This window comes from Micromonospora sp. NPDC047465 (assembly GCF_040643125.1).
In the GTDB taxonomy this organism is placed as follows: domain Bacteria; phylum Actinomycetota; class Actinomycetes; order Mycobacteriales; family Micromonosporaceae; genus Micromonospora.
Genome location: NZ_JBEYTP010000043.1, coordinates 1 through 55519 on the forward strand (window position 1 = coordinate 1; position 55519 = coordinate 55519).

General features: G+C 74.7%; 55 protein-coding genes, 2 tRNA genes and 2 pseudogenes (1 of these 59 cut by a window edge). 24 read left to right on the plus strand and 35 right to left on the minus strand.

All coding sequences use genetic code 11. The annotated features are described in order from the left end of the window. Both ABZ793_RS28325 and ABZ793_RS28330 read right to left on the minus strand, forming a co-directional pair. Positions 1-679 (minus strand): malic enzyme-like NAD(P)-binding protein (locus ABZ793_RS28325; RefSeq protein ID WP_357462330.1); only part of this gene is annotated, 679 nt, incomplete at its 3' end. Positions 680-819: 140 nt separating this feature from the next. Next, positions 820-1170, minus strand: coding sequence for a S24/S26 family peptidase (locus ABZ793_RS28330; protein ID WP_357462332.1), 351 nt, complete (start codon positions 1168-1170; stop codon positions 820-822). 85 nt (positions 1171-1255) lie between these two features. Between ABZ793_RS28330 and sodN the strand changes: the two genes are divergently transcribed. The 3 genes from sodN (at position 1256) to ABZ793_RS28345 (ending at position 2673) form a co-directional block, all read left to right on the plus strand. Next, positions 1256-1660 carry a superoxide dismutase, Ni gene (gene sodN / locus ABZ793_RS28335; RefSeq protein WP_357462334.1) on the plus strand — a complete coding sequence of 135 codons (405 nt, stop codon included), beginning with the start codon at positions 1256-1258 and terminating at the stop codon, positions 1658-1660. A 62-nt stretch (positions 1661-1722) separates the two neighbouring features. Then, entirely contained in the window at positions 1723-2241 is a 519-nt protein-coding gene (locus ABZ793_RS28340) for a GNAT family N-acetyltransferase (protein ID WP_350704149.1), read from the plus strand. 24 nt (positions 2242-2265) lie between these two features. Further along, the gene (locus ABZ793_RS28345) at positions 2266-2673 is read left to right on the plus strand and encodes an ATP-binding protein (RefSeq protein WP_350703755.1); all 408 of its coding nucleotides are present in this window, start codon (positions 2266-2268) and stop codon (positions 2671-2673) included. 53 nt (positions 2674-2726) lie between these two features. Here ABZ793_RS28345 and ABZ793_RS28350 read toward each other — a convergent pair whose 3' ends face one another. After that, positions 2727-3116, minus strand: coding sequence for a hypothetical protein (locus ABZ793_RS28350; RefSeq protein ID WP_357462337.1), 390 nt, complete (start codon positions 3114-3116; stop codon positions 2727-2729). Between the two features lie 43 nt (positions 3117-3159). On the opposite strand from ABZ793_RS28350, the gene ABZ793_RS28355 reads away from it, so the two are divergent. Both ABZ793_RS28355 and ABZ793_RS28360 read left to right on the plus strand, forming a co-directional pair. Then, complete coding sequence (locus ABZ793_RS28355; RefSeq protein WP_357462340.1) at positions 3160-4110, plus strand: diacylglycerol kinase family protein; 951 nt, start codon at positions 3160-3162, stop codon at positions 4108-4110. Between the two features lie 449 nt (positions 4111-4559). Next, positions 4560-4817 (plus strand): WhiB family transcriptional regulator, encoded by a 258-nt coding sequence (locus ABZ793_RS28360; protein ID WP_007072794.1) that lies wholly within the window; start codon positions 4560-4562, stop codon positions 4815-4817. Positions 4818-4914: 97 nt separating this feature from the next. Here the strand turns inward: ABZ793_RS28360 and ABZ793_RS28365 are convergent, their stop codons facing one another. The 4 genes from ABZ793_RS28365 to ABZ793_RS28380 all read right to left on the minus strand — a co-directional run bounded on the left by ABZ793_RS28365 (position 4915) and on the right by ABZ793_RS28380 (position 8370). Further along, the gene (locus ABZ793_RS28365; RefSeq protein WP_357462435.1) at positions 4915-5655 is read right to left on the minus strand and encodes a CbiX/SirB N-terminal domain-containing protein; all 741 of its coding nucleotides are present in this window, start codon (positions 5653-5655) and stop codon (positions 4915-4917) included. Between the two features lie 62 nt (positions 5656-5717). Next, positions 5718-6503: a phosphoadenylyl-sulfate reductase gene (locus tag ABZ793_RS28370; protein ID WP_357462342.1), complete on the minus strand. Its 786-nt coding sequence runs from the start codon at positions 6501-6503 to the stop codon at positions 5718-5720. Continuing rightward, the gene (locus ABZ793_RS28375) at positions 6500-6658 is read right to left on the minus strand and encodes a hypothetical protein (RefSeq protein WP_350703763.1); all 159 of its coding nucleotides are present in this window, start codon (positions 6656-6658) and stop codon (positions 6500-6502) included. The genes ABZ793_RS28370 and ABZ793_RS28375 overlap by 4 nt, the downstream gene beginning before the upstream one ends. Beyond that, a complete protein-coding gene (locus ABZ793_RS28380) occupies positions 6655-8370 on the minus strand; it encodes a nitrite/sulfite reductase (protein WP_357462345.1) in 1716 nt (571 codons plus the stop codon). The genes ABZ793_RS28375 and ABZ793_RS28380 overlap by 4 nt, the downstream gene beginning before the upstream one ends. Positions 8371-8778: 408 nt before the next feature. Between ABZ793_RS28380 and ABZ793_RS28385 the strand changes: the two genes are divergently transcribed. Next, positions 8779-10233: a glycosyltransferase family 39 protein gene (locus tag ABZ793_RS28385; protein ID WP_357462438.1), complete on the plus strand. Its 1455-nt coding sequence runs from the start codon at positions 8779-8781 to the stop codon at positions 10231-10233. Between the two features lie 120 nt (positions 10234-10353). Here the strand turns inward: ABZ793_RS28385 and ABZ793_RS28390 are convergent, their stop codons facing one another. Both ABZ793_RS28390 and ABZ793_RS28395 read right to left on the minus strand, forming a co-directional pair. Beyond that, positions 10354-11913 (minus strand): histidine kinase N-terminal domain-containing protein, encoded by a 1560-nt coding sequence (locus ABZ793_RS28390; RefSeq protein ID WP_357462348.1) that lies wholly within the window; start codon positions 11911-11913, stop codon positions 10354-10356. Positions 11914-11938: 25 nt separating this feature from the next. Then, positions 11939-12970, minus strand: a complete 1032-nt coding sequence (locus ABZ793_RS28395; protein ID WP_350704155.1) for an SIS domain-containing protein — start codon at positions 12968-12970, stop codon at positions 11939-11941. Between the two features lie 188 nt (positions 12971-13158). On the opposite strand from ABZ793_RS28395, the gene ABZ793_RS28400 reads away from it, so the two are divergent. Further along, on the plus strand, positions 13159-14985 hold the full coding sequence (locus ABZ793_RS28400) for a tetratricopeptide repeat protein (RefSeq protein WP_357462351.1): 1827 nt from the start codon (positions 13159-13161) through the stop codon (positions 14983-14985). A gap of 6 nt (positions 14986-14991) precedes the next feature. Here the strand turns inward: ABZ793_RS28400 and ABZ793_RS28405 are convergent, their stop codons facing one another. Further along, positions 14992-16581, minus strand: a complete 1590-nt coding sequence (locus tag ABZ793_RS28405) for an MDR family MFS transporter (RefSeq protein WP_357462353.1) — start codon at positions 16579-16581, stop codon at positions 14992-14994. A gap of 110 nt (positions 16582-16691) precedes the next feature. Here ABZ793_RS28405 and ABZ793_RS28410 point away from each other — a divergent pair, with 110 nt between their 5' ends. Beyond that, positions 16692-17285, plus strand: a complete 594-nt coding sequence (locus tag ABZ793_RS28410) for a TetR family transcriptional regulator (protein ID WP_357462356.1) — start codon at positions 16692-16694, stop codon at positions 17283-17285. 48 nt (positions 17286-17333) lie between these two features. On the opposite strand, the gene ABZ793_RS28415 is transcribed toward ABZ793_RS28410, so the two are convergent. Further along, positions 17334-17843: an N-acetyltransferase gene (locus ABZ793_RS28415; RefSeq protein ID WP_357462359.1), complete on the minus strand. Its 510-nt coding sequence runs from the start codon at positions 17841-17843 to the stop codon at positions 17334-17336. Further along, positions 17840-18061 (minus strand): biotin/lipoyl-binding carrier protein, encoded by a 222-nt coding sequence (locus ABZ793_RS28420; RefSeq protein ID WP_176737378.1) that lies wholly within the window; start codon positions 18059-18061, stop codon positions 17840-17842. Before ABZ793_RS28420 ends, ABZ793_RS28415 begins: the two co-directional genes overlap by 4 nt. 253 nt (positions 18062-18314) lie before the next feature. On the opposite strand from ABZ793_RS28420, the gene ABZ793_RS28425 reads away from it, so the two are divergent. Further along, positions 18315-18449 (plus strand): hypothetical protein, encoded by a 135-nt coding sequence (locus ABZ793_RS28425; RefSeq protein WP_357462361.1) that lies wholly within the window; start codon positions 18315-18317, stop codon positions 18447-18449. 105 nt (positions 18450-18554) lie between these two features. On the opposite strand, the gene rsrA is transcribed toward ABZ793_RS28425, so the two are convergent. The 5 genes from rsrA to ABZ793_RS28450 form a co-directional block, all read right to left on the minus strand. Further along, complete coding sequence (rsrA, locus tag ABZ793_RS28430; RefSeq protein WP_350703776.1) at positions 18555-18842, minus strand: mycothiol system anti-sigma-R factor; 288 nt, start codon at positions 18840-18842, stop codon at positions 18555-18557. A 1-nt stretch (position 18843) separates the two neighbouring features. Further along, positions 18844-19668 carry a sigma-70 family RNA polymerase sigma factor gene (locus ABZ793_RS28435; RefSeq protein WP_350703778.1) on the minus strand — a complete coding sequence of 275 codons (825 nt, stop codon included), beginning with the start codon at positions 19666-19668 and terminating at the stop codon, positions 18844-18846. 366 nt (positions 19669-20034) lie between these two features. After that, complete coding sequence (locus ABZ793_RS28440; RefSeq protein WP_357462365.1) at positions 20035-20649, minus strand: alpha/beta family hydrolase; 615 nt, start codon at positions 20647-20649, stop codon at positions 20035-20037. An 82-nt stretch (positions 20650-20731) separates the two neighbouring features. Then, positions 20732-21124 carry a WhiB family transcriptional regulator gene (locus tag ABZ793_RS28445; protein ID WP_350683209.1) on the minus strand — a complete coding sequence of 131 codons (393 nt, stop codon included), beginning with the start codon at positions 21122-21124 and terminating at the stop codon, positions 20732-20734. A gap of 195 nt (positions 21125-21319) precedes the next feature. Continuing rightward, complete coding sequence (locus ABZ793_RS28450) at positions 21320-22030, minus strand: SOS response-associated peptidase (RefSeq protein ID WP_357462367.1); 711 nt, start codon at positions 22028-22030, stop codon at positions 21320-21322. Positions 22031-22131: 101 nt separating this feature from the next. On the opposite strand from ABZ793_RS28450, the gene aroA reads away from it, so the two are divergent. The 4 genes and pseudogenes from aroA to ABZ793_RS28470 all read left to right on the plus strand — a co-directional run bounded on the left by aroA (position 22132) and on the right by ABZ793_RS28470 (position 26371). After that, positions 22132-23433, plus strand: coding sequence for a 3-phosphoshikimate 1-carboxyvinyltransferase (gene aroA / locus ABZ793_RS28455; protein WP_357462370.1), 1302 nt, complete (start codon positions 22132-22134; stop codon positions 23431-23433). Continuing rightward, a complete protein-coding gene (locus ABZ793_RS28460) occupies positions 23403-24539 on the plus strand; it encodes a ribosome small subunit-dependent GTPase A (RefSeq protein WP_357462373.1) in 1137 nt (378 codons plus the stop codon). Before aroA ends, ABZ793_RS28460 begins: the two co-directional genes overlap by 31 nt. 28 nt (positions 24540-24567) lie before the next feature. Further along, on the plus strand, positions 24568-25386 hold the full coding sequence (hisN, locus tag ABZ793_RS28465; RefSeq protein WP_357462375.1) for a histidinol-phosphatase: 819 nt from the start codon (positions 24568-24570) through the stop codon (positions 25384-25386). Positions 25387-25445: 59 nt separating this feature from the next. Continuing rightward, a pseudogene (locus ABZ793_RS28470) lies at positions 25446-26371 on the plus strand (hypothetical protein). Here the strand turns inward: ABZ793_RS28470 and ABZ793_RS28475 are convergent. After that, a complete protein-coding gene (locus tag ABZ793_RS28475) occupies positions 26326-27525 on the minus strand; it encodes a glycosyltransferase (RefSeq protein ID WP_357462377.1) in 1200 nt (399 codons plus the stop codon). The pseudogene ABZ793_RS28470 and the gene ABZ793_RS28475 overlap by 46 nt on opposite strands. A gap of 213 nt (positions 27526-27738) precedes the next feature. On the opposite strand from ABZ793_RS28475, the gene ABZ793_RS28480 reads away from it, so the two are divergent. The 3 genes from ABZ793_RS28480 (at position 27739) to ABZ793_RS28490 (ending at position 30199) form a co-directional block, all read left to right on the plus strand. Beyond that, a complete protein-coding gene (locus ABZ793_RS28480) occupies positions 27739-28737 on the plus strand; it encodes an SDR family oxidoreductase (RefSeq protein WP_357462379.1) in 999 nt (332 codons plus the stop codon). 59 nt (positions 28738-28796) lie between these two features. Further along, a complete protein-coding gene (locus ABZ793_RS28485; RefSeq protein WP_350703794.1) occupies positions 28797-29522 on the plus strand; it encodes an ATP-binding protein in 726 nt (241 codons plus the stop codon). A gap of 104 nt (positions 29523-29626) precedes the next feature. Further along, a complete protein-coding gene (locus ABZ793_RS28490) occupies positions 29627-30199 on the plus strand; it encodes a DUF5709 domain-containing protein (protein WP_357462381.1) in 573 nt (190 codons plus the stop codon). A 63-nt stretch (positions 30200-30262) separates the two neighbouring features. Here ABZ793_RS28490 and ABZ793_RS28495 read toward each other — a convergent pair whose 3' ends face one another. Both ABZ793_RS28495 and ABZ793_RS28500 read right to left on the minus strand, forming a co-directional pair. Beyond that, entirely contained in the window at positions 30263-30928 is a 666-nt protein-coding gene (locus ABZ793_RS28495; RefSeq protein ID WP_350703797.1) for a response regulator transcription factor, read from the minus strand. Positions 30929-30970: 42 nt separating this feature from the next. Next, positions 30971-32113 (minus strand): DUF5931 domain-containing protein, encoded by a 1143-nt coding sequence (locus tag ABZ793_RS28500; RefSeq protein WP_357462383.1) that lies wholly within the window; start codon positions 32111-32113, stop codon positions 30971-30973. Positions 32114-32233: 120 nt separating this feature from the next. Here ABZ793_RS28500 and ABZ793_RS28505 point away from each other — a divergent pair, with 120 nt between their 5' ends. Next, positions 32234-32701: an ATP-binding protein gene (locus ABZ793_RS28505; protein WP_357462385.1), complete on the plus strand. Its 468-nt coding sequence runs from the start codon at positions 32234-32236 to the stop codon at positions 32699-32701. A gap of 130 nt (positions 32702-32831) precedes the next feature. Here the strand turns inward: ABZ793_RS28505 and ABZ793_RS28510 are convergent, their stop codons facing one another. Next, complete coding sequence (locus ABZ793_RS28510; protein ID WP_357462388.1) at positions 32832-33770, minus strand: ribose-phosphate pyrophosphokinase; 939 nt, start codon at positions 33768-33770, stop codon at positions 32832-32834. A 91-nt stretch (positions 33771-33861) separates the two neighbouring features. On the opposite strand from ABZ793_RS28510, the gene glpK reads away from it, so the two are divergent. After that, the gene (glpK, locus tag ABZ793_RS28515; protein WP_357462390.1) at positions 33862-35346 is read left to right on the plus strand and encodes a glycerol kinase GlpK; all 1485 of its coding nucleotides are present in this window, start codon (positions 33862-33864) and stop codon (positions 35344-35346) included. A gap of 86 nt (positions 35347-35432) precedes the next feature. Here the strand turns inward: glpK and ABZ793_RS28520 are convergent, their stop codons facing one another. Beyond that, on the minus strand, positions 35433-36266 hold the full coding sequence (locus tag ABZ793_RS28520) for a phosphoribosylaminoimidazolesuccinocarboxamide synthase (RefSeq protein WP_357462393.1): 834 nt from the start codon (positions 36264-36266) through the stop codon (positions 35433-35435). Between the two features lie 166 nt (positions 36267-36432). Here ABZ793_RS28520 and ABZ793_RS28525 point away from each other — a divergent pair, with 166 nt between their 5' ends. Further along, positions 36433-37764, plus strand: a complete 1332-nt coding sequence (locus tag ABZ793_RS28525; RefSeq protein WP_357462396.1) for an extracellular solute-binding protein — start codon at positions 36433-36435, stop codon at positions 37762-37764. Positions 37765-37795: 31 nt separating this feature from the next. On the opposite strand, the gene ABZ793_RS28530 is transcribed toward ABZ793_RS28525, so the two are convergent. The 7 genes and pseudogenes from ABZ793_RS28530 to ABZ793_RS28560 form a co-directional block, all read right to left on the minus strand. Then, on the minus strand, positions 37796-38044 hold the full coding sequence (locus ABZ793_RS28530) for a hypothetical protein (protein WP_357462398.1): 249 nt from the start codon (positions 38042-38044) through the stop codon (positions 37796-37798). Positions 38045-38216: 172 nt separating this feature from the next. Then, a tRNA-Met gene (locus ABZ793_RS28535) sits at positions 38217-38290 on the minus strand. 280 nt (positions 38291-38570) lie between these two features. Continuing rightward, positions 38571-38647 (minus strand) — tRNA-Met (locus ABZ793_RS28540). Positions 38648-38840: 193 nt separating this feature from the next. Further along, the gene (locus tag ABZ793_RS28545; RefSeq protein ID WP_357462401.1) at positions 38841-39701 is read right to left on the minus strand and encodes a hypothetical protein; all 861 of its coding nucleotides are present in this window, start codon (positions 39699-39701) and stop codon (positions 38841-38843) included. Then, positions 39691-40200, minus strand: a pseudogene (locus ABZ793_RS28550) (SigE family RNA polymerase sigma factor). Before ABZ793_RS28550 ends, ABZ793_RS28545 begins: the two are co-directional and overlap by 11 nt. Positions 40201-40364: 164 nt before the next feature. After that, on the minus strand, positions 40365-43394 hold the full coding sequence (locus ABZ793_RS28555; protein ID WP_357462403.1) for a UPF0182 family protein: 3030 nt from the start codon (positions 43392-43394) through the stop codon (positions 40365-40367). Positions 43395-43615: 221 nt separating this feature from the next. Beyond that, positions 43616-44629, minus strand: a complete 1014-nt coding sequence (locus tag ABZ793_RS28560) for a PDZ domain-containing protein (protein ID WP_357462406.1) — start codon at positions 44627-44629, stop codon at positions 43616-43618. A 113-nt stretch (positions 44630-44742) separates the two neighbouring features. Between ABZ793_RS28560 and ABZ793_RS28565 the strand changes: the two genes are divergently transcribed. Continuing rightward, complete coding sequence (locus tag ABZ793_RS28565; RefSeq protein ID WP_350703824.1) at positions 44743-46041, plus strand: zinc-dependent metalloprotease; 1299 nt, start codon at positions 44743-44745, stop codon at positions 46039-46041. Positions 46042-46307: 266 nt separating this feature from the next. Here ABZ793_RS28565 and ABZ793_RS28570 read toward each other — a convergent pair whose 3' ends face one another. Further along, a complete protein-coding gene (locus ABZ793_RS28570) occupies positions 46308-46922 on the minus strand; it encodes a hypothetical protein (protein WP_357462409.1) in 615 nt (204 codons plus the stop codon). A 128-nt stretch (positions 46923-47050) separates the two neighbouring features. Then, positions 47051-47581, minus strand: a complete 531-nt coding sequence (locus tag ABZ793_RS28575) for a M48 family metallopeptidase (protein WP_357462411.1) — start codon at positions 47579-47581, stop codon at positions 47051-47053. 511 nt (positions 47582-48092) lie between these two features. On the opposite strand from ABZ793_RS28575, the gene ABZ793_RS28580 reads away from it, so the two are divergent. From ABZ793_RS28580 to ABZ793_RS28590, 3 genes are all read left to right on the plus strand, one after another. After that, a complete protein-coding gene (locus ABZ793_RS28580) occupies positions 48093-48260 on the plus strand; it encodes a DUF5679 domain-containing protein (protein WP_012014940.1) in 168 nt (55 codons plus the stop codon). A 284-nt stretch (positions 48261-48544) separates the two neighbouring features. Beyond that, a complete protein-coding gene (locus tag ABZ793_RS28585; RefSeq protein WP_357462414.1) occupies positions 48545-49594 on the plus strand; it encodes a hypothetical protein in 1050 nt (349 codons plus the stop codon). 168 nt (positions 49595-49762) lie between these two features. Then, positions 49763-51109, plus strand: a complete 1347-nt coding sequence (locus ABZ793_RS28590) for an AarF/ABC1/UbiB kinase family protein (RefSeq protein ID WP_357462417.1) — start codon at positions 49763-49765, stop codon at positions 51107-51109. Positions 51110-51459: 350 nt separating this feature from the next. Here ABZ793_RS28590 and ABZ793_RS28595 read toward each other — a convergent pair whose 3' ends face one another. From ABZ793_RS28595 to ABZ793_RS28605, 3 genes are all read right to left on the minus strand, one after another. Then, complete coding sequence (locus tag ABZ793_RS28595; protein ID WP_350682265.1) at positions 51460-51825, minus strand: WhiB family transcriptional regulator; 366 nt, start codon at positions 51823-51825, stop codon at positions 51460-51462. A 131-nt stretch (positions 51826-51956) separates the two neighbouring features. Beyond that, a complete protein-coding gene (locus tag ABZ793_RS28600) occupies positions 51957-52214 on the minus strand; it encodes a hypothetical protein (protein WP_357462420.1) in 258 nt (85 codons plus the stop codon). Positions 52215-52340: 126 nt separating this feature from the next. Further along, positions 52341-54500, minus strand: a complete 2160-nt coding sequence (locus ABZ793_RS28605; RefSeq protein WP_357462423.1) for an ATP-dependent DNA helicase UvrD2 — start codon at positions 54498-54500, stop codon at positions 52341-52343. 92 nt (positions 54501-54592) lie between these two features. On the opposite strand from ABZ793_RS28605, the gene ABZ793_RS28610 reads away from it, so the two are divergent. Next, positions 54593-54835 carry a mycoredoxin gene (locus ABZ793_RS28610; RefSeq protein ID WP_350703837.1) on the plus strand — a complete coding sequence of 81 codons (243 nt, stop codon included), beginning with the start codon at positions 54593-54595 and terminating at the stop codon, positions 54833-54835. Positions 54836-54941: 106 nt separating this feature from the next. Here ABZ793_RS28610 and ABZ793_RS28615 read toward each other — a convergent pair whose 3' ends face one another. Beyond that, a protein-coding gene (locus ABZ793_RS28615) for an MFS transporter (RefSeq protein WP_357462426.1) crosses the window boundary here: on the minus strand, positions 54942-55519 show its 3' end. The gene runs 736 nt beyond the window's last position; the window shows 578 of its 1314 coding nt (coding positions 737-1314); its start codon lies beyond the right edge, outside the window; it ends in the stop codon at positions 54942-54944.

Sequence of the window (55519 nt, forward strand, 5' to 3'; positions counted from 1 at the left end):
GGCCGATGATGCCCTTGGAGTCGCAGACCACCACCTGGTCCGGGTCCACGCCGCCGGCGACCAGCATCTTCGTCACCGCCACCCCGGCGGCGCCGGCGCCGCTGACCGCCACCCGCAGGTCGCCGAGCTTGCGGTTGAGCAGCGTGGCGGCGTTGCGCAGCGCGGCGAGCACGACGATCGCGGTGCCGTGCTGGTCGTCGTGGAAGACCGGGATGTCCAGGGCCTCGTCGAGCCGGCGCTCCACCTCGAAGCAGCGCGGGGCGCTGATGTCCTCCAGGTTGATCCCGCCGAACGACGGCGCCAGCGCCCGCACCACCGCGACGATCTCGTCCACGTCCTGCGTGTCCAGGCAGACCGGCACGGCGTCGACGCCGGCGAACTGCTTGAACAGCACCGCCTTGCCCTCCATCACCGGCAGCGCCGCGCGCGGGCCGATGTTGCCCAGCCCGAGTACGGCCGAGCCGTCGGTGACGACGGCCACGGTGTGCGCGGCCCAGGTGTAGTCGTCGGCGACGCCCGGGTCGGCGGCGATCGCCTCGCAGACCCGGGCCACACCCGGGGTGTACGCGAGGGAGAGGTCCTCCCGGCTGGTCAGCGGGACGGTCGAGGCGACGGCCATCTTGCCGCCCCGGTGCAGCCGGAAGACGGGATCAGCGGGGTCCACGATGGACGATGACATGGTGACTCCAGGATCTGTCGAGCAGACGGAGCGGCCGGCGCGGGCGCGAGGTGAGGCGCCCAGCGGCGACACGCGGTGCGGGGGTCACCCGGGCACGCCCCGAGCATAGTGTCGCCCCCGTCACACCGATGTGAGCGGGGTCATAACCGACGCCGACGCACCCGTCCGGGGCGGGGCCAGTAGCGCGCCACCACCCGGCCCCGCACGTCGGCCACCCCGTACGCCCGGGAGTCGTCGGTGACGAGGTCGTTGTCGCCGGTCAGCCACCAGCCGCCGTCCTCGGCGCGGACCGCGCGCTTGACCACGAGCAGCTCGGGGCGGCTGCGGAACACCGCGACCACGACGTCGCCGGGACGGACGGCCCGCCCGCCGGGGCGGACCAGCACCGCGTCGCCGTGCCGCAGCGTGGGCGACATGGACGGACCGGTCACCAGCACGGCGGTCAGCGGCCACCGCAGCCGGGGTGCCCCTGCCGGGTGAGCCGCCCCCATCGGTTTCACCTCCACCCGGCCTCTCGGCACGCGTCCAGGAGTAATGTCGTGTTGGATCATCGCAAACTTCCCATGGAGGATCCTGATGCGACTTCCACGCATCCTTACGCCCCGCGTGACCGCCAGCGCCCACTGCGACCTGCCCTGCGGCGTCTACGACCCGGCCCAGGCCCGGATCGAGGCCGAGTCGGTGAAGGCGATCTGCGAGAAGTACCAGGCCAACACCGACCCGGAGTTCCGCACCCGCGCCATCCTGATCAAGGAGCAGCGCGCCGACCTGGTGAAGCACCACCTGTGGGTGCTCTGGACCGACTACTTCAAGCCGGCCCACTTCGAGAAGTACCCGCACCTGCACCAGCTGTTCAACGAGGCCACCAAGCTGGCCGGCGCCGCCGGCGCGAAGGGCGGCACCGACCCGGCCAAGGCCGACGAGCTGCTGCAGAAGATCGACGAGATCTCCAAGATCTTCTGGGAGACCAAGAAGGCGTGAGCCTCGCCGGTCCGCCGACGATCCGGCCGGCACGTCCCGGGGACGTGCCGGCCGTCGTCGCCATGGTGCACGAGCTGGCGGCGTACGAACGCGCCGCCGACGAGTGCCACCTCACGGAGGAACAGCTCACCGCCGCCCTGTTCGCGACTGCTCCAGGTCGCGGCGCGGCGTCGGACGCGCCGAGCTGGAGCAGTCGTAGCCCGGCCCCGGCGCTCTACGGGCACGTGGCCGTCGACGCCGACGACGAGCCGGTGGGCTTCGCGCTGTGGTTCCTCAACTTCTCCACCTGGGCCGGGGTGCACGGCATCTACCTGGAGGACCTCTACGTCCGCCCGGCCGCCCGGGGCACCGGCGCGGGGCGGCTGCTGCTGGCGACCCTCGCCGCGATCTGCGTGGAGCGGGGCTACCAGCGGCTGGAGTGGTGGATGATCGACTGGAACCCGGCCGCCGGCTTCTACGCCTCGATCGGCGCGCGGCAGATGTCCGAGTGGGTCCCCTACCGGCTCAGCGGGGACGCCCTGGCCGGCCTGGCCGCGCAGGCACGTGGCGGCCCCCACACGTCCGGGCGGCCGAGCGGGTAGAGTCCCCGACCGGGGGGATGAGTGGTGACTCAACTGACCGGGCAGCCGACGACCGACGACGACGTCGTGCACCTCACCGTGCCCGCGGACGGGGGCTACCTCGGGGTGTTGCGTACCGCCACCGCCGGGCTCGCGGCGCGGCTCCAGTTCGCCCTCGACGAGATCGAGGACCTGCGCATCGCCGTGGACGAGGCGTGCGCCATGCTGCTCGCCATCGCCACCCGCGACGCCGAACTCGACTGCCGCTTCGCGGTCACCGACGACGCGCTCACCGTCGAGGTGACGGTGCCGACCGTCCGGGGCGCCACGCTGCCGGCGGAGTCGTCGTTCGCCTGGAAGGTGCTCACCGCGCTCACCACGTCGGCGTCCGCGAGCGCCGCCGACGGCCGGGCCACCATCTCGCTGCTCACCCGGCGCGCCTCCGGGTACTGAGCCGACCGCCCCGGCGGTGCGCCGCCGGGCGCTCCGGCAGCCCCGGCGGGGCGTCACTCGAAGCCGAGGGCCCGCGTGGTCGGGGTGCTCACCAGCAGCGCGGTGACGCCGAGACCGAGCGCCATCAGCGGTACGCCGAGCCAAGCCACCCCACCCTGGACCATGAACCACCCCACCGGCAGCAGCATGAGCTGAAGCACGATCGCCGGGGCGCGGGCGCCCGCCCGGCGCCGGGCCAGCGCGCCGCCGAGCGCCCAGAGCGCCGCCGCCGCACCGACCGCGAACGCGGTCACCAGCAACGCCGAGGTGAGGTCGGTGGTGGCGGCGGTGAGATCGGCCCAGACCAGCCACGCGGCGACCAGCCCCACGGCGACCGCCTCGCCCCGCAGCAGCCGGACCGCCCAGCGGAGGGTGACGGGAATCGGGTCCGAGTCGATGGTCACGCGCGCCACGATACCCGGGCTACCGCGCGGTACAGTGCCGCCCATGCGGGCCGTCCTGGTGGTCAATCCGAAGGCCACCACCACGAGCGAGCGCAGCCGGGACGTGCTGGTCCGGGCGCTGCGCAGCGAAGTCGACCTCTCCGTGCGCTACACCCGCCGGCGCGGGCACGCGACCGACCTCGCCCGGGAGGCGGCCGAGGAGGGCGTCGACGTCGTCGTCACGCTCGGTGGCGACGGCACGGTCAACGAGGTGGTCAACGGCCTGATGACGGCCGAGCCGCCGACCATGCCGGGCGCCGCCTCGCCGGCCGAGCGGCTGCCCGCCCTGGCGACCGTGCCCGGAGGCTCGACGAACGTCTTCGCCCGGGCGCTCGGCCTGCCCCGGGACTGGCCGGACGGGGCCAGCATGATCCTGGAGGGCCTGCGGCTGGGCCGGTACCGGACCATCGGGCTCGGCCGCGCCGACGACCGCTACTTCACCTTCTGCGCGGGCTTCGGCGTCGACGCGGCGGTCATCCACCGGGTGGAGCAGGCCCGCCGGCGGGGTCGGGTCTCCACCCCCGCGCTCTACTTCCGCGCCACGGTCGCCCAGTACTTCCTCAACTCCGACCGACGGCATCCGGCGATCAGCCTGGAACGGCCGGGCGAGCCGGCGGAGGGCGAGCTGGCCACGGTCATCATCCAGAACACCGCGCCGTGGACGTACCTGGGCGACCGGGAGGTCAACCCGAACCCGGAGGCGTCGTTCGACCTGGGCCTGGACGTGTTGGCGCTGCGGCAGCTCCGGGTCGCCAGCACGACACGGACGGTGACGCAGTTCTTCGCCCGGACGCCCGACCCGCACGGCCGCCAGGTGCTGCAACTGCACGATGTCGCGGAGTTCACCCTGCTCTCGGCCCGCCCACAGGCGTTCCAGCTCGACGGCGACTACCTCGGCGAGCGGGAGAAAGTCAGATTCACATCCATCCCCGCCGCACTGAGAGTAATCTGCTAGGTCTCGGGTACTGCCGTAGGTCGACGCGGCGACGACCGCACCGACCGGAGCGGCCGCCACACCGAGAGGCAGGTGCCGGAAATGTCAGCAATGTCACGCGGACTGTACTATATTGATCCTCGACTGTGGTACGCCGGGTAACCGGGAAGACGCCGGAATCCGGACAAATGGGTTGTGGGCTTGCTCACCGCCTGGAGTTTTTCCGAGCGCCACCCTTGACATCCCGAGCGTTCGTGAAAGTATTCACAAGCGAACTTGAGTTACCGGGACATTGCCTGGATATGCTCGGCAGGTTGAGCTGTTCCAGCAGGTCCGCAGGGCCAACAACAGCCTGCTCACGCACTGCCGAATAAGCGGACGCGAACCGTCACCGTCGGCGCTGCGGATGCATATAGGAAAAGCACCAAAGCAATATCTGCCACCCACCCAGAATGAGGAGTGTTGCCGCCATGGACTGGCGTCACCATGCTGTCTGCCGCGACGAGGACCCGGAGCTGTTCTTCCCGATCGGGACGTCCGGACCGGCTCTCCTGCAGGTCGAGCAGGCCAAGGCCGTCTGCCGGCGCTGCTCCGTGACCGACCAGTGCCTGCAGTGGGCGCTGGAGTCCGGTCAGGACGCTGGCGTCTGGGGCGGGATGAGCGAGGAGGAGCGGCGCGCCGTGAAGCGCCGCGGTGGCCTCCGGGTGCTGCGCGCTCACTCCGCCTGATCCCACGCACCACAGCTGCACGCCCCGGCCGGGTCCGCCCGCCGGGGCGTCTCGCTGTCCGCACCCCGCTCACGTACCCACCGGGGCGCCTTTCCGATCACGGGCGGGCCGTGACCCCGGCCACCCCGGCGGCGGCGTCGACGCGCCGCAGGACCAGGTCGGCCAGCTCCGGGGCGTCGGTCAGCGGGGCGGACACGGCCACCGCGCCGGCGTCCCGCGCCGCCCCGGCCACGGCGTCGTGGAAGAGGCCGGGAGCCAGGAAGTACGCCGATACCGCCACCCGCCGGGCGCCCCGGGCACGTAGCCGGGCCACCGCCGCGTCGACGGCCGGCGGGGCGGCCGAGGCGTACGACACCCGGGTGGGCACCCGGAACCCGGCGCGCAGCGCGGCGGCCACCCGCCCCACCGACCCGCGCGCCCGGGCGTCCCTCGTGCCCGCGGCGGCGAGCACCAGCCCGTCGAACCGCCCCGGCTCCGCCTCGCCCAACCGCCGGCGCAGGCCGGCCAGCAGCCCGCCGTCGACCTCGCCGTCGGCGGGGCCGAGCACGGCGGTCACCCGTACCGCGATCGGCGGCCCCGCCGCGCGGGCCGCCGCCACCGCCGCCGGGATGTCCACCCGCCGGTGGTACGCGGCGGTGAGCAGCAGCGGCACCAGCACCGCCCGGCGATGCCCGGCGCCCGCCAGGTCCCGCAGCACCGCGGCCGGTCCCGGCTCGGTGTGGTCCAGCCAGCTCGCCAGCACCGGCGTGCCGGGCCGGGCCGTCGACACCGCCCGGGCCAGCGCCAGGGTCGCCTCGGCGGCCCGCGGATCCCGGCTGCCGTGGGCGACCAGGACCACGGGGTCGGCCGCCCCCCACGGCCCGGGCGCCCCCGGTGCGGGAGCGGCCGGGCCCGGCCCGGTCAGACGTGCAGGCCGCACTCGGTCTTCTCGAACATGGCCCACCGGCCGGCCCGCGGATCCTCCCCCGCCTTCGTGCGGCGGGTGCAGGGCCAGCAGCCGATCGAGCCGTAGCCCTGCCTGAACAGCTCGTTCACCGGCACGTTCCAGCGGGCGACGTAGGCGTCCACGTCCGCCTGCCGCCAGGCCGCGATCGGGTTGACCTTGACCTTGCCCCGGCGGGCGTCGAAAGTCACCACCGGCGTGTTCGCCCGGGTCGGCGACTCGTCCCGGCGCAGCCCGGCGGCCCAGGCGTCGTACCCGGCCAGCGCCCGCTCCAGCGGCTCGACCTTGCGGAGCTGGCAGCAGTCGTCGGGGGACTTGTTGAACAGCCGGGGGCCGTACTCGCCGTCCTGCTGGCCGACGGTCAGCCGCGGCCGGATCGACCGGACGTTCACCGGCAGCGTCCGGGCCACCTCGTCGCGGACCTTCAGCGTCTCCGGGAAGTGCAGGCCGGTGTCGAGGAAGACCACGTCCACCCCGGGGGCGACCCGGGAGACCAGGTGGGCCAGCACGGCGTCGGCCATCGAGCTGGTGACGCAGAACCGGTCGCCGAAGGTCGCGGTCGCCCAACGGGCGATCTCCAGCGCGGGCGCGCCCTCCAACTCCCGCCCGGCCTCCTCGGCCAGCGCGCGCAGCTCGTCCGGGGCGCGACGCGCCGGGTCGGCCGGCTTCGGGCCGCCGACGCCGACCAGGCCCAGGCCCGCCGCGGAGACGAGGCCCGACGGGTCGCCCGTGCCCCCGCTCACCGGGCCACCGCCCGGCCGAGCAGGCCGGTGAACCTCACCGAGAACACCCGGGCGCAGGCGTGGCACTCCCAGGCGCCGTGGCCGGCCTCGCTCGGCCGCAGGTCCTCCTCCCCGCAGTAGGGGCAGTACAGCGGCGCGGAACGGGTCTCGCTCATCGGAGTTCCTCCTCGTCGACCCTGATCACCCAGTTGGCGAACGTCTCGCCGGCATCCCGCCCGGCCAGGTAGCGCCGGGCGAGGCGTTCCACGTACTCCGGAAGCTCCTCGGCGGTGGTCTTCAGGCCGCGCAGCTTGCGGCCGAAGCCGGCGGTCTGCCCCTCGGCCATGCCGAGCCCGCCGCCGAGGTGGACCTGGAAGCCCTCCACCTGGCGACCGTCCGGGCCGACCACCAGCTGGCCCTTCAGGCCGATGTCGGCGACCTGCGTGCGGGCGCAGGCGTTGGGGCAGCCGTTGAGGTGGATGGAGATGTCGGCGTCGAAGTCGCGCAGCCGCTCCTCCAGCCGGGCCACCAGCTCCTCGCCCCGGGCCTTGGTCTCGACGATGGCCAGCTTGCAGTACTCGATGCCGGTGCAGGCCATCGTGCCGCGCCGCCAGGCCGACGGCTGCGCCTCCAGGCCGATCCCCCGCAGCTCCCGCACCAGCGAGTCGGTCCGCTCCGGCGCCACGTCCAGCACCAGCAGCTTCTGGTACGGGGTGAGCCGCACCCGGTCGCTGCCGTGGGCCTCGACGACGTCGGCCAGCCGGGCGAGCTGCCCGCCGGAGACCCGCCCGACCACCGGGGCGGCGCCGACGTAGTTGCGCCCGTCACGCTGCGGGTGCACGCCGATGTGGTCCACCGGCCTGTCGGGCAGCCGTGGGGCCGGCCCGTCGAGCAGGGCGCGGCCCAGGTACTCCTTCTCCAGCACCTCGCGGAACTTCGTCACGCCCCAGTCGGCGACGAGGAACTTCAGCCGTGCCCGGTTGCGCAGCCGGCGGTAGCCGTAGTCGCGGAAGATGCCGACCACGCCGGCCCAGACGTCCGGCACCTCGGCCAGCGGCACCCAGACGCCGAGCCGCTGGGCAAGCATCGGGTTCGTGGACAGCCCGCCGCCCACCCAGACGTCGAAGCCCGGGCCGTGGTCCGGGTGCTCCACGCCGAGGAACGCGATGTCGTTCGCCTCGTAGGGCGTGTCGACCAGCCAGGAGATGGAGGTCTTGAACTTGCGCGGCAGGTTGGAGAAGTCCTTCTCGCCGACGTACCGGCGGACGATCTCGTCGACCGCCGGAGTCGGGTCGACCAGCTCGTCGCGGGCGACACCGGCCACCGGGCTGCCCAGCACGACCCGGGGGCAGTCGCCGCACGCCTCGGTGGTCTGCAGGCCGACGGACTCCAGCCGGCGCCAGATCTCCGGCACGTCCTCGACCCGGACCCAGTGGTACTGGATGTTCTGCCGGTCGGTGATGTCGGCGGTGTCCCGGGCGAACTCGCGGGAGATCTCCGCGACCACCCGCAGCTGCGCCAGGCTGAGCTCGCCCCCGTCCACCCGGACCCGGAGCATGAAGAACTCGTCCTCCAGCTCGTGCGGCTCCAGCACGGCCGTCCGGCCGCCGTCGATGCCCGCCTTGCGCTGCGTGTAGAGGCCCCACCAACGGAACCGGCCGCGCAGATCCTGCGGATCGATCGAGGCGAACCCGTGGTGGGCGTAGATGTTCTCGATCCGGGCCCGCACGTTCAGCGGGTCGTCGTCCTTCTTGATCCGCTCGTTGGCGTTGAGCGGCTCGCGGTGACCGAGTGCCCACTGGCCCTCGCCGCGCGGGCGGCGCGGGGTCCGGGCCGGTCGGGGGGCCGTCGGGTCACCGGCCCGGGCCGGGATGCTGCTGACCGCCATGGCGGCGTCCTCCGTTGTCTGGGGTGCCTCGGGACGCGCGAACGCGGCGGCCGGCCCGTCGGGACGGGCTGGGGACAACGGTGTCGGAACAGCCGGCGCGGGGGCGCGCCCGAGACAGATTGGTCGGGCGTCGTCAGTGGGCCGGACAGATGGCGCTGCGCACGCGGCCGTAGTCGACGTGGCGGCGGGCCACGAAGCGGCGGACGACGGCGGCGGTCATGGAGTCATGCTGCCACACCGGGTAGGGGCCGGCCAACGAACGCGTGCGTGATCCCACATCACGGGCGACGCGCCCCGGGAACGACGCCGACGACTGATCCGTGGACCGGCACAACGGCACGGCCCGACTGTGTGACGCTGCGATATGTGACCGGTTCTTCTGATTTGTCTGCCGGCGGTCCGGGCCGGCTGACCGCGCCGCCGCCCGCCGGCGACGCGCCCGGCGGGCCGGTCCGCGCGCCCCGCCTGGTCTGGGTCGGCCCGACGCTGGCCACCCTGGCCGTCGTGCTGACCGGGATCGGCCACGCGCAACCGTGGCGCGACGAGTTGGCCACCTGGAGCGCGGCGACCCGGTCACCCGGGGACCTGGTCCGGCTCGCCGGCACCATCGACGCCGCGACCGGCCCCTACTACCTGTTCATGCACGCCTGGGTGGCGCTCGCGGGCGACTCGGTCGCCGCGCTGCGGCTGCCCGCCGCGCTGGCCATGGCCGCCACCGCCGGGTTGACCGCCGTACTCGGGCAGCGGCTGGTCGGCACCCGGGCCGGGCTGGTCGCCGGGCTGCTCCTCGCGGTGCTCCCGGGCACCTCGCGGTACGGCCAGGAGGCGCGCCCGTACGCGCTGGCCGCGTTCTTCGCGGTGCTGGCGACCCTGCTCCTGGTCGAGGCGCTGGCCCGGCCCGGATGGCCCCGCTGGGCCGCGTACGCCGCCGCCGTGGCCGCCCTCGGGCTCACCCACCTGGTCGCGCTCACCCTGCTCGCCGCGCACGCGGTGGCGGTGCTCGCCGCCCACCGCGAGGGCCCGCCGAGCCGCCCGCTGCGCTGGGCGATCGCCCTGGTGCCGGCCGCGCTGCTGGTGACCCCGCTGGTGCTGCTGGCCAGGGGTCAGCGGTCCCGGCAGCTCGACTGGGTGGACACGGTCCGGCTGACCGACCTGACGGCGTTGCCGGGCGGGGTGGCGCAGAGCGGCGTGGTGGGCGGGCTGCTGGTGGGGTTGGCGGCCCTCGGGGCGGCCGGGCTCGGCCGGCGCGCCCTGCTGCCCGGGTGCGCCGTGCTGCTGCCGGTGCTGCTGCTCTTCGCCGCCGGCGCCGTCGTGCCCCTCTGGGTGTCCCGCTACCTGTTCTTCGTCGTGCCGTTCGGCTGCCTGCTGGCCGGCGCGGCGCTCGCGGCGGTGCCGCTGCCGCCCGCGTTGGCCGTGGTGGCCCTGGCCGGCCTGCTCGGACTGCCCGACCAGGCGGCGCTGCGGCGGACGCACGAGTGGCCGCGCAGCGCCGCGGTCGACTACCGCGGGGCGGCCCGGGTCGTCGCCGACGGCCAGCGGCCGGGGGACGCCGTCGTCTACTCGCCCCGCGAGAGCTGGCTCTTCCTCGACCTCGGCCTCGGCTACCACCTGGGCGACCGCCGCCCCCGGGACGTGCTGGCCACCGAGGACCAGGCCCGCCGGGGCGACCTGTGGGCCGCCGAGTGCAGCCAGCCGGCCGAGTGCCTGGCCGGCACACAGCGGGTCTGGCTGGTCGTGGCCGGCCGCCGCGACGACCCGCTGGCCGCCGTGCCGGGCGCCAAGGGCGACGCGCTGCGCGCCGGCTACACCGTCGAACGGGTCTGGCAGCGCCCCGGCCTGACCGTCGCGCTGCTCACCCGCTGACCCGATCCCGGGCCCGCGGGTCCCCGCCGGCCGGCCGCCGCGTCGTCGCCGCCGGGACCGGCGGGGACGAGTGGCGCGGCGGCGGGACGACGACGGTGACCGGGCCCGCCCCGCGGCGGGTCAGCCGGCGGCGCGGCCCTCCGGGGCGCTGCGGGCCAGCGGCACGACGAGCGTCGCCTCGGTGCCGCCGTTCGCGCCGTCGCGCAGTTCGATCGTGCCGCGCAGCTCGCCGGTCACCAGCGCCCGGACGATCTGCAGACCGAGGTTGCCGCCCCGCTCGGCGTCGAAGTCCGGCGGCAGCCCGCGCCCGTTGTCGGTCACCGAGACGTGCAGCATCTTCCGGAACCGGTGCGCCGACACCACCACCTCGGGCGCGGCGCCGACCGCGCCGGCCGCGTCCGGCGCGGCCACCGCCTCGGCGGCCGGCGGGAAGCCGTGCTCGACGGCGTTGAGCAGCAGCTCGTTGAGGACCATCACCAACGACGTGGCGACCTCGGCGGGAAGCACCCCGAAGCTCCCCGTCCGCCGCATCCCGACCGTCGACTCGGCCGCCGCCACCTCGGTCGCCGCGCTGGCCACCCGGTCCACGATGCCGTCGAACTCGACCGCCTCGTCGCTGGACAGGGAGAGGGTCTCGTGCACCAGCGCGATGGAGGCGACCCGGCGTACCGACTCCTCCAGGGCGACCCGGGCCTCCGGCATGGACACCCGGCGGGCCTGGAGGCGCAGCAGGGCGGCGACGGTCTGGAGGTTGTTCTTCACCCTGTGGTGGATCTCCCGGATGGTGGCGTCCTTGGTGATCAGGGCGCGGTCGCGGCGGCGTACCTCGGTGATGTCCCGGACCAGCACCAGCGCGCCGATCGGCACCCCGGCGGGCATCAGCGGCAGCGCCCGGGTGAGCATCGTGGCGCCGCGGGCGTCGATCTCCCGACGGGGCGGCGCCTCGCCGCGCAGGGCGGCGAGGATGCCGTTCGCCGCGTCCGTCCCCTCCAGCGGGTCGCCGGCCAGCCGGCGGTGCAGCGCCGCCAGGTCCTCGCCCACCAGGTGCGAGGCGTAGCCGAGCCGCCGGTACGCCGACTGCGCGTTCGGGCTGGCGTAGGTGACCTTGCCGCCGGCGTCGAGCCGGACCAGCCCGTCGCCGACGCGGGGCGCCGAGGTGGTCTCCCCCGGGTGGCGCGGCGGCGGGAAGGTGCCGTCGGCGATCATCTGCGCCAGGTCGTCGGCGGTGGTGAGGTAGTTCAGCTCCAGCTGGCTCGGGGTGCGCGCGGTGGAGAGGTTGGTGTCCCGCCCGACCACGGCGACCACCTCGCCGGCCTCGCCGTCGGTCGTGCGCAGCCGGACCGGGATCGCCTCGTGCCGGGCGGGCACGTCGCCGTACCAGACCGGGTCGCCCTCCCGCCAGATCCGGCCCTGCCGGTGGGCCACCTCCAGGTGGGCCACCTCCGGCCCGCCGACGATCCGCCCCACCTGGTCGTCCAGGTACGCGGTGGGGGCGGTCGTCGGCCGGACCTGGGCGACGCAGAGGTACGTCCCGTCACCGTCCACGGGCACCCAGAGCAGCAGGTCGGCGAAGGACAGGTCGGACAGCAACTGCCAGTCGCCTGCGATCCGGTGCAGGTGGTCGATGTCGGCCGGACGGAGGAGGGTGTGCTCCTCGGCGAGGTCGCGCAACGTGGACACGCTGACCAGCGTGCCACGCCGGGCGTCACATCGTCGCGGTGACCTTCTTCAGCCCCCGCGGCGCGTCCGGGTCCTCGCCCCGGGCCAGCGCCAGCGCCAGCGCCAGGCGCTGCAGCGGCAGGATGTCCAGCAGTGGGGCGTACCGCTCGTCGACCTCGGGGACGGCCATCCGGGTGGCTCCCTCGACGTCGGCGGAGCCGACCACCACCACGTCGGCACGGCGCTCGCCGAGCCGGGGCAGCACCTCGCCCATCGACCGGCCGCCCGGCCCGGAGCCGACCACGGCGAGCACCGGCACGTCGGGGTCGGTCATGGCGAGCGGGCCGTGCAGCAGGTCGGCGCCGGAGAACGCCAGCGCCGGCAGGTAGGAGGTCTCCATCAGCTTCAGCGCGGCCTCGCGGGCGGTCGGGTACGCGTACCCCCGGCCGGTGGTGACGAGCTGGCCGGCGAACCGGTAGCGGGGCGCGAGCTGGGCCGGGGTGGGGTCGTCCAGGGTGCGGGCGGCCAGCTCGGGCAGGGCGGCGAGCGCGTCGCGCTCGTCGGCGGGCAGCGCGCCGTCGCCGGCCCGGATGCCCTCCACGAGCATCAGCAGGGCGAGCAGCTCGGCGGTGTACGTCTTGGTGGCGGCCACCGCGCGCTCGTGCCCGGCGGCGATGTCGACGCTCAGCTCGGCGACGTCGGCCAGCGGGGAGTCGGGCGCGTTGGTGACGGCCAGGGTCAGCGCGCCCGAGGCGCGGGCGGTGCGCAGCACCTCGGCGAGGTCCGGCGAGCCGCCGCTCTGGCTGACGCCGACGACCAGCGCGTCGGAGAGGTCCGGCCGGGCGCCGTAGACGGTGACGGCGCTGGGCGAGGCGAGCCCCGCGGGCAGGCCGAGCCGGATCTCGGTCAGGTACGCCCCGTAGAGGGCGGCGTGGTCGGAGGTGCCCCGGGCGGTGAAGACCACGTGCCGGGGTCGGCGCTCCGCGATGACCGCCGCCACCCGGGCGATCGGCCCGGCGTGTTCGGCGGAGAGCAGCCGGGCGTAGCCCGCCGGCTGCTCGTCGATGTCGGCGGCCATGCCAGCCCCTGCACGCGTCACGGAAACTCCTCCCACTGCGCGGTTGCCGCGCGTTTCCTGCTCAGTCTTGCATCTTTGATCTGGTCAGAGCAATCGAACGAGCAGGAGTGCGCAGTTGATCACCGCGTCGGTGCAACATCACCTAGGCTTGCCCGGCCCACCGGAGCACCGACGAGTGAGAGGACGCCGTGGCCGAGGACGACCGGGCGCTGCCCGCGGCGGAGGAACTTGCCCTCGCCCGGCTCGCCATGGACTCCGGCGACCTGGAGCACGCGGCCGGGCACGTCGCCGCCGCGCTCGCCCAGGCCCCGACCCTGCCCGAGGTGCACGAGACGCTCGCCCGGCTCGCCGCCGCCGACGGCGCCGGCGGCGTGGACCTCTTCCCTCTGCACCACCACGCCTTCGTCGGCGCCGTGGTCGCCCGCGCCCACCTGCTGGCCGCCGCCGGCCGGCCCGCCGAGGGGCTGGACCTGCTGGTCGCCGCGACCGGGCACGCCCCGGGGGCGGACTGGGCCGGCGTGCCCTGGGTGACCGCGCCGGAACTCGCCGAACGCCTCGAACCGGACCGGACCGCCCGCATCCTGATGCAGGTCTGCGCCGCCGTGCCCGACCCGGCGCCCCGGGCCGACCGGGCGGCGCTGGCCCCCTACCTGGCGCTGGCCCGCAACGCGGTCACCGTCCACGCCGAGCACGGCCTGCTGCTGGGCGCGGCGTCCGCGCTGGCCCGGCGGGTCGGCGAGGTCGCCCTGGCGGTCCGCTGGGCCGCCCGGGGCGTACGCGCGGAGCCGTCGAAGATCGGCGAGGTGTGGCTCGGGTACGCGTACCGCAGCGCCGGCCGCACCCGGGAGGCGCTGGCGGCACTCGGCCGCGCCGTCGCGCACGACCCCGACGACCTCGCCGTGTACGCCGACATCGCCGGCACCCTCGCCGACATCGGGCGGCTCGACGAGGCGCTCGACTGGATCGACCGGGCCCTCGCCCGGGATCCCACCTTCGACTGCGCCGTGCACACCGCTCACCGGCTGCGGCACCAGCGCGACGGCGACGTGGCGCACCTGGTCGCGCTCGCCGACTTCGTGCGGGACCACCCGGACGACTCGCACGAGCACGGCGACCTGGCCGAGTGCTGCCGCGGCCGGGCCTGGCTCGGGCAGGTGACCCCGGCGGCCGGGGCGGTGGTGGACGCGCTGCGTCAGGCCGTCGCCGACGACCACGGCGGGGTCGGCGCCGCCGTGCTGCTGGACTCGCCCGCACCGCCGAGCGCGCTGCGTACCGTCGCCACGGCCGTGCCGGCGCTGCGGGTCGAGGTGACCGGCGTGCCGGAGCCGGACCCGCGCGAGCCCCGGCGGGCGGACGCCCGGCGGCTCTGGCGCTGGGAGGGGACCACGGTCGCGCCCGCGGTGCCGGCGCCCTCGGCGGAGGCGACCGCGCGGCTGCGGCAGCTCGCCCACCCGGCGTGGCCGCACCCCCCGGCGGCGTACGACGCGGCGGTGGGCCTGGCCACCCTGGACCTGGCCGATCTGGTCGGCCTGCTGGCGCACCCGCCGGACGCGCCGCCCACCGCGCTGGGCCGGGTGCTGGGGCAGGACCCCTCGCTCTGGGTGCGCTGCGTCCAGGTGTGGGCCTGCCTCGGCCTGCTGCACCACCGCACGGACGAGCCCTGGGCGACCTCGACCCGCCGACGGGTGCTGCTGGACCTTGTCTGGGGCGTCGAGGACTGGATCACCGAGGCGGCACTGTTCGCCATGGTCACCGCCGCCTGGGTCGACCCGGCGGTGCGCCCCGACGTGGCGCGGGTGGTGGCCGAGCGGCTGGCCGACGTCGCGGCGGTGGCGCGGCTGCGCCCGGTGCCCGTCGCGGTGTCCCTGGCCCACCTGGCCCTGGCGACGCCGGCCCTGGACGCGGAGACGACGGCCCTGGCAACCTCCCTGGTCGCCAGGGCCGTGGTTCCCCGCCCCCGCTCCGGCCTGCGCCGCCTCTGGCGCCGCCTCACCGGCCCCTTCCGACGGCCCTGAAGCGGGTCAGGCGACGGGTGCCTTGCCGAGGGCGGCCTCGGCCTGGCCCTCGCCGGCGCCCTGCGGGGCCGGCGGCTCGTTGGCGGTCCGCAGCGGGATCTCCTTGATGAACCAGGCCAGCACCGGCACCGCCACGGTGAACAGCACCGCCCACCAGAAGACGTGCGAGATCGCGTCGGCGAGGCCACCGAGCACCATCTCCCGCGCCTGCGCCGGCAGGTCCTTGAGCCCCGCCAGGTCCATCGCGGCACCGGCCTCGCCGCCGCCGCTGAACGCGCCACCGGCCGGGGAGCCGGCCAGCCGGTTGGCGAAGATCGCGCCGAACAGCGAGATGCCGAACGAGCCGCCGATCGAGCGGAAGAACGTGGCGGCGCCGCTCGCCGCGCCCAGGTCCTTCTGCGCCACGCTGTTCTGCGCGATGAGCATCGAGGTCTGCATGAGGAAACCCATGCCGACGCCGAGCACGATCATGTAGAGCGAGGACTCCAGCTTGCCGGTGTGCGCGTCGAGCAGGGTCAGCAGCGCCATGCCCGCGGTCATCACCACGCCGCCCACGATCGGGTAGATCCGGTACCGCCCGGTCTTCGTGATCGCGCGACCGACCACCAGCGAGACCACCAGCATGCCGAACATCAGCGGAAGCAGCAGCAGCCCGGAGTTCGTCGCCGAGGCGCCCTGCACGGTCTGCTGGTACAGCGGCAGGAAGTTCATCGCGCCGAACATCGCGAAGCCGAGCAGGAAGCCGATCACGGAGATCAGCGCGAAGTTGCGGTTGGCGAAGAGCCCGAGCGGCAGGATCGGTTCGGCGGCCCGCCGCTCGACCAGACCGAAGACCACCAGCGCGACCACGGCGAGCGCGGCCAGGCCGAGGATCTGCGGCGACACCCACGCGTACTCGTTGCCGCCCCAGGTGGTGACGAGCACGATCGCGGTGATGCCGACCGAGAGCAGCCCGGCGCCGAGCCAGTCGATCCGGTGTTCGGTGCGGTACTTCGGCAGGTGCATGGTCGTGGCGAGGACCAGCAGCGCGACGCCGCCCAGCGGCAGGTTCACGTAGAACGCCCAGCGCCAGGAAAGGTGGTCGGTGATGAAGCCGCCGACCAGCGGGCCGGCCACCATCGCGATGGCCATGATGCCGGCGATCATGCCCTGGTAGCGGCCCCGCTCCCGGGGCGGCACCAGGTCGCCGATGATCGCCATCACGCCGACCATCAGGCCGCCGGCGCCGAGGCCCTGCACCGCCCGGAAGGCGATCAGCTCGACCATGCCGTCGCCCGGCCCGCCCAACAGGTCGGAGCCGGCCATCCCGCACAGCGCCGAGCCGACCAGGAAGACGACCACCGAGGTGAGGAAGACGGACTTGCGCCCGTAGAGGTCGCCGAGCTTGCCCCAGATCGGGGTCGAGACCGTGGTGCCCAGCACGTACGCCGTCACCACCCAGGTGAAGTGGTCGAGCCCCCCGAACTCGCCCACGATCCGCGGTAGCGCCGTGCTGACGATCATGTTGTCGAGCATCGCCAGCATCATGGCGATCATCAGGCCGAAGAGCACGACCCGCACGTTGGGTCGTGCCGGTTCCTGGCTTGCCTGCGTCATGGGTAAGCTCCCCCGAGATGTGCCGCACTTACTTGCCGCCCGGCTAGTTAACTTACTAGCCGCACGGTAAGTTGGGCGGCAGGACCGGTCAAGCGAATTGGGTGGCACACGTGAGGGAGAGCACAGGCGGCACGCGGGAGCGCATCAAGTCCGTCGCGCTGGAGCTCTTCACCGAGCAGGGGTACGAGAAGACCTCGCTGCGCGAGATCGCCGAACGGCTGAACGTGACGAAGGCCGCGCTCTACTACCACTTCAAGAGCAAGGACGAGATCATCAGCAGCGTCGTCGAGGACCGGCTGGAGCTGATGGACGGCCTCATCGCCTGGGCCGAGTCGCAGCCGGCGAGCCGGGACACCCGGCGCGCCGTGATCGGCCGGTACGCCGACGCCATGTTCGCCGGCGACGAGCCCTCGGTGATGCGGTTCTTCGAGCAGAACCAGACCGTGCTGAAGAGTCTCGCCGCCGGGCAGCAGATGCGCGGCCGGATGCTGCGGCTGGCCGAGATGCTCTGCCGGGGAGACGACTCGCCCGCCGCGCAGCTCCGCGCGATCCTGTCGCTCTTCGCCGTGCACAGCAGCTGGTTCGCGATCCGCACGCCGGGCATCACCGACACGGAGCGGAGGAGGCTCGCGCTGGAGATGGCCGACGAGTTGCTCGCCCCCATCGGGACCGGGCGCGACGCCGCCGCGACGGAGGCGCCCTGACGCCCGCCGGCCCCGGCGACACGCCGGCCCGGCCCGGTCCGGGCCGGATCAGGCGGCGGTGAGCTCCAGCCGGAGGGCGAGCAGTTCCACCCCGGCCAGGGGCGACCAGTCCAGCTCCGGCACGCGCACGAAGCCCCGGCGCCGGTAGAGCCGCTGGGCGGAGGCGGCGAAGCCGTGGCGGACGCAGATCATCACCGCCGAGCAGCCCAGCTCGGTCGCCCGGGACACGCACGCCTCGACCAGGGCCGCGCCGACGCCCCGACCCTGCGCGGCCGGGTCCACGGCCAGCATCCGGAACTCCGCCTCGCCCGCCCCGGACAGCTCCGCGTACCGGGTGCCGGGGAGGACGAACGTCACCGATCCGAGCACCGCGCCGGTCGCCTGGTCGACGGCGACGAGGACCTCGCCGTGCTCCGACCGGACCGCCACGTCGGCGAGCACGGCGGCGTAGCCGTGCTCGCCCTTGAGCTGGCCGTCGGCCTCGTACGCGGCGACCGTCAGCCGGGCCACCGCCGCGAAGTCGGCCGGCCCGGCACGCCGCACCGAGAGGCCCGTCAATCGATCACCGCGATGAGGTCCCCGTCCTGCACGACGTCACCCTCGTTGACCGCGAGCTGCTTGACGACACCGTCGGACTCGGCGACGACCGGGATCTCCATCTTCATCGACTCCAGGATCACCAGCGTGTCCCCCTCGGACACGGTGTCCCCGGCCGACGCGACGACCTTCCAGACGTTCGCCACCATCTCGGCGCGGATCTCCTCGGCCATTTCCACGGCCCCTTCTCTCGCGTGTTGCCTGCCGACGTATCCAATCATGCGGACGCCCCGCGGCGGGCGTGGAGCGGTCGCGTCCGGATGATCCACTGTCGGGTCGGCGTGCCGCGGCGTCCCGCCCGGCCGGGATGCGGCGACGCGGCGAGGCGACCGGCGTGTCGCGCGGCGCGCGTACGGCCGGCCGCCCCGGCGCACCACGGCGGGTGCCGGCAGCACTAGCATCAGCGGGTCGGACCCGGCGCCGGGAGGACCGGTGCGTACACCGGCGCCGAGGTCGTGCGCAGGCGGATCCGACCATCACGAGGAGGTCACCATGGCGAAGAAGGCCCGGAAGAAGAAGGCCCGGAAGAAGAGCGGCGCCAACCACGGCAAGCGCCCCAACTCCTGATCCGGCGGCCGGGCCCACGGCCCGGCGTCGATCAGCCAGCGAAACGCCGGTGGCCCGGGTCGTCTCCGACCCGGGCCACCGGCGTTGCTGTCGGTGCCGCCGGCCTCAGTCGGCCAGCTCCCGCGACTCGCTGTTCTCGAACACGACCAGCTCGGTCAGCCGGACCCGGAGTCGCTCCCGCAGCTGGTCGGGCGCGGTCTCGTTGCCGCAGCAGCGGGCGACCAGCGCCCTCACCTCCTGCTCGATGCCGTACTCGCGCAGGCACGGCCCGCACTCGTCGAGGTGGTAGCGGATCAGCGTGCGCCGCTCCTCGGCGCACTCCAGATCCAGGTAGAGGTAGACCTCCGCCAGCACCTCACGGCAGTCCGTCTCGTGCGGTTCCCCACAGCTCACGTCACACCTCCCGGCCGGCGGCAGCGGTTGAGCCCTTCTTCGACGACGCGGCGGTGAAGCCCCGCTCCGCGGCGTACTGCTCAAGCAGCTTGCGCAGATTACGTCGACCCCGGTGCAGCCGCGACATCACCGTGCCGATCGGCGTGCCCATGATGTCGGCGACCTCCTTGTAGGAGAAGCCCTCGACGTCGGTGAGGTAGACGGCCAGGCGGAACTCCTCCGGCAACTGCTGGAGGGCCTCCTTGACGTCGCTGTCCGGCAGCCGGTCCAGCGCCTCGGTCTCGGCCGAACGCAGCCCGCTGGAGGTGTGCGACTCGGCCTCGGCGAGCTGCCAGTCGGTGATCTCGTCGGTCGGCGCCTGGATCGGCTGGCGCTGCCGGCGGCGGTAGGAGTTGATGTAGGTGTTGGTCAGGATCCGGTAGAGCCAGGCCTTCAGGTTCGTGCCCTGCTCGAACTGGTGGAAGGCGGCGTACGCCTTCAGGTAGGTCTCCTGGACCAGGTCCTCCGCATCCGCCGGGTTGCGGGTCATCCGCAGGCCGGCAGCGTAGAGCTGATCGACGAAGGGCATCGCGTCCCGCTCGAATCGGGCCCTGCGCTCGTCCGTCTTCTCGGTGGTCAACCGCACATCCCCTCGCGTCGGATGCTTTCCCGCCGAGGATACGCGCACAGACCTGCCCACAGATTCACTTCCGGCGGGTGTGCTCGTGCTCACCGCGGCCACGCCGACCGGCGGCGCCGTCGCGGGCCAGTCCGGAGCGCCCAGCAACTGCCGCAGCTGCCGCGCTCCCCGCTCGTCCCGTTCCCGGGCCTGCGTCTCGATCGGCACCCGGTCACCCCCCTCGCCAGAAATGTCGTCCGGGGGGTGCAACGGCACGGACGGGCGGGGCATTCCGGCCGGGCCTCCCGTTCCTGGTCCCGGCCCCGGCGGGACGCCGACGCTGGGACCAGGAAGGGCCTGGGAGGACCGGCGCCGCCGCCCGAACCGGGCGTCCGGCGCCATCCGATGCAACGACCCGCCGCGGCCACCGGACACGGCCGGCCGGAGCGTCGCCCCGTCCCCGGGGCGCGTCCTCGCCCGCCCGCGGCGCGTCGGCCGCCCACGACCGGGCCGCGCCGAGCGGGGCCGGACGGAGGCTCGCGCCCACGAGCGGCGGGGCGGAGGGCGCGCGGGACGGTAAATCGCGCGCCGGGATCAGGGCCGCGCCCAGCCCCGCTCGCGCAGCCAGTCGCGCACCGCCGCGGCCGTGCCGGTCGGATCGCCCCGCAGGTCGTGCCGCTCCCCGGGTCGGGTGACCACGCGCACCGCGGGCCCGGGCTCCGGCACCCCGAACGGGTCGCGGTCGCCGTTGACCACCAGGGTCGGCAGGCCGGTCGCCAGTTCCGAGGCCCGGGACCGCTCCGGGCGGCCGGGCGGGTGCAACGGGAACGCGAGCGCGACCACACCGGCGGCGCCGACCGCCCGCGCCGTGCGGCAGGCCACCCGCGCGCCGCTGGAGCGGCCACCCACCAGCAGGGGTACGCCGGGATGCCGCTCCCGCAGCACGGCGAGCACGGCGGTCCACGCCTCGTCGAGGTGCCCGGCCGGAGCCGGGGCGCGCCGGCCGGCCACGCGGTACGGCTGGGTCACCCGTGCCACCACCAGGCCCGCGCCGGCCGCCGCGTCGCGGAGCGCGAGCAGGTCGGGGGCGTCGACGTCACCGCCCGCGCCGTGGCCGAGCGCCAGCACGGCGGTCGGCGGACCGGTCGGCAGGTCGGTGGCGACGCGGGCGGGCCCGCGCGGGGTGGGTAGCTCGTCGGTCTGCGGCACCAGCCCATTCTGGGGCGTCCGGGACACGACGCCGGGCCGGCCCGCGTGATCGCGGGCCGGCCCCGGCCGGCTCAGTCGACGGTCAGCTCAGCGGCACCAGCGTGAGCAGACGGTCCCGGACCGGCGGACCCGCCTCGTCGGCGGCGTCCGGATCCGGTTGCACCTCGTCGCGCCAGGCGACCAGCATCGCCCGCCGCTCGCGCGGGGTCGTGCCGCCCCAGACGCCGTGGCAGTCGCCCACGTCCAGCGCCCAGGCCAGGCAGGAGCCCTGCACGTCGCAACTTCGGCAGAGCGCGACAGCCGCGTCGGCCGGCTCGTTCGGCGCCGGAAAGAACGTTTCCGGGTCGACACTCTGACAGGTTCCTCTGGTCCGCCAAGCCTCGTCCTGTCGCCGCTCCCGCAACGCCCGCAGCAGTCGCGGATCTCGTCGTGCGGCGGCCACCTCGTGCGGGCGGGGCATGCGTGCCCGTGTCATCCACCCACCTCCCCCGTGGGACCGGCAAGATCGGTGAGCGTCGTCCGCCCCGTGCGAGTCGCGCCCACTACCGGCGCTGTGTTCTATCGCACTTACGGACACGGGGACAAGCCTCTACGGCAAATACGGGTAAACGAGCGGGCGACGTTTCGCCCGCAACTCTGGCAAATCACGCCCGACAATGTGCCGCCGCTGTCAGAAAAGCGTCACTTCCTCCGGCGCGGTGACGCGGGCGAGCGGCACCCTGGCGGTCAGCTCCGGCCCGTCGTTGCGCACGTTGCCCACCGCCGGCCCCACCGGACGGATCTCGAGCCGCGCCAGCCAGTCGAGCGGGGGCGGGGCGAGCAGTCCCGCCGGCTCGTCGGTGGCCGCCAGCCACGACCCCCACCGCGGCCGGGGCAGCAGCAGCGGCATGCGCTCGTGCACCTCGGCCAACTCGCCGAGCGCGGCGGTGGTCAGCACGCTGCACGTCAGCAGCGGGCCGTCGGGCCCCTCCCAGACCGACCAGATGCCGGCGAAGGCGAGCACGGAGCCGTCCAGCGGGGTCATGTAGTACGCCTGCCTGCCCCCGCCGGGCGAGCGGACCCACTCGTACCAGCCGTCGGCCGGGACGAGGCAGCGGCGGCGGGCGAACGCGCCGGCGTACGCCCGGCTGGTGGCGACCGTCTCGGCGCGGGCGTTGATCATGCGGGCGGCGCCGGCGGGCGACCGGGACCAGGCCGGCACCAGCCCCCAGCGCCCGACCGACAGCGCGCGGTGGCCCTCCGGGCTGACCCGCACCAGCGGTACCGGGTCGGTGGGCGCGACGTTGTGGTCGGGGCCGAGCCGGCCGCCGGTCTCGTCGTGGGACTCGAACAGCGCACTCAGGTCGCCCGCGCTCCGGGTCGTCGCGTACCTCCCGCACATGCCGCACACGCTAACCCGCCGGGCGTCGCCCGGCTGTCCCGCTGGCCGGGAGCCGGGACGGTGCCCGGCGTCATCCCCGGCGGACACGGCAGAATGTAACCGTGGGGAACCTGACCGCGACCCGGCCGCCGCAGCCGTGGACCGCTCCGACCGCCTCCGACCCGGTCACGGCCACGCTGCGCCTGCCCGGCTCCAAGTCGATGACCGCCCGCGCCCTGGTGCTGAGCGCGCTGGCCAGCGGTCCCTCGACGCTGGCCGGGCCGCTGCGCGCCCGGGACACCGAGCTGATGGCCGCCGGGCTGCGTGCGCTGGGCGCGCACATGTCGATCAGCGACGACGAGCGCTGGCTGGTCCGGCCGCACCCGCTGGTCGGCCCCGCGCACGTCGACGTCGGCCTGGCCGGCACGGTGATGCGCTTCGTCCCGCCCGTGGCCGGCCTGGCCGACGGGCGGATCACCTTCGACGGCGACCCGCAGGCCCGCACCCGGCCGCTCGGCCCGCTGATCGGCGCGCTGCGCTCCCTCGGCGTACGCGTGGACGCCCCCGCCACCGGCAGCCTGCCGCTGACCGTGCTCGGCGGCGGGCGGGTGGCCGGCGGCGAGGTGGTGATCGACGCCTCGGCCTCCAGCCAGCTCGTCTCCGGGCTGCTGCTGGCCGCCCCGCGCTTCGACCGGGGCGTGGTGGTCCGGCACGTGGGTCCCCCGGTCCCCTCCGCGCCGCACCTGCGGATGACGGTGCAGATGCTCCGGGCCGCCGGCGCGGCCGTCGACGACAGCACCCCCGACGTCTGGGTCGTCGAGCCGGGCCCGCTGGCCGGGCGCGGCTGGGAGATCGAGCCGGACCTGTCGGGCGCGGTGCCGTTCTTCGCCGCGGCCCTGGTCACCGGCGGCGAGGTGACCCTCCAGGGCTGGCCGCGCAGCAGCGCGCAGCCGGTGGAGCAGCTCCGCTCGCTGCTGCACCGGATGGGCGGCGAGGTGAGCCTCTCCACCGCCGGGCTGACCGTCCGGGGCACCGGCACGGTGCACGGCCTGGACGCCGACCTCTCCGACGTCAGCGAGCTGACGCCCGCGCTGACCGCGCTGGCCATGCTCGCCGACTCGCCGTCCCGGTTCACGGGCGTCGGTCACATCCGGGGCCACGAGACCGACCGGCTGACCGCGCTGGCGCGGGAGTTCGCCGCGCTCGGCGCGGACATCACGGAGTCCCCCGACGGGCTGGAGATCCGGCCCCGGCCGCTGCGCGGCGGGGTGTTCGAGACCTACCACGACCACCGGATGGCGCACGCGGCGGCGGTGGCCGGCCTGGCCGTGCCGGGCATCGAGCTGAGCGACGTGGCGTGTACCTCGAAGACCATGCCCGAGTTCCCGGCACTATGGTCGGCGATGGTGACCGGCAAGAGCTGACACGACGGGGGGCGGTCCTGGCGACCAGACGGCGGGAGTACGACGAGGACGACGTCCGGGTACGACCCGGGAAGTCGTCGCGCCCACGTACGCGCACCCGGCCCCGGCACGCGGACGCCGTCGACGGCTTCGTGATCGCCGTCGACCGGGGCCGCTACACGTGCGTGCTGCCCGACGCGGAGCCGGACGCGCCCACGGTCACCGCCATGCGGGCCCGGGAGCTGGGCCGCAAGTCGGTGGTGGTCGGCGACCGGGTCGGCCTGGTCGGGGACACCTCCGGCGCGGCCGGGGCGCTGGCCCGGATCGTCCGGATCGCCGAGCGGACGTCGGTGCTGCGGCGCACCGCGGAGGACGACGCGACCACCGCCGAGGGGCGGCTGGAGCGGGTGGTGGTGGCCAACGCCGACCAGTTGGTGATCGTCAGCGCGCTGGCCGACCCGCCGCCGCGCACCGGGTTCATCGACCGCTGCCTGGTGGCCGCGTACGACGCCGACATCGAGCCGCTGCTCTGCCTGACCAAGGCCGACCTGGCCGGCCCCGAGGGGGTGCTCGGCTACTACGCCGAACTGGAGCTGCCGTACGTGCTGATCCGGCCGGACTCCGACCTCGACGCCCTGCGCAGCCTGCTCGCCGGCCGGATCTCCGTTATGGTGGGGCACTCCGGGGTGGGCAAGTCGACGCTGGTCAACCGGCTGGTGCCGGACGCCGCGCGGGCGGTCGGCACGGTCAGCGCGATCGGCCGGGGCCGGCACACCTCCACGAGCGCGGTGGCGCTTCGGCTGCCCCGGCTGCCCGGGGATGCGGCGCACGGCGGGGACGCCGCCGCGCCACGACCCGGAGCCGCCGCCGGCTGGATCATCGACACCCCGGGGGTACGCAGCTTCGGGCTGGCACACGTCTCCGCCGACAGCCTGCTGCACGGCTTCCCCGACCTGGTGGAGGGCACGGTCGACTGCCCCGCCAACTGCCCGCACACGCCGGAGGCTCCCGGCTGTGGGCTGGACGCCTGGGTGGCGGCCGGCAAGGCGGACCCGCGCCGGCTGGCCTCGTACCGCCGGCTGCTCGCCTCCCGGGCGGGCGAGGGCGACCCGCCCGCCGGGGCGTGAGGCCCGGGCCGTCGGTAGGTTGGGGCACGTGACCGGGTACGCCGACGACCTCGCCCTCGCCCACCTGCTCGCCGACGCCGCCGACGCCGTCTCCACGGCCCGGTTCCGGGCGCTCGACCTGCGGGTCGACGCGAAGCCCGACCTGACCCCCGTCTCCGACGCGGACACCGCCGTGGAGCGGGAGATCCGGGCGCTGCTGGCCGCGCACCGGCCGGCCGACGGCCTGCTCGGCGAGGAGTACGGCGAACAGCCGGCCAGCGGCCCGGACGGCCGGCGCTGGGTGGTCGACCCGATCGACGGCACGAAGAACTTCATCCGCGGCGTGCCCGTCTGGGCCACCCTGATCGCGCTGCTGGAGGGGGACCGCCCGGTCGCCGGCCTGGTCTCCGCGCCGGCCCTCGGCCGCCGCTGGTGGGCCGCGCTCGGCGAGGGCGCGTACGCGGGGCCGGACGCCGCCGGCGGCGCACCCATCCGGGTCTCCGGCGTCCGGGACCTGGCGGACGCGAGCTTCTGCTACTCGTCCCTCACCGGGTGGGAGTCCGCCGGCCGGCTGGACGCGATGCTCCAGCTCATGCGGGACACCTGGCGCAGCCGGGCGTACGGCGACTTCTACGGCTACATGCTGCTCGCCGAGGGCGCGCTGGACGTGATGGTGGAGCCGGAACTGTCGCTGTGGGACGTCGCCGCGCTGGTGCCGATCGTCACCGAGGCGGGCGGGACGTTCACCGACCTGGCCGGCCGGCCCGCGCCCTCGGGCGACGCCGGCGCCGAGAACAGCGCCGTGGCCAGCAACGGCCCGCTGCACGCCGACATCCTCGCCCGGCTGGGTCGGCCAGCCGAGCACTGACCTCCGGCAACCTCTATCCTCGCCAGGTGGTCTCCTCCGGGTGGTGCTTCCTCGCGGCGATGATCGTCGCGTACGGCGTCGCCAACCTGCTCCAGTCGGTGGCCGCCGCCCGCACCACCGTCCATCACACCTTCGACCCGGGGCTGCTGCTGCGGCTGGCCGGGCACCGCACCTACCTGGTCGGGCTGGCGTGTCAGGTGGCCGGGTTCGTGCTGGCCTTCCTGGCCCGGCGGGACCTGCCGCTCTTCCTCGTGCAGTCCAGCGTCGCGGCCGGGCTCGGGGTCACCGCCCTGCTCGGCGTGCTGGTCCTGAAGTGGCGGTTGCCGGCGGCCGAGGTGGCCCTGCTGGTGCTGCTCTTCGCCGGGATCTCCGCGCTGGTGCTCTCCGCCCGGCCCGCGCCGTCCAAGCCGCTCGGCACCGCCGGCATGATCACCCTGGCGGTGGTGCTCGGCGTGATCGCGGTGCTCGGCTTCTTCGCCGTACGCCTGCACGGGGCGCCGGGCTCGGTGGCGCTCGGCTCGCTGGCCGGGCTGGCGTTCTCCGCCGCCGCGGTGGCCGCCCGACCGCTGGCCTCGGCCTCCACGGCGGAGGCGCTCGTCCGGGACCCGCTGCTCTACCTGCTGATCGCGCACTCGATCGTCGGCCAGCTCCTGCTCGGCCTGGCCATGCAGCGCGGCTCGACCACGGCCGCCGTGGCCGCGATGGACGCCGCCGGGGCGGTGCCCGCCGCGATCGTCGGCCTGCTGCTGCTCAACGACAAGATCTGGCCCGGCCGGGAGTGGCTCGCCGCGGCCGGGTTCCTGGTCACCCTCGCCTCGGTCATCGGCCTCACCCGGTACGCCGAACCCCAGCACCACCACGCGGTGGCCGGGGCACGGGACCGGGCCGTGGTCGGCGTCGGCCGCCCGCTCTGAGGCACGGGGCCGGCGGGGCGCTCCCTCAGGCCGCCTCGACCGGCTTGCGGCGGCGCACCACCCGCTCGTAGAGCCGCTCCAGCGCGCCCGCCGTCCGCTCCCAGGTGTAACTGCACCGCACCCGGTCGACGGCGGCGTGCCCGTACGCGAACCGCCCGGCGTTGTCGGAGAGCAGCCGGCGCAGGGTCACGCCGAGGACGCGCACGTCGCCCGGCGGCACCAGCCGCCCGGTGACCTCGTCGACCACCGCGTCGGCGATCCCGCCCATGGCGTAGCCGACCACCGGCACGCCGCAGGCCATCGCCTCCAGCGACACCCGCCCGGCGGACGAGTAGTGCGGGGTGCAGGCGACCACGTCGGCCGAGCGGTACCAGGTGGCCATCTGCTCGTGCGGCACCGCGCCCACCAGCATCACCTGGTCGGCCACCCCGTTCCGCTCGGCCAGCTCGCGCAGGCGGCGGGCCTCGGCGTGGCCGGCGAGCTGCTCGGCGGGCGGGCCGCCGGCGATCACCAGCTCGGCGTCGCCGACGAGCCGCATGGCCCGGATCAGGTCCTCCTGGCCGTGCCCGGCCGACAGTCCGACGGAGAGGATCCGGGCCCGCTGGTCGCGGGGCGCGGCCTCGCCGTCGGGGTGGAACTGCTCGGTGTCGACGCCGGCCGGCACCATCGCCACGGAGGCGCGTTGCAGCCCCATCCGGGTCAGCTCGTCGACCTCGTCGTTGCACTGGGCGACCGCGATGTCCACCGCCCGGGTCAGCGCCCGCTCCAGCGGGATCCGCTCGCCCGGGCCGTCGTACTGGCGGCCGAGGTGGCGCAGTTGCTCGACACCGAGGGAGTGGAAGGTCTGCACCACCGCGATGTCGGTCTCGCGCACCGCGTGCGCCGCGGCCAGTCCGCCGATCCAGTAGTGCCCGTGCACCACCTCCGGCTGCCAGTCGCCGGCCCACCGGTCGGCCAGCCAGGTGCCGAACTCGGCCACGAGGGGGACCAGCTCGGCGGTGGGGATCGGGGCGGCCGGGCCGACGGGCACCCGCTCCACCCGGTAGCCGTCGACCGTCGCCGTGTCCGGCAGGCCCGGATCGTCGCGCCGTTCGTACACCCGGACGTCGTGGCCCCGCGCGGCCAGTTCGGCGGCGACCCTCGCGATGTGCTGGTGGGTGCCGACGGTCGGAGCGTCGGCACGCCTGGGCGGGCCGGCGTGCGCGCAGACGAGGCCGACGCGCATGGGTCACCTCCATGCGATCTTCTCGAGCGGTGGTCCTCGGTCAGAGGGTCCCATTAACCAGACCCCCGGGAGCCGAAACCTGGCAGATCGGGAAGAGCCCGGCGGGTGCTTGCGCGACGGCAAGCGTCGCGGCCGGGTCACGTGTCACCCACCGACCGTCATCCGACCCACAATCGGCCGCATGACCCCTGCCAGCCGGGGTACCGCCCAGGAATGCCTCTCACCCGCAGCCTCGCCGACGCCACCGTGGTGCTCACCGGCGCCTCCAGCGGGATCGGGACGGCCACGGCGTACGCCCTCGCCCGTCGCGGCACCGCCGTCGTGCTGGCCGCCCGCAGCGAGCCGGCCCTCGGGCGGGTCGCGCAGCGGTGCCGGGAACTGGGCGGGCGGGCGCTGGTCGTGCCGACCGACGTGACCGACCCGGCGGCCGTCGAGCGGCTCGCCGCCCGCGCGGTGGCCGAGTTCGGCCGGATCGACGGGTGGGTCAACAACGCCGCGGTCAGCGCGGTCGGGCTCTTCGACGAGATCCCGGTGGAGGAGTTCCGTCGGGTGCTGGAGGTGAACCTGCTCGGCGCCGCGTACGGCACCCGGGCCGCCCTGCCCCACCTCGGCGCGGCGGGGGGCGGGGTGCTGGTCAACAACGCCTCGGTGCTGGCCGAGGTGGCGATGCCCTACCAGTCGGCGTACAACGCGACGAAGCACGGCATCCGCGGCCTGGCCGACACGGTCCGCCAGGAGCTGCGGGTCACGGGGCGGGGCAACATCTCGATCTGCACGGTGCTGCCGGCCACCATCGACACCCCGTTCTTCCGGCACGCCGCCAACCACAGCGGGCGGGAACTGGTGCCGCCGCCCCCGGTCTACCCGCCGGAGGTGGTGGCGGAGACGATCGTCCGGATGCTGCGCCGGCCGCGGCGCGAGGCGTACGCCGGCGGGGCCGCCCGGCTGATCGGACTGCAGTGGCGGGTCGCCCCGGCGCTGGCCGAACGGGCGCTCGGCTGGTACACCCACCGCACCCAGTTCGGACCGGCCCCGCGGCTCGACAGCACCGGCAACGTCTTCCAGGCCGACGCGGCGGCGCGGCGCGACGGCGGCTGGCACGGCCGGCGACGGCACCTGCTGCGGATGACCGCCGCCTTCGGGCTGGCGGCGGCGGGAACGGCCGTCGGGACGGTGGCGGCGATGGCCCGCCGAGCGCGGACGGACCGCTGATGCGCCGGGCCGAGCGGAGCGGTGCGGGGCCCGGCCCGGGAGGGCACAATGGGACGATCATGCCGACCGACGTGCGCTGCCGGGTAGAGACGGACGAGTCGTCCGGAGTGGTCCGGCTGACCGGCGTCCTCGACCGGCTTGAGGTCGGCACGGTGCGCGCCGGGCTGCTCGCCCGGCTCTGCGCCCGACCCGGCCCGGTGGTGGCCGACCTGACCGGCCTGGCGATGCCCGATCCGGCCGCCCGGGGCGTCTTCGCGGAGGTGCGCCGGGAGGTCCTCGACTGGCCCGCCGCCGACCTGCTCCTCTGCGACCCGACCACCACCGTCGACGGCGCGCCGGCCTGGCCGACCCTGGAGGGGGCGATGGCCGGGCTGGCCGCCGCGCCGATGGCCGCGGTGGTCAGCGCCGACTTCCCACCCGCCGTGGAGGCCGCCCGACAGGCCCGGCACCTCGTCACCGAGGGCTGCCGCCGCTGGGGGCTGGACGAGCTGGCCGAGCCGGGGTGCATCGCGGTCACCGAACTGGTCGGCAACGTGGTCGCCCACGCGCACACCGCGATGACGGTGCGGCTGGCGCCCCGGGACGACACCCTGCACCTCGCCGTGCGCGACCACTCGTCGCGGCAGCCGGCCTTCGCCGGGCCGGCGCCGGTGGACACCGTCGGCGGGCGCGGCCTGCTGCTGATCGACACCGTCGCCCGCCGCTGGGGCAGCAGCCGGGTGCCGGACGGCAAGGTGGTCTGGTGCGTCCTGTACGCCGCGGACGAGGCCGGCCTCGGCGGCTGACCGCCGCCCCGATCCTCCCCGTCCGTCCCGGAACGCGACGCTTCCGCCCGGATGGCCACGCCCGGCACCGGTTACGCCGGGAGGGCAGTGGGTAGTGGTCAGCCATGCGCGACGACCAGTACCCGACCCCCGTGTCCGACCCCGAGGCGGAGGGCCTGCCCGACACCGCCGACGACGACTCGACCGCCAACGACGACGTCCTGACCGGGCGCGAGGCGGACGGACCGGAGCCGGCGCAGCTACCCGCCGACCGGACGCCGGTGGCGGTGGACCGGTACGGGACCACCGCCGAGGAGCAGCTCGACGGCGAGTCGCTGGACTACAAGCTCGACCGGGAGCAGCGCGAACGCCCGGCCGACGACCCGCTGGCCGGCCCCGTCGACCCGGACATCGCCGCCGAGGCCGACAGCGAGGAGGCCGCGGCGCAGGCCCAGCTCGACGCGGACGTGATCGACCCGGGGCCCACCTCCGACCCGGACTCGCCGGTCTCCCTCTACGACCACGGCAAGCTCGGCACCACCGCCGACGCCCAGGTCGGCCGGCTCGTCGAACCGGACGAGGGGGCGCACACCGACCAGGAGACCGACTCGGTCGCGTACGACGCCGGGTCGGCCGGCGGCGGGGCGAGCGCCGAGGAGTTGGCCATCCACGAGACGCGCCCGCCGCACTCGGTCTGAGGCGGCGCAGGGCTGTCGGAGCGTCCAGCTTTCACACCACGTCCAGTGCGCGGTCCGGCAGCCTCAGTCGTCCAGGCCCCGCTCGATCGCGTACCGGGTCAGCTCGACCCGGTTGTGCAGTTGGAGCTTGCCCAGCGTGTTCTGCACGTGGTTCTGCACCGTACGGTGCGACAGTCCGAGCCGGTCGGCGATCTGCTTGTAGGACATCCCCTTGGCCACCAGGCGCAGCACCTCGGTCTCCCGGTCGGTGAGCCGGGGCGCCGGGTCCCGGCCCGCCGTCGGGGCGGCCCCGGCCGGGGCGGCGGCCAGCCGGCGGTACTCGCCGAGGACCAGGCCGGCCAGGCCGGGCGTGAAGACCGGCTCCCCCGCCGCCGTCCGGCGCACGGCGTCCAGGAACTCGGCCGGGGCGGCCGACTTCACCAGGTAGCCCGTGGCGCCCGCCTTCACCGCGTCCAGCACGCTCTGCTGCTCGCCGCTGGCCGACAGCATCAGCACCCGCACCTCCGGCAGCGCGGCGCGCAGCCCACGGATCACCTCCACCCCGGAGACGTCCGGCAGTTGCAGGTCGAGCACCACCACGTCGGGCCGGGCGGCGGCGGCCACCCGGACGGCCTGCCGGCCCTCGCCGCTGGTGGCGACGACGACGTGGCCGGCCTCGGTGAGGTCCCGGGCCACCCCTTCCCGCCACATCGGGTGGTCGTCGACCACCATCACGCGCACACCCGTCATGAGCCCATCTTCGTCCGCGACCCGCGGGGCGGGCAGACCGGCTCACTCCCCGCGCGCACCGTCGCTCCCCCTCGGGACGGTCAGTTCCACCTCGGTACCGGCACCGGGCGCGGAGGTGATCCGCACCGTGCCGCCGAGGTCGGCGAGGCGGCCCCGGATGGACCGCGCGACGCCGAGCCGCCCCTCGGCGGCGGCCTCGGCCAGGCGGCCGTTCGGGAACCCCGGCCCCTCGTCGCGGACGGAGACCGTCACCGTCGCCCCCTCGTCCTCGATCAGCACCCAGGCCCGCCCGTCCGCGTGCCGGGCGACGTTGTCCAGCGCGGCGGCGGTCGCGGCCGCCAGCTCGTGGGCCACCGGCCGGGGCAGCGGCACCGGGGTGGCCGGCGCGGACAGCGAGACCGCCGCCGAGGCGTACCGGCCGACCAGCGCCCGCAGGTCCACCGGCCCGCCGTCGGTGTCGGCGCCGGCCGGCGCGGTGCCGGCGATCAGGGCGCGCAGCGCGGCCTCCTGCTCCCCGGCGAGCCGGGCCAGCTCGCCGGCCTCGCCGTCCAGGTGGGCGCCGCGCCGCTGCACCAGGGCGAGCACCTGGAGGACGCCGTCGTGGATGTCCCGGGCCAGCCGCTCCCGCTCCCGGGTCGCCGCCTCCAGCTCCACCGCCCGGTGCAGGCGCTCCTCGGCGGTCACCGCCAGCCGGGCGACGTGCCCGACGACGACCCCGGCGAGCAGCAGCAGGATCACCCCGGTGAGCGAGGACTGGCCGATCCGTTCGCGGGTGACGAGGTCCGCCGCGCCGACCGCCAGGGCGGCCACCGTGCCCCGACGCCGCCCGCCGGAGACGGCCCAGGCGAGCACCGGGCCGGCCAGCCAGGCCACCGCCAGGGTCGGCACCCCGGCGGCGAGCGCCGCGCGCCCGACCACCCACGGGCTGACCAGCAGGATGCCGAGGACGACCGCGAGGTCCGCGGCGAGCAGCGGCCAGCCCCGCCGGGCCGGGCGGGCGTAGCCGACGGCGGTCACCCCGGTCCAGGCCGCCATCAGCAGGACCACGCCGACGGCCGCCAGGGGGTGGGCGTACCGGTCGAAGTGCCGCAGCGCCAGCACGCAGACGTACGCCAGGGAGGCCACCCGGAAAACGGCGATGGCCCGCCAGAGCGGGACCTCGAATCCACTGGGCGGCGTCGGCACGGTCGTCACGATGCCACAGCCCGCGCGGCGGCCGACGGGCTGGCGGATGCACGCCGGGAAGCGCTGGCGTACGGTGGGAATTCCGCAACAAGTTCTGTGATCCGCTGTCGGGACGGGGCCATGACGAGTGCAGAATCCCCGGTACCGCGTACGGTTGTGCCCATCGAACCTTCCCTCCTGATCGCCGAGGCCTTCGACCAGGCCCAGGTGACCGAGTTGCGGCACTCGGTCACTTCCTGCGCGCACACTGCGGGGCTGGCCGGCCAGCGCCTGGACGACTTCGTGCTGGCGGTCAACGAGCTGATCACGAACGCGGTCCGGCACGGCGGGGGCCGGGGCTCGCTGCGACTGTGGCGGCAGTCGGGGCTGCTCGTCTGCGAGGTCGCCGACCACGGCGGGGGGATCAGCACGCAGCGGCTCGGCGACCGGGCCCGCCCCGCACCGGACACCGCCGGCGGGTGGGGCCTCTGGTTGGCCCGGGAGTTGAGCGACAGCATGGAGGTCGAGACCGGCGCCGCCGGCACGACCGTACGGATCAGCGCCGCCGTCGGCACCCCCGAACACATCGGCCGCCACCGCCGCGACTGACCTCCCCTCCCTCCCCCAACTCCGGGGATCTTGCACTGTCGGCCCACGAACTGGGCGCCGTGCCCGGTTCGCCGGGGCCAGCAGCAGTGCAGGATCACGGGAGCGGGGAGGGGCGGGAGCGGGCGAGGGGTCAGGAGAAGAGGGCGCTGACGGACTCGCCGTTGTGGATGCGGCGCATCGCCTCGGCGAGCGCCGGAGCCACCGAGAGGACCGCCAGCTTCGGCACCCGCTTGTCGGCCGGGATCGGCACGGTGTTGGTGCAGACGATCTCCAGCACGCCCTCCTGCTCGCTGAGCCGCTGGAGCGCGCCGCTGGAGAAGAGGCCGTGCGTGCAGGCCAGCCGGATCGAGCGGACCTTCCGCTCGCGCAGGTGCTCCATCAGCTCGATCACCGTGCTGCCCTTGGCGATCTCGTCGTCCAGCACGATCACGTCCCGGTCGGCCACGTCGCCGATCACCGCGCTGATCTTGACCCGGTCGTCGCTGAACCGCTGCTTCGCCCCGGCCGCCACCGGCGTGCCGAGCCGGCGGGCGAACGCCGCGGCCTCCTTGGCGTTGCCCAGGTCCGGCGAGACCACCACCGTGTTGCTCAGGTCGTAGCGGGTGAAGTGGGCGGCCAGCTCGCGCAGCGCGTGCAGGTGGTCGACCGGCACGCTGAAGAAGCCGTGCACCTGGGGCGAGTGCAGGGTCATCGCCAGCACCCGGTCCGCCCCCGCCGAGGTGAGCAGGTCGGCCACGAGCCGCCCGCCGATGGAGATGCGCGGCGCGTCCTTCTTGTCCGACCGGGCGTACGCGTAGTGCGGCAGCACCACGGTGATCCGGCCGGCGGAGGCGCCCCGGGCCGCGTCGATCATGAGCAGCAGCTCGACCAGGTTCTCCTGCACGGGCGGGACCAGCGGCTGGATCAGGAAGACGTCGCGCTCCCGGCAGTTGGCCTGCAACTGCACTTCCAGGCAGTCGTTGGCGAACCGGGACACCCGCACCGGGTACAGGGGCACACCGAGGTGGGCGCAGATCTCGGCGGCGAGGTCGGGATGGGCGGTACCACTGAAAACGGCGATGTCACGCACGTCCGCACATCGTACGGACGGCACCCGGACCGGGCTCCGATCGGGGCCGCGCCGGTCGGCGGAGCGCGGCCGGTCCGGGTACGGTGCTGCCGTGACCCCCCAGTACGTCGCCGCCATCGACCAGGGCACCACCTCCTCGCGGTGCATCGTCTTCGACCGGGCCGGGGAGATCGTCTCCGTGGCGCAGCGGGAGCACCGGCAGGTCTTCCCCCGGCCCGGCTGGGTGGAGCACGACGCCGAGGAGATCTGGGACAACGTGGAGCTGGTGGTCCGGGAGGCGTTGCGGGCCGCCGGGACCGACGCCGCCGGGCTCGCCGCCGTGGGCATCACCAACCAGCGGGAGACCACCCTCGTCTGGGACCGGGCCACCGGGCGGCCGGTGGCCAACGCGATCGTCTGGCAGGACACCCGCACCGGGCCGCTGCTGCGCGAGCTGGCGCAGGCGTACGGCGAGGAGTGGTTCCGCTCCCGCACCGGCCTGCCGCTGGCCACCTACTTCGCCGGGCCGAAGCTGCGCTGGCTGCTGGACCACGTCGACGGGCTGCGCGAGCGCGCCGAGGCCGGCGAGGTGCTGTTCGGCACGATGGACAGCTGGCTGGTCTGGAAGCTGACCGGCCGGCACGTGACCGACGTGACCAACGCCAGCCGCACCATGCTGATGGACCTGACCACCCTCGACTGGGACCCGGAGCTGCTCGACGCGATGGGCGTGCCGGCCGCCGTGCTGCCGGAGCTCCGCAGCTCCGCCGAGGTCTACGGGGAGGCGACCGGGGTGCTGGCCGGGGTGCCGGTGGCCAGCGCGCTCGGCGACCAGCAGGCCGCCCTGTTCGGGCAGACCTGCTTCCAGCCGGGCGAGGCGAAGTGCACCTACGGCACCGGCAGCTTCCTGCTGCTCAACACCGGCGCCAGCCCGGTCCCCTCCGCCCACGGCCTGCTCACCACGGTCGCCTACCGCATCGACGGCCAGCCCGCCGCGTACGCGCTGGAGGGGGCGATCGCGGTCACCGGCTCGCTGGTGCAGTGGCTGCGGGACAACCTCGGGCTGATCTCCACCGCCGGCGAGGTGGAGGAGCTGGCGGGCACCGTCGACGACAACGGCGGCTGCTACGTCGTACCGGCCTTCTCCGGCCTGTTCGCCCCGCACTGGCGCAACGACGCGCGCGGGGTGATCGCCGGGCTGACCGGCTACATCACCAAGGGGCACCTGGCCCGGGCCGTGCTGGAGGCGTCGGCCTGGCAGACCCGCGAGGTGGTCGACGCGATGAACGCCGACTCCGACGTGGCGCTGCGCCGGCTCCGGGTCGACGGCGGCATGACCGCCAACGGGCTGCTGATGCAGTTCCTCGCCGACGTGCTCGACGTGCCGGTGGTCCGCTCCCGGATCACCGAGACCACCTGCCTCGGCGCCGCGTACGCGGCCGGCCTTGCGGTCGGCTTCTGGCCGGACCTGGCGACGCTGCGCGCCCAGTGGCGCTCCGACGCGCAGTGGGAGTCGACCATGGCTGCGGCCCACCGCGAGCGCGAGCTGCGCAACTGGCGCAAGGCCGTCGAGCGCACCCTCGACTGGGTCGACTGACGACACCGACCGGGCTCGTCGCGGCGCCCGCACCTCCGCCCCAGGAAAGTCCGTGGGGTGGCCGAGGTGCTGCACCGGTCGGGAAATCAGCCCCAGCGGTTGCCGGTGAGCTTCTCGTAGACGTCGACGTAGCGGGCCCGGGTCGCCTCGACCACCTCGGCCGGCACCTCGGGCGCCGGGGCCTGCTTGTCCCAGCCGCTCTCCACCGCCCAGTCCCGGACGTACTGCTTGTCGTAGGAGAACTGCGCCCGGCCCGGCTGGTACGACTCGGCCGGCCAGAACCGGGACGAGTCGGAGGTGAGCAGCTCGTCGCCGATTGTCAGGGTGCCGTCCGGCGCCCAGCCCAGCTCGATCTTGGTGTCGGCGACCAGGATGCCCCGGTCGGCGGCCAGCTCGGCGCCCCGGCGGTAGAGGTCGATGGTGATCTGGCGCAGCCGCTCGGCGGTCTCGGCGCCGACCTTGTCCACCACCTCGGCGAAGGTGATCGGCTCGTCGTGCTCCCCCACCGGCGCCTTGGTCGACGGGGTGAAGATCGGCTCGGGCAGGATGGACGCCTCGACCAGGCCGCGCGGCAGCTCCACGCCGGAGACGGCACCGGTGCGCTGGTACTCCTTGAGGCCGCCGCCGGTCAGGTAGCCCCGGGCGACGCACTCCACGGGCACCATCTCCAGCCGCCGGCAGCGGATCGCCCGGCCGGCGAACTCGGCCGGCACGTCGGTGGCGGAGATGACGTGGTTCGGCACCACGTCGGAGAGCTGCTCGAACCACCACAGGGACAGCGCGGTGAGCAACTTGCCCTTGTCGGGGATCGGCGTCGGCAGCACCACGTCGTAGATCGAGATGCGGTCGGAGGCGACCAGGATCAGGTCGTCGCCGTCGGCGTAGACGTCCCGTACCTTGCCCGAGTGCAGAAGTTCCACGCGGCCTAGTACACCACGCGACCTGCGTACGGCCTCCGGCGGTGGCGGACGGCATCGATGCCGACGACAGCGGGTGCGGCGGTGTGGCCGGACGGACGTTGACACCCTCCCGTACCGCCTGCGTGAATGATCCGGCCGCCGCCCACCCGGTCCACCAGGAGACTCCGTGCCCGCTCCCCGCTCCCCGCTGCCCCGTCACGGGGCGGACCCGGGCCGGCGGCGGGTGCTCGCCGCGCTGCTGGGGGCGCCGGTGCTCGCCGCCGGCGGGCTCACCGGGTGCAGCGAGGAGCGGGCGGCCCCGACGGAGAGCGGCCCGGTCGAGCTGTCGGTCTTCTGGTACGGCGGGGCGAGGCGGGCCGCGCTCACCGAGCAGGTGCTGCGGCTCTACACGGACCGCAACCCCCACGTCGGCTTCCGGATCACCTGGCAGGGCGTCGACGGCTACTACGACCGGCTGGCCACCCAGGCCGCGGGCGGCAACGTGCCCGACCTGATCCAGGTCGACGACAGCATGCTCGCCGAGTACGCCCGCCGCGAGATCGTCCTGGACCTCACCGGGTACGTCGCCGACCACCGGCTGGACCTGCGGAGCCTGCCGCCGGGCCTGGTCCGTTACGGGCAGGTCGACGGGCGGACGGTGGGCGTCGCGGCGGGGCAGACCGCCGCCGCGCTGGTCCACAACCGCACGCTGCTGCGCCGGCTGGGCGTGCCCGAGCCGGGCGACGGGATGACCTGGCCGGAGTACGTCGCCTGGGCGCGGCGGGTCACCCGGGCCAGCGAGGGCCGGGTGGCCGGCACGATGGACGCCTCCGGCGACTACCGCGCGTTCTGGCACTGGCTGCGCGGCCAGGGCGGCGAGCTCTACCGGGGCCGGCAGCTCGGCTTCGACGCCGACGCGCTGGTCGAGTGGTTCGAGCTGTGGCGGCGCGCCCGGTCCGACCGGGCCACCCCGAGTGCCGCCCTGGTCGAGCAGGCCGACAGCGGCGAACCAGGCCGACAGCTGGTGGTCACCGGCGCCGCGGCCGCCTCCTTCGCCTGGTCACACCAGCTTCCGGAGCTCCAGCGGCTCACCGGCGCCGAGCTCGGCCTGGCCGCCCTGCCCGGCCCGCCGGAGGCGCAGTGGGCGCGGGCGTCGATGTTCTGGGCCGGCTTCCGCGGCACTCGGCATCCCGTCGTGGTGGCGGACGTGATCAACTTCCTGACCGGCAACGGCGAGGTGGGCGCGGTGCTCGGTCACGAACGGGGGCTCAGCCCCAGCCTCGCCGTTCGCCGCTACGTGGAGGGCAGCATCACCGACCCGGCGCAGAAGCGCGCGGCGGCGTTCGGCACCGCGCTGGACGACCGGTTGGGGCCGGCGCCCAGCCCGCCACCGCAGGGCCATCCCCGGGTGCGCACGCTGCTGCTGGAGGCCGCCGAGAGCATCCGCAGCGGGGCGGCCGGCAGCCGGGCGGCGACGTCGCGCTTCATGGCCAGGGCGGAAGCCGCCCTGGCCGGATAGCGGGCCGTCCGGCAGGCGCGACCCGTCCGGCTCAGCGCCGTGGGCCGCCGCGCCGGTTGCGCATCATCCGCAGCACCAGGAAGACGATCACGGCGACCACCACGAGGCAGCAGAGCAGGCTGAGGAAGCCGAAGCCGCCACCCCGGCGTCGCCGCGCGGCCTCCACCACCAGCTCACCCGTGCCGGTGGACGCCCAGGCCGCGACGGGCACGAACACCGACAGCACGACGGCACCGAGGACAGCGCTGAGCCGACCCCACCACTTACCGAAGGAAGACATGCTGACATCCTCGCCGACAACCGCAACCCTGGCACGCCAGTCGGCGGGCAACCCGCCCACAGGATCCGGACCGGCGCGTCGGGCCCGGAGACGCCGAAAGACCCCGGAGCTGCCGAAAGACCCGGAAACGCCGGAAGACCCCGGAGATCGTCTCCGGGGTCTTCCGCGAGAGTAGCGGGGACAGGATTTGAACCTGCGACCTCTGGGTTATGAGCCCAGCGAGCTACCGAGCTGCTCCACCCCGCGTCGGCTCGTTTACTCTATCGCATCCCTCGCCCCGATGATCAGCGGGCCCCCGATCCCGCCCGGATTCCCCTCCCGGGCCGCGCCACCGAGGCAGCCGGGGACGCGTGCCCCGCAGGGCCAAGACCGGCGGAGGCTCCGGGTCGCGTCCGCCGCTGGCGGCACGGCCGACCCGACTCGGACCGCATCCCGGTCGTCGCCTCCGCCGGAGGCGGCCCGGAGCCCGGTTCCTGCCCGAGAACGCGGAACGGCCCCGAGGATTTCCCTCGGGGCCGTTCCGACGTGGTAGCGGGGACAGGATTTGAACCTGCGACCTCTGGGTTATGAGCCCAGCGAGCTACCGAGCTGCTCCACCCCGCGTCGGCTCGTATACCGTATCTCACCACCCCCGGCCGCCGCAAAACGACCCGCGAGCGGGGCGGTCCGGGCCGCGGCGCCGCCGCCCGGACCGCCGTACGGCTCAACCCAGCCAGTCCTCGATCGCGTCGACCGCCCGCCGGCTGTCGGCGTCGACCTGGGACCGCTCGGCGGAGGTGCCCTCCCAGCCCTGTTCTCAGAGCACGGTCACCACGTTCCCGACCCGGATCGCCCGGATCAGCCGGAGCTCCTCGCCGCCCGTCGGCTCGCCCTCGACGTCCCGACCCGGCGTCCGGATCTCGAACAGCACCGAGTCGTCGCCGAATCCGCCGTCGGCCAGCAGCCGCACCCGGGACGTCGACGGGTTGCCGCCGCTCACGCCCGGCTGCTCGGGGCAGGCTCGCACCGCCGCCCGCAGCTCGCGGAGGAAGTCGTCGGCCCGGCCCGGACGGTAGACCGTGACGCTGTGCGCGTAGCTGCCGTCGGGGACGTACCCCTGCGGGGTGCGGGGCAGCTTGTAGGCGAGGTTCCGGGTGCGGCGCTGCACGATCCCGGCGTCGCTGCCGTACCGGACGTCGCAGAGCCCCGGCAGCGCCGCCGTGTCGCGGAAGACCGGGTCGATGCCCGTCCGGTTCGCGGCCGCCTGGACGAAGAAGGCCCGGTCCGGGACCGAGGTGGGCGTACGCGGCGGCGGGGCGCCGGTGCTCCCCGCCGTCGTCGCGGGCGTGCCCCTCGCCGGGGGCGTGCCCGTCACCGATGGCGCGCCGGTCGGCGTGCCCGTCGCCGCCGAGGACGGGGACGGGGTGGGCGCCGGGGCGGTCGCCGGCGGTGCCGGGGTGCCGGCGGGCGGCGGGAGGGGGGTGGCGTCCCCGGCCAGCACCAGCCGGGTGCCGGTCGCCAGCCCGCCGGCCAGCAGTGCCGTCGCGAGCGCGGCACCGGTGATCCGGACCCGGGCCCGCCGGTCGGCGCGCCGCCGCACCTGCTGAGGGGCGGCCAGGGTGCGGCCGTCGGCGTCCTCGGCGAGCGACCGGTAGAGATCGGACAGTTCACGCGACATCGTTCGCCTCCAGATCCTCGACGGACCGGTCCGGCAGCAGCGTGGCCAGCCGGGCCCGCCCCCGCGCCAACCAGGACTTCACTGTGCCGGTGGGCACCTGCGTCTCCCGGGCGATGTCCTGCACCGACATGTCGAAGAGGTAGTGCAGGGCGAGCGCCTGCCGCTGGGCGGCCGGCAGTTGGCGCAGCGCGCCCACCAGCAGCACGCCCTCCTCGCCCGGCGGCGGCACCTACTCCGGCGGCCCCGTACGGCTCAGCATCGCGCGCCAGCCGTGCAGCCGGCGCCACCGGTCGGTGGCCAGCCGCGCGACCACGAGCCGCAGCCAGGCCTCCGGCGCCGGGTGGGTGGTCAGCCGGCCCCACTGCCGCCAGGCCCGGGCGTACGCCTCCTGCACGAGGTCCTGCGCCTCGGTGTGGTCGCCCACCACGGCGTAGCCGTAGCGGAGCATCCGCCGCGAGGTGCTCCGGTAGAACTCGTCGAAGCTTGTTGCGTCCCTCATCTCCCGACCACGCTCCCCCGGCCGTTCCCGCCTCTTGCAGGGAAGACGGCGTCAGGAGGGGGCGGGTTGCGGGGGTCCGGCCGCCGGTCGGGAAAGCGACAGCGCCCCCGGTGCCGGGGACCGGATCGGTCCACGGGCCGGGGGCGCTGCGGCGGATTGCCTGGTCAGCCGCTCGGCGTCGGTGCGGCGCTGCCGCTGGCCGCCGGGGACGCCGGCGGGCTGCCGCTGGGCGTGGCGCCGGGCGCCGGGGTGGTCGCCGCCCGCTGGGCCTGCTGGAAGGCGGTGAGCGCCTCGTCCAGCGCCTTCAGCGCGCGCCCGTACCGCTCGAAGTCGCCGGACGCCTGCGCGGCCCGGACCTCCGTGATGGCGGTCTGGACCCGGTTGGCCGCCTCGGCCAACTCACCGGTCAGCGCGGGCGGCGTGCCGCCCGGCGGGGTGCCGCCCGGCGGCGTACCGCCGGTCGGTGGCGGCGCGCCCGGGGCGGCGGCCTGCTTGCCCTGCTCGACGAGCTGCTTGATGCCGTCGGCGACGCTGTTGGCCAGCACCACGTAGGAGCCGCCGTCGCCGTAGGACATCAGCACCCGCTGCAACAGCGGCGGCGCGTTCTGCGCGGCGGTCTTCACGTAGACCGGCTCGACGTAGAGCATGCCGTCGCCGAACGGCAGGGAGAGCAGGTTGCCGTACTGCACCTGCGCCTGCGCGGACTGGAGCAGGTTGAGCTGCTGCCGGATGTTGCCGTTCTGGGTCATCGACTGGTGCACCTGCACCGGCCCGGAGACCCGGGTCTGGTCGGGCAGGTCGAGCACCTCGAGCTTCGGCTGCCCGTCCACGTACGACCCGGAGATCAGCGCGGCGAGGTTCTCCCGGCCGTTCGGGGTGACCGCCGAGGTGAGCTGGAAGCGTGGCGACTCCTGGCCGGGGAACTGCGTGAACAGGTAGTACGGCGGCTGCTTCTGGCCGGTGTCGGGGGCGTCCGGAACGTTCGGCACCTGCCAGAAGTCCTGCGCCGAGTAGAAGTCGCCGGGGTCGGTCACGTGGAACCGGGTCAGCAGGTTGCGCTGCACCTTGAACAGGTCGGACGGGTAGCGGAAGTGCTCGGCCAACTCCACCGGGGTCTCCGACTTCGGCACCACCAGGTCGCCGCCGAACGCCTTGTTCCACGCCTTGAGCACCGGGTCGGTCTCGTCGAACTCGTAGAGCCGGACGGTGCCGTCGTACGCGTCGACGGTGGCCTTGACCGAGTTGCGGATGTAGTTGACGTTCTCCCGGGCGAGCTGGAACGTGCCCCGCCCCGTCAGCTCGTCGGCCGTCTGCTCCTGGAGGTTGATCCGCTCGGCGTACGGATAGGTCGCCGCCGTGGTGTAGCCGTCGATGATCCACTGGATCCGGCCGTCCACCACCGCCGGGTACGGGTCGCCGTCCAGGGTCAGGAACGGGGCGACCTTCTCCACCCGGTCGCGCGGGTTGCGCACGTAGAGCAGCTTCGAGTTGTCGTTGACCGCGTCGGAGAGCAGGAAGTTCGACTCCTGCTCCTTGATCGCGTAGAGCAGCCGGCGGGTGAACGAGCCGATCTCGACGCCGCCCTCACCGGTGTAGGTGTAGGACTCGCCACCCTCGCCGACGGGGCGGTCGAACTCCGCCTTCCGCTCCGGGTCGGTCTGGCCGACGATCGCGTAGTCGCCCTCGTCCATCCGCTCGCCGTAGTAGATCCGGGGCTGCTTCGCCGGGATCTGCTCGGTCTGCGCGGCGCACTGCTCGTTCGTCTGCGCCTGGCCCTGTTGCTGCTTCTGCTGTTCCTGGGGGTCGCCGAGGAAGCCGGAGACGAAGAACGGCTGGCCGCCGCAGACCACCCGGCTGCCCGGTGCCGCCACCAGCCCGTAGCCGTGGGTGTAGACGGTGTGCCGGTTGATCCAGGTGTTCTGCTGGGGGGTCAGCTGCCGGTAGTTGACCTCGCGGAGGCCGACCACGTAGTCCTGCACCTTGCCGTTGACCGCGTACCGGTCGACGTCCAGCTTCTCGCCGAAGTCGTAGAACTGGCGGACCTGCTGGCGCTGGGTGTAGGTCTCCGAGACCAGTTGCGGGTCGAGCAGCCGGATGTTCGGCACCACGGAGGTGTCCGTGGCCAGGCTCGCCGGCGGGGTCAGGTTGTTCGCCGCGTACGGCGTGGTGGTCACCGACTCCAGCCCGAACGCCGCCCGGGTGGCCTTGATGCTGCGATCGATGTAGGGCGCCTCCTTCTCCTTGGCGCTCGGCTTGACCTCGAAGGTCTGCACCGCCCAGGGGTAGATGCCGCCGATGGCGACCGCGGAGACGCCGAGCAGGGCGAGCGAGATGCCGGGCCAGACCAGGTTCCGCATCCACGCGTTGGAGAAGACGATGATCGCGATGGCCACCACGATGGAGATGTACGCGAGGATCTCCTTGGCCGGCAGCAGCGCGTTGACGTCGGCGTAGCCGGCACCGTAGACGTTGGCGCCGTCGTTGTACTCCAGCAGCATCGCCCGCCGGTCCAGCACGTACGCGATGGCCTTGAGCAGGACGAACACCGCGACCAGCGTGCTCAGGTGGGCCCGGGCGGCGTTGGTCATCCGGTCGCCGACGCCCTGGAGCCGGACGCCGCCGAAGATGTAGTGCACGGCCAGCGCGCCGACCACGGACAGCACCACCGCGGTGAAGCCGACCCCGAGCAGGTAGCGCCAGAACGGCAACTGGAAGACGTAGAAGCCGATGTCCACCCCGAACTCCGGGTCCTCGACGCCGAAGTCCCCGCCGTTGCGGAAGAGCAACCACTGGTTCCACCGGCTCTGCGCCGACAGCCCGGCGAAGAGGCCGACCACGCCGGCGACCAGCGCGATCCACAGGCCGAGCCGGGGGCTCAGCAGCATCCGGTAGCGCTCGAGGGTGGCCTGCTCCGGCGAGTGCGGCCGCATCCGGGGGCGCAGCCGGTGGGCCAGCCAGAGGTTCCCGCCGACGAGCACGGCCATGCCGAGGCCGACGGCGAGGAAGAGCAGCAACCGGGTCGCCAGCACGCCGGTGAAGACCTGCGTGTAGCGGACCTCGTCGAACCACAGCCAGTCCGTCCACGCCTGGACACCCCAGCCGAGCAGGGTGAAGAGCACGAACACCCCGACCAGCACACCGATCGTGACGCGTCCGCGTCGGCTCATCCTCGGCAGGGGGCTGCTGCTACGCATGACCACTGTTGGCTCCGCACGCTCGATGTGATCGGCTCCGACCAGGCACCCAGAGTACGGGGTGTTCCTGAACGTGTCGGTCCAAGGTCACGTGGCGACCACGCGGAGCCGCCCCGCGCCGGCCGACGGCGCTCGTCGCGGCGACCGGGTGCGTACCTGATCGGCGCGCGCTCCTCCGGCGCGGCGGGGTCGGCGGCGGCGGAACCGGCCGCGCGCGGCGGTCAGCAGCGGGTCGGCTGCCCGCCGGCGCGCAGCGTCTCCAGGGCGGTCAGCGCCTCGTCCAGCGAGCCGACCCGCAGCAGCGGCAGCCCGGGCTGCGGGTTGCGGACGGCCTCGGCGCAGTTGTCCGCCGGCACCAGGAACGCCACCGCGCCGGCCTCCTTCGCGCCCACCAGCTTCTGCGCGATGCCGCCGATGGGACCGACCCGGCCGGCGTCGTCGATGGTGCCGGTGCCGGCGATGATCTTCCCGCCGGTCAGGTCCTCCGGGGTCAGCTTGTCCACGATGCCGAGGGCGAACATCAGGCCGGCGCTCGGCCCGCCGATGTCCTCCAGGTCGATGCTGAGGGTGAACGGGTGCGGCTGCTGCTGCTCGATCTCGATGCCGATGCGGGGCCGGCCGTCCTGCTCCCGGCTGGTCACCTTCGCCGTGGCGGCGGCGCCGCCCCGGGTGTAGCCGATCTCCAGCGCGGTCCCGGCGGGCTTGGCCCGGACCAGCTCGGTGAGCCGGGCGGCCACCGGCACCGGCTGCCCGTCCACCGAGGTCACCACGTCGCCGGGCTTGAGCACGCCGGCGGCCGGGCCGTCGGCGGCCACGGTCTTGACCACCACCTGGACCGGGTACCCCAGCTCGCTCAGCGCCGCGGTCTCCGCGCTGGTCTGCGAGACCTTGAAGTCCTCGGCGTTGCGCTCGTCGACCTCCTCGCGGCTCTCCCCGGGCGGGTAGACCAGCTCGCGCGGCACGACCGCCTCGTCGTCGGAGAACCAGCCCTGGATCGCCGAGCGCAGCTTGACCGTGGGCTGCACCCCGACCGTGGTCAACCGGAGCTGCCCGGCGGACGTGGAAGTCTCCCGGCCGCTGACCTGGATGACCTCCTTGCCGTTCTCCTTGCCCAGCGTGTTCACGGTCGGCCCGGGGCCGAGCACCACGTACGGGATGGGCGCGCCGAGCACGCCGATGCTGAGCAGGGTGGTGAGCAGAGCACCGAGCAGGACGGTCACGCCACGACGTCTCATGCGGCAGAGCGTACCGACCGGGGTGGGACGCCCCGGCGGGCGAACCGCGACTTCGCCCTCAGCGGAACGCCAGCGGCGGCGACCTGGGGCGCGGCGCGCGTACCGTAGACGTCGTGCCTGATATTCCGTTCGGTTTCGCGCTCCCGGGTGGGCAACCACCAGACCCCAACGATCCCGCGCAGATGCAGCAGTTCATGTCGCAGTTGCAGCACCTGCTCTCCGCGTCGGGCAGCGGGCCGGTCAACTGGGACCTGGCCCGGCAGGTGGCCGCCAGCCAGCTCGCCGCCGCCGGTGACCCGGCGGTCTCGCCCTACGAGCGCAACGCGGTGGAGGAGGCGCTGCGGCTCGCCGACCTCTGGCTGGAGCCGGCGTCCGCCCTGCCCTCGGGCATCCAGACCTCGGTGGCCTGGAACCGCAACGAGTGGATCTTCAAGACCCTCGACGTCTGGCGCAAGCTCTGCGACCCGGTGGCCAGCCGGATGGTCGGCGCGATGGGCGACCTGGTGCCGCCGGAGGCGCGCGCCCAGCTCGGCCCGATGCAGTCCATGGTCGCCACCCTCGGCGGCGCGCTCTTCGGCGGCCAGCTCGGCCAGGCGCTCGGCTCGCTCGCCGCGGAGGTGCTCTCCGCCGGCGACATCGGGCTGCCGCTCGGCCCGGCCGGCACGGCCGCGTTGATCCCCGCCAACATCCGGGCGTACGGCGAGGGCCTGGAGCTGCCGGAGGACGAGGTCCGTCTCTACGTGGCCCTGCGCGAGGCCGCCCACCAGCGGCTCTTCCAGCACGTGCCGTGGCTGCGCGGGCACGTGCTCAGCGCCGTGGAGATGTACGCCGCGGGCATCCGGGTCAACCGGGAGGCGATCGAGGAGGCGATGGGCCGGGTCGACCCGACCGACCCGGAGTCGATGCAGGCGATCGCGCTGGAGGGCATCTTCACCCCGGAGGACAGCCCGGCGCAGAAGGCGTCCCTGGCCCGGCTGGAGACCGCCCTGGCCCTGGTGGAGGGGTGGGTCTGCCACGTGGTGGACAGCGCGGCCGGCGGCCGGCTGCCCAGCGTGGTCAGCCTGGGCGAGGCGTTCCGCCGGCGCCGGGCGGCCGGTGGCCCGGCCGAGCAGACCTTCGCGGCCCTCGTCGGCCTGGAACTGCGCCCGCGCCGGCTGCGCGAGGCGGCGGCGCTCTGGGCGGCGCTCACCGAGCACCGGGGCATCGCCGGCCGGGACGCCCTCTGGGGCCACCCCGACCTGCTCCCCTCGGACGCCGACTTCGCCGATCCGGTGGCCTTCGCGATGGCCCAGTTCGACCTCAGCGAGCTGGAGAGCTTCGACTTCAGCGCGCCGGGCGGCCCGGAGGAGAAGGCCCCGGGCGAGCCGGAGCAGCGCCCGGACGACACCGAGGGCGGCGACGCCCGCCCCTGACCCGTGGCCACCGACGCGGGCCGCCCGACCTGCCCGGGTCGGGCGGCCCGCACGGTCGGCGCCGCCCGCGCGGTGCGGCCATGGCCCCTCGTCGCGGTGCGACCGTGACCCCTCGTCGCGGTGCGGTCAAGGCCGCTCGTCGCGGCGGCCAGGGCCCGTCCGGTCGGCGCCCCTCGCGCGGCCCGGTCCCGGCCCTTCGCCGCGGTGCGTGCTGCGGGCGATGTGCTCCTTGCCGGCGAAGGTCGCGCGTGGCTCTTGCGGTGCCGTCAGCGGGGCCGACCGCTGCCGGAGAGCAGCGCGCGGGTGGTCTCCCAGCCCTCCACGGCCGGGTCGAGGAAGGCCAGGTCGGCCGGTCCGCGCAGGCGACGCCACGCCGGGGTGACCGCCAGGTCGCCGGGGCGCGGCGCCGCCGCGCGCACGGCCGCGGGCCGCGCGGTGTCCAGGTCCAGCGGCGGCAGCCACGTCGGCACGGGCAGCCGCGCGGCCACGCCGAGCAGCCCCGGTCCGTCGCCCTCGACCGGCGCGACCGCCACCGGTCGGGTGGTGAGCGGGCGGAGCAGCTTGCCGATCGTCAGGCCCGGCACGTCGGGGGCGTCCCCGGCGACGACCGCCGCCTGGTCGTACCCGGTGCCGGCGAGGGCGGCGAAGACGGCGTTCGGGGTCGGCTCGGGCACCTCGTGGACGGCCGTGTCCGGCCAGACCACCGCGTCGGCCAGCCAGCGATCCTCCGGCGTGACGGCGACCGCCGTCTCGACCTCGTTGAGCGTGGCGAACAGGTCGACCACGTCCTCGGCGAGCGCGGCCCGCCAGTCCACCGGGTCGATGCCGGGCGGCGACCACGTCACCGGTCCGAGCAACGCCACCACCACACGTCGGGCCACCCCGCGACCCTAGCCCGTCGCCCGGGGACGAGCGACGGCGCGGGATGCGGAGGCGCGGGAGCCGGCCGACGGGGTACCGACGGCGCGGGCAGAGCAGGTCGGCCCGGCGACGGCGCGGGCGGCGGGGGTCAGTCGGCCAGCGGGGCGCCGGCGACCGCGGCGACGCCCTCCAGATAGCCGCGCGCCCGCTCGGTCTTCGGGTAGCGCGCGACGAGCGCCCAGAACCGGGCGTTGTGGCTGGGCACGATGAGGTGCGCGAGCTCGTGCAGGAGCACGTAGTCGATCACCCAGTCCGGCATGTCCTGGACCCGGTGCGAGATGCGGATCGTGCCGTCGGCGGGGGTGCAGGACCCCCAGCGGCCGTTCTGGTTGGTCACCCAGCGGACGCTCGTCGGCACCGCCTGCGTGCCGTGCTCGGCCAGGTAGAGCCTGATCAGTCGGGTGGCCCTGGCGAGCAGCTCGGCGTCGGACCGGGCGAGGCGCCCCTCCCGGGCGGCCAGCCGGGCGAGCATCCGGTCGACCCACTCGCTCTCCTCGGCCCGGGAGAACTGGTCCGGAATGAGGACGACGACCCGCTCACCGTCGCGGTACGCGGACACCGTCCGTCGCCGGCGCTGGCTGCGCCGCACTTCGACGACCGGCTTGCGCGCCCCTGCCATCAGCAGACCGCGCAGCCTCGGATTCCTGCCACGAAGGAAAGCTAATGCGTACTGACCAGGGGTCCGCAAGAGTCAACACGACGACACGCGCCCGGAAAATGATGATTGGTCGGCAGAGTCCCGAAAAAACTTTGAACGGGTGGCCGGGAATCGCCGTCGTCACCCTTCGTGGCGACCGACGACGGGCGGGCGCCGACGCACCACAACCGTAGGTGATCACCCGGCGGGGCGCAGCTCGGGGCCCCGCACGGGGCTTTCGACCGGGTTCGGTCGGCGTGTCCCCGCCAAACTGACTTATCAGACGTAATTCGCCATGCACACTCTCGACGTCGACTTGCTCACAGTGGCGAAGCACAGCTGACATGGAACCGCCCAGACCTGGGTAGGGTCCGCGCACCAGCGGTCACGACGGTGGCTGCGGGAGAACGACCCAGCGCCGGCGCCCGCGTGGCCCGCCGCCGGGCAACCCGCCGGGACGGCATCGGCCGGCGGACGAGACGAGGAGGGCACCGTGGCCGACCAGGCCCAGACCTACAACGGTTACTGCGTCAAGTGCAAGGAGAAGCGGGACTTCGAGGGACGCGTCGAGGTCTCGAAGACCGGGATGAACATGGCCAAGGGCAAGTGTCCGGTGTGCGGCACAACAGTGAACCGCATCCTGGGCAAGGCGAAGGTCTGACCCGTACGGGGTGCTTCGGAGGGGGTGGCCGCCGGCCACCCCCTCCGGCGTCCCCGCGCCTGGTCCGGGTCGCGGGCCACCACCCGAACGGCCCGGACCGAGCCCTGCCCGGCGCCGGTCGCGCACCGCCACGCTCCCCACCCGTCGCCGCTGTCGGCTCGCCGACACGGTTACCGGCCGGTTGTGGATATCGCGGGATGTCCTGTGGACAGCGCTGGACACGGACCCGCGCACCTGTGGACAACGATCGACGGACAGCACGGACGCGGTCACGATTCGTTGTCATGCGTCGAGCCCCGCTCCCCCGCCCCACGCTGCTGCCCGGCCTCACCCGCCTCTGGCGGGACCGGCACACCCTCCAGCTCGGCGTCGAGCCGGGCCGCGCCGTCCTGCTGGAGATCGCCGATCCCCGGGCGGCCCGGCTGCTCGACCTGCTCGACGGCACCCGCAGCGAGCGGCTGGTGCTGGAGCAGGCCGTCACCGCCGAGGTGGCGCCCGACGCGGCCCGCACCCTGCTCGACGCGCTGCGGGCCGCGGGCCTGGTCGTACCCGCGCACACGCTGCTGCCGAGGGACCTGGCCGGGCCGTCCCGGGCCCGGCTCGCCGCCGAGGCCGGGGCGCTGGCGCTGGTCGCCGCCCGGCTGCCCGGCACGCCCGCCCAGGTGCTACGCCGCCGGCTGGCCGCCCGGGTCGTGGTCAGCGGGGCCGGCCGCCTCGGCGCCCCGATCGCCCTCGCCCTGGCCCAGGCCGGGGTCGGGCACGTGCACCCGGACCTGACCGGCCCGGTCCGCCCGGCGGACCTGGTCGGCACCGGGATCCCGGCCGCCGCGATCGGCCGGCCGCTGGCCCCGGCGGTACGCGACGCCGTCGAGCGCGCCGCCCCGGGCACGGGCACGGGTCCGCTCCGGCCCGGTCGGGCCGACCTGGTCGTCCTGCTCGGCGCGGACCGCCCGGCCGCCCTGCTCGCCGCCGCGCACGCCCGGCGCCGCCAGCCGCACCTGCTGGTCACCCTCCGGGAGGGCGTGCCCGTGGTCGGCCCGCTCGTCCGCCCGCCCGCCGGCCCCTGCCTGAACTGCCTCGACCTGCACCGGACGGACCTCGACCCGGACTGGCCGGCGCTGGCCGCCCAGCTCGCCGGCGGCGCGGAACAGGCGTGCGCCACCGCGACGCTCCTCGCGGCCGGGGCGTACGCGGCGGCGGAGGCGCTCGCCCAGCTCGACGGGAGCGCCCCGGAGACGCTCGGCTGCGCGGTGGAGATCGCCGGGCCCGGCCGGTTCCGCCGCCGGGTGTGGCCCCCGCACCCCTCCTGCGTCTGCGCGCGGGGACGCCGGTGACCGCCGCCGGTGGGCCGCCCCGGCGGACGCCGGTGACCCGCGCGGGGACGCGGCGACGGCCGTCCCGCGGGCCCCGGGCCCGGTCGGCTGCCCCCGAAGGGCGGGGTCCATCCACCCAGCCCGGCGGCAGAGCAGCCGCAGGCCCCCTGAGTCGGTAACAATGACCGGGTGACCGACATCCCGCGCCGGGCCGTGTCCCGGACCGCCAAGCTCGCCGCTCTGCCGCTCGGCTTCGCCGGTCGGACCGTCCTGGGCATGGGTAAGCGCGTCACCGGGCTCGCCTCCGACGTGATCTCCGCCGAGATCCAGCAGCGCACCGCCGAGCAGCTGTTCAGCGTGTTGGGGCAGCTCAAGGGCGGTGCCATGAAGTTCGGCCAGGCGCTGTCGGTCTTCGAGGCCGCCCTGCCCGAGGAGATCGCCGCCCCCTACCGGCAGGCGCTGACCAAGCTCCAGGAGGCCGCGCCGCCGCTGCCGGCGGCCAGCGTGCACAAGGTGCTCACCGAGCAGCTCGGCCCGGACTGGCGGGACCGGTTCGTGGCGTTCGACGACGCGCCGGCCGCCGCGGCCAGCATCGGCCAGGTGCACCGGGCGGTGTGGCGGGAGCCGGGCTACGGCCCGTCGGGCGCGCCGCACAGCCGCGAGGTCGCCGTGAAGATCCAGTACCCGGGCGCGGGCGACGCCCTGCTCGCCGACCTCAAGCAGCTCTCCCGGCTGGGCGGGATGTTCCGGGCGATCCAGCCCGGGCTGGACGTCAAGCCGCTCCTGGTCGAGCTGCGGGAACGGATCACCGAGGAACTCGACTACGAGCTGGAGGCCGAGTCGCAGCGCGCCTTCGCCGCCGCGTACGCCGACGACCCGGAGATCTACATCCCGGCGGTGGTCTCCGCGTCGCCCCGGGTCCTGGTCACCGAGTGGGTCGAGGGCACCCCGCTGGCGGACATCATCCGCGAGGGCACCGAGGAGCAGCGCGACGAGGCCGGGCGGCTGATGGCCATCCTGCACCTGTCCGCGCCGCAGCGTGCCGGGCTGCTGCACGCCGACCCGCACCCGGGCAACTTCCGGCTGCTGCCGGACGGCCGGCTCGGCGTGATCGACTTCGGCGCGGTGGCCCGGATGCCGGAGGGCACTCCCGAGCCGATCGGCCGGATCGCCGCGTTGGCCCTGCGGGGCGACGCCGACGAGGTGGTGGCGGGCCTGCGGTCCGAGGGCTTCATCGCCTCCACCGAGGAGATCGACGCCCAGGCGGTGCTCGACTTCCTCCGCCCGATGCTGGAGCCCATCGCCGCCGAGGAGTTCCGGTTCAGCCGGGCCTGGTTGCGCGCCGAGGCGACCCGGCTGGCCAGCCCCCGCTCCCCCGCGTACCAACTGAGCCGGCAGCTCAACCTGCCGCCGTCGTACCTGCTCATCCACCGGGTGACGCTCGGGTCGATCGGCGTGCTCTGCCAGTTGGAGGCGAAGGCGCCCTACCGGGGCATCCTGGAGCGCTGGCTGCCGGGCTTCGCGCCGGTCCCCTGACCGGTCGCCGCGACGCGACAACGCCCGACACGCACCGGAGGACGACGCACGGAACGCGCCGAGGGGCGGTGGCCGAACCGGCCACCGCCCCTCGGGCATCAGTGTGGATCTAGAGAACGCCCAGGTCGCGCGCCGATCGGTTACGGCTGCTCATGGCGACGGTACGGGCGGAACGGGTTGCCTCAGTGCTCGTGGTGGTACGACCGGCCTGAGGCCGGCGCATTCGAGCCCGGGACAACGCTTCGTGAAGTAATTGCATTTCGGCGACTCCGTTAAGAACGTTCAGCATGGTGGTCAGCTCTCTCGTCGCCGGTGCGAGACCGGCGTGGGTGGGACGGATCGGGTTCATGTCAGGCCGCCAGCCGGACCGCGTTGCGCGACTCGGACAGCCCACTGGCCGCCAGCCGCGCCTCGGCCTCGACCCGGAGCGCCGCGTCGCGGGCGAGGTCCTCCTTGCGCGGGCGACCACGGGGCCGCTTGCGCGGGACGACCGCGCCACGCTCGAAGATCTCGCCGCCCCAGACGCCCCAGGGCTCGGCCCGCTCCACCGCCCCGGCCAGGCACTCGACGCGCAGCGGGCAGTCCCCGCAGAGCGACTTGGCCAGCTCGAGCTCGGCGGGCGAGTCGGAGAACCACAGGTCGGGGTCGAACTTCCGGCAAGGCAGGTTCGCCTCCACCTCGACGCTCACGTCGAGCGGGGCCAACGCCAGACTCATCGCCCGGTCACCTCTCTCTCTTTTCGATCTCGTGGATCGCACTTCCGACGTACTTGACGGGCAAAAAACTGAGGCCGCGGATCCCGGTATGCGGGTTCCGCGGCCTCGAGGTGAGCCGGTCGTCTGATGGATCAGACTGGTCTACCTCGAGGTGGAACTCCGCGGACGTCCATGCGCTTGTTGGCGACATCGACGCCCTTGCCCGTGAAGCCACTGGTCCCCTGGATTCCGGTCGGCGCGGGAGCGAGGATCAGCTCGGCCTGAGCCTCGACCTGGTGCACCTGCGGAACCGACGGTCGCGTGGCGGCGAGGGCCACCCGGACAGCCGACAGCGGAACGACGGCAGCGGGCAGCGCCGCCGGACGCTCGTTGATGTAGAAGATCTCCATTGGTGCCACCTCCCTGACGTTCTCTCGTGCCGACACGGTCTCGACCCCTCGTGAGCAGCCCGAATGGCGCCGCTCGCGAGGTGTGCCATGAGGCTATTCCTCGCCTGGGGGCGAGGGCAAACGAATTTACGACGAGATTTCGAAAGTTTTCTCCGGGCAGACGTCGTCGACCGCCGCGCCCGCCACCAGCGCCAGCACCGCCTCCCCGTAGAGGCCGAGCTTGCGCGGCCCGATGCCGGCGATCGCGATCAGTTCCTCCGCCCGGGCGGGACGCCGCTCGGCCAGCGCGACCAGCGTGGCGTCGGTGAAGACCACATAGGCCGGAACCCGCTGCCCGCCGGCCACCCGCTGGCGCCACTCGCGCAGCCGTTCGTGCAGCTCGTCGTCGATGTCGGAGGGGCAGGTGGGGCAGCGGCCGAGCTTGCGGTCCGGCCCGGCGAGCAGGGTGGCGCCGCAGATCCGGCAGGACACGATCTGGGTCCGTCGCCGCTCCGGCCGCCGCCCCGGGCCGGCGCCGGCCCGCTCCGTGCCGCCCGAGCGGTCCAGCTGCGGTAGGAACCGCGACGGCCGCCGGGCCCGCCCGCCCGGCGAACGTGCCGAGGCGTACGACAGCCACAGCCACTCCCGCGCCCGGGTGATGCCGACGTAGAGCAGCCGGCGTTCCTCCTCGACCTGCTCGACGGTCTTGGCGTACGTGGTGGGCAGGGTGCCCTCGGAGAGGCCGACCAGGAAGACCGCGTCCCACTCCAGCCCCTTCGCCGAGTGCAGCGAGGCCAGGGTCACCCCGTCGACGGTCGGCACGTGCTGGGCGGCGGCCCGCCGGGCCAGCTCGTCGTTGAAGTCGGCCAGGGTGACCGGGCGCTCGACGGAGGCGGCCGGCCCGATCGGCAGCACCTCCGGGGTGGCCGCGTACTCCTCGGCGAGCTGGACCAGCGCGGCGAGCGCCTCCCACCGCTCGCGGGCGGCGCCACCGGCCGGGGCGGCGTCGGGTGCCCAGCCGACCGCCGCGAGCGCCTCGACCACGGCGGCCGGCAGCGGGGTCTCCCCCGGGATCGCGCGGGTGGCGGCCCGCAGCGCGACCATCGCCTGCCGAACCTCGGCCCGCTCGAAGAACCGCTCCGCCCCCTGCACCACGTACGGCACCCGCGCCTCGGTCAGCGCCTTCTCGTACGCCTCGGACTGCGCGTTGGTCCGGAACAGCACGGCGATCTCCTTCGCCGGGGTGCCGGCGTCGACCAGCGCGCGGCAGCGGGCGGCGACCGCGTTGGCCTCGGCCGGCTCGTCGGTGAAGATCCGCAGCTCCGGTTCGGGGCCGGGCGGGCGCTGGCCGACCAGCTCCAGCCGCAGCCGCGCCTCGGCGCCCCGCGCCTGCGAGATCACCGCGTTGGCCAGCCCGACGACCTGCGGGGTGGAGCGGTAGTCGCGGACCAGCCGGACCACTGTCGCACCGCGGTACCGGCGCGGGAAGTCGACCAGATAGGACGACGTCGCCCCGGTGAACGAGTAGATCGTCTGGCTGGCGTCGCCGACCACGGTCAGGTCGTCCCGGCCGCCCAGCCACGCCTCCAGCAGCCGCTGCTGGAGCGGGTTGACGTCCTGGTACTCGTCGACCACGAAGTGCCGGTACTGGGCGCGGACCTGCTCGGCGACGTCCCGGTGCTCCTCGATCCCCCAGACCGCGGCACGCAGCATGTCCTCGAAGTCGATCACGCCGTTGGACCGCTTGAGGCGCTCGTACGCGGCGAAGACGTCGGCGACCTTCGCCGGCTCGTGCGGGGTGTCCCGCAGCGCCTTCGCCGCCGCGACGACGTACTCCCCCGGCTCCACCAGCGACGACTTGGCCCACTCGATCTCACCGGCCAGGTCCCGGGCGGCCGCCCGGTCGGCGCGCAGGCCGGCCTTGGCCGCGGCGAGGGTGACCAGCCGGACCTTGCTGTCCAGCAGCTCGGGCATGGCCCGCCCCTCCAGCAGCCGGGGTGCGAAGTAGCGCACCTGGCGCAGCGCCGCCGCGTGGAAGGTCCGCGCCTGCACACCCGGCACGCCGAGCACGGCGAGCCGGCTCCGCATCTCGGCGGCGGCCCGGGCGGTGAAGGTCACCGCCAGCACGTGCCGGGCCGAGATCTCCCCGGACAGCGCCCGGTGGGCGATCCGGGAGGTGACGGCCCGGGTCTTGCCGGTGCCGGCGCCGGCCAGGATGCAGACGGGGCCGGCGGGGGCGGTCACCGCCGACCGCTGCTCCGGATCCAGACCGGCGAGCACGCGTTCGGACGCTGAGTGAACCACCACAGCGAGGAATTGTCTCAGCTCTGCCCAGCGTTGCAGCGGTTAGCCTGGGCTTGATCGGCAAGCCGCCGGGCGGACCGTTGGAGGATCTGACCATGCTGACGCTGTATTCCACCCCCTGGTGCGGCTACTGCCACCGGCTGAAGTCGCAGCTCGACCGGGAGGGCATCGGGTACGAGGTGGTCGACATCGAGCAGGACCCGAAGGCCGCGGAGTTCGTGATGAGCGTCAACGGCGGCAACCAGACCGTCCCGACGCTGCGCTTCGCCGACGGCAGCGCCCTGACCAACCCCTCGATCACGCAGGTCAAGCAGCACCTGGCCGGCCTGTCCGCCTGACCTGGCGCACCACCCGCCGACGAGCGGCCGGCCCGGACGGGCCGGTCGCTCGTCGCGTCCGGCGGCCCGGGCGGCCGGGCGCGGGGACCGATCCCGCCGGGAGCCGTCACCGCCCCCGCCGCGGGCGGCTCGTGCCGGCGGCCTCCTGCCCCGCGGGGACGAGCCGGTCGGCCGGGGCGAGCCCGTCGGCGGGGCCGGGCCGGTCGGCCGGGCGTCGCGGGGCGGGGATCCGGGCCACCGGCGGGGGGCTGAGGGTGCGGCCGTGCCAGAGGTAGCCGCCGGCGAGCAGGGTGGCCAGGCCGATCACGGCGAAGAGCAGACGGTAGTCCAGCGCCCCGACGAGCAGCGCCCCGGCGCCGATGGAGAACGCCTGCGGGCCGCTCACCACGGCCTCCGAGGCCGCGGCGACCCGGCCGATCAGCCCGGGCGGGGTGCGCCGCTGGATGAGCGTGTGCAGGCCGACCATGGTCAGCGGCAACGACACCCCGGCCAGCAGCACCGCGACGAAGCCGAGCCAGAGGTTCGGGTACGTCAGCGCCAGCGAGGCCGGCCCGAAGAACGCCACCCCGGCGGCGAGCGTGCCCACCTCGCCCGCCCGGCGCACCACCGCCGGGGAGAGCAGCCCACCGACCAGCCCGCCGATCCCCTGCACGGTGACCAGCACGCCGACGAACGCGGCGTCCC

Coding starts and splice junctions, on each gene's coding strand:
- ABZ793_RS28330 (WP_357462332.1), bottom strand. CDS start 1,170: ATGGGGGCGGCTCACCCGGCAGGGGCACCCCGGCTGCGGTGGCCGCTG.
- sodN (WP_357462334.1), top strand. CDS start 1,256: ATGCGACTTCCACGCATCCTTACGCCCCGCGTGACCGCCAGCGCCCAC.
- ABZ793_RS28340 (WP_350704149.1), top strand. CDS start 1,723: ATGGTGCACGAGCTGGCGGCGTACGAACGCGCCGCCGACGAGTGCCAC.
- ABZ793_RS28355 (WP_357462340.1), top strand. CDS start 3,160: ATGCGGGCCGTCCTGGTGGTCAATCCGAAGGCCACCACCACGAGCGAG.
- ABZ793_RS28360 (WP_007072794.1), top strand. CDS start 4,560: ATGGACTGGCGTCACCATGCTGTCTGCCGCGACGAGGACCCGGAGCTG.
- ABZ793_RS28375 (WP_350703763.1), bottom strand. CDS start 6,658: ATGAGCGAGACCCGTTCCGCGCCGCTGTACTGCCCCTACTGCGGGGAG.
- ABZ793_RS28380 (WP_357462345.1), bottom strand. CDS start 8,370: ATGGCGGTCAGCAGCATCCCGGCCCGGGCCGGTGACCCGACGGCCCCC.
- ABZ793_RS28395 (WP_350704155.1), bottom strand. CDS start 12,970: ATGGCCGCCGACATCGACGAGCAGCCGGCGGGCTACGCCCGGCTGCTC.
- ABZ793_RS28405 (WP_357462353.1), bottom strand. CDS start 16,581: ATGACGCAGGCAAGCCAGGAACCGGCACGACCCAACGTGCGGGTCGTG.
- ABZ793_RS28445 (WP_350683209.1), bottom strand. CDS start 21,124: ATGACACGGGCACGCATGCCCCGCCCGCACGAGGTGGCCGCCGCACGA.
- ABZ793_RS28450 (WP_357462367.1), bottom strand. CDS start 22,030: ATGTGCGGGAGGTACGCGACGACCCGGAGCGCGGGCGACCTGAGTGCG.
- ABZ793_RS28460 (WP_357462373.1), top strand. CDS start 23,403: ATGGTCGGCGATGGTGACCGGCAAGAGCTGACACGACGGGGGGCGGTC.
- ABZ793_RS28475 (WP_357462377.1), bottom strand. CDS start 27,525: ATGCGCGTCGGCCTCGTCTGCGCGCACGCCGGCCCGCCCAGGCGTGCC.
- ABZ793_RS28480 (WP_357462379.1), top strand. CDS start 27,739: ATGCCTCTCACCCGCAGCCTCGCCGACGCCACCGTGGTGCTCACCGGC.
- ABZ793_RS28485 (WP_350703794.1), top strand. CDS start 28,797: ATGCCGACCGACGTGCGCTGCCGGGTAGAGACGGACGAGTCGTCCGGA.
- ABZ793_RS28490 (WP_357462381.1), top strand. CDS start 29,627: ATGCGCGACGACCAGTACCCGACCCCCGTGTCCGACCCCGAGGCGGAG.
- ABZ793_RS28495 (WP_350703797.1), bottom strand. CDS start 30,928: ATGACGGGTGTGCGCGTGATGGTGGTCGACGACCACCCGATGTGGCGG.
- ABZ793_RS28505 (WP_357462385.1), top strand. CDS start 32,234: ATGACGAGTGCAGAATCCCCGGTACCGCGTACGGTTGTGCCCATCGAA.
- ABZ793_RS28530 (WP_357462398.1), bottom strand. CDS start 38,044: ATGTCTTCCTTCGGTAAGTGGTGGGGTCGGCTCAGCGCTGTCCTCGGT.
- ABZ793_RS28545 (WP_357462401.1), bottom strand. CDS start 39,701: ATGTCGCGTGAACTGTCCGATCTCTACCGGTCGCTCGCCGAGGACGCC.
- ABZ793_RS28555 (WP_357462403.1), bottom strand. CDS start 43,394: ATGCGTAGCAGCAGCCCCCTGCCGAGGATGAGCCGACGCGGACGCGTC.
- ABZ793_RS28560 (WP_357462406.1), bottom strand. CDS start 44,629: ATGAGACGTCGTGGCGTGACCGTCCTGCTCGGTGCTCTGCTCACCACC.
- ABZ793_RS28575 (WP_357462411.1), bottom strand. CDS start 47,581: ATGGCAGGGGCGCGCAAGCCGGTCGTCGAAGTGCGGCGCAGCCAGCGC.
- ABZ793_RS28585 (WP_357462414.1), top strand. CDS start 48,545: ATGCGTCGAGCCCCGCTCCCCCGCCCCACGCTGCTGCCCGGCCTCACC.
- ABZ793_RS28595 (WP_350682265.1), bottom strand. CDS start 51,825: ATGAGTCTGGCGTTGGCCCCGCTCGACGTGAGCGTCGAGGTGGAGGCG.
- ABZ793_RS28600 (WP_357462420.1), bottom strand. CDS start 52,214: ATGGAGATCTTCTACATCAACGAGCGTCCGGCGGCGCTGCCCGCTGCC.
- ABZ793_RS28610 (WP_350703837.1), top strand. CDS start 54,593: ATGCTGACGCTGTATTCCACCCCCTGGTGCGGCTACTGCCACCGGCTG.